Origin of the sequence: Thermobispora bispora DSM 43833 (assembly GCF_000092645.1) — a bacterium.
GTDB classification, from domain to species: domain Bacteria; phylum Actinomycetota; class Actinomycetes; order Streptosporangiales; family Streptosporangiaceae; genus Thermobispora; species Thermobispora bispora.
On sequence record NC_014165.1, the window covers coordinates 57,672 to 115,342 of the forward strand.

Genomic DNA, 57,671 nt, shown 5'->3' on the forward strand with positions numbered 1-57,671 from the left:
CGCGTCTGCCATTCCGCCACTTGCCCGGGTGGAACTTCGCCGCTTGGCGGCTGCCAGCAAAGGTTAGCACGTATCTGCCCGTACTAGCGAACCCGGATACGATCCTTCTATTGGTGCGGACTTGCTCGGTGCCGTACTGAAGCGGTCGCGACCAACGAGGGAGGAAGGGAGGCATCCGGTGGGAGTCCTCCAGCGCTTCGAGCGCAGGCTCGAAGGCTTGGTTGAAGGGGCCTTTGCGCGGGCGTTCAAATCGGATCTCCAGCCGGTCGAGGTGGCCAGCGCCATCCAGCGGGAGATGGACGAGCGGGCCGCGATCGTCGCGCAGGGCCGCACGCTCGTGCCGAACGACTTCGTGGTCGAGCTGTCGATCACCGATGGTGAGCGCCTGCAGGTGTACGCGGACAGCCTCTGCCAGGAGCTCGCGAACCTCGCCCGGGAGTACGCCAAGGAGCAGGGCTACTCGTTCGTCGGGCCGGTCCGGGTGCGGTTCGAGACCGCCGACGACCTGGCGGTGGGCCTGTTCCGGATCCGGTCGGGGGTGATCCGCGGGGCCACCGTGGAGCAGGACGAGATCCGCCACCCGGTGACCGACATGCCGGTGCGCAAGGGGGTGTTCCGGGGCCGGCCGCGGCTGCTCGTCTCCACCCAGGACGACCCCACCGGCCAGCGCTCGTTCGAGCTCACCACCCCGGTCACCTTGCTCGGCCGCGGCACCGATTGCGATCTTCGGCTCGTGGACCCGGGTGTCTCGCGGCATCATGCTGAGTTAAGGATCGAGGGTGACAAGGTCGTGCTCGTCGATCTGGGCTCGACGAACGGCACCTTCGTCAACGGCCAGCCGGTCCGCAGGATCGAGATGCAGGATGGAACGAGGGTGACCCTGGGCCGGACCACCCTGGTCTTCCGGCGCGACTAAGAGGTAGACGAGCGGTCCATGTCCGAGCTAACGCTGCTGCTCATCCGGATCGCCTTCCTGGCGCTGCTATGGCTCTTCGTGATAGCGGCGGTGGGCGTGATCCGGACCGACCTGTTCGGCCCGCGTACGGCTCCCGCGCCCGGACGCAGCCCGGCCCGACAGGGAATGGCCCTGCCGAAGCTCAAGCCCAAGCGGGGTCAACCTCGTCAGCTCGTCGTGACCGCAGGTCCCCTCCAGGGCACGGTAATCGACCTCACCGACTCCCCCATCACCATCGGGAGGGCGAGCGACGCCACGCTCGTCCTCAACGACGACTACGCTTCCAGTCGGCATGCCCGGCTCTTCCCGCAGGATGGCCAGTGGATCGTGGAAGATCTCGGCTCGACCAACGGCACATACCTCGAACGCTCTAAAGTGACCCGCCCGACCCCGGTGCCTGTCGGAGTTCCGATCCGCATCGGCAAAACCGTCCTTGAATTGCGCAAATGACCATCGCACTCCGCTACGCCGCTCGCTCTGACGTCGGCCTCCTCCGTGAGGGGAACGAGGACTCGGCGTATGCCAGCGGTCGCCTGCTCGCCGTCGCCGACGGTATGGGCGGGCACGCCCACGGCGAGGTGGCGAGCTCGGTCGCCATCGCAGCCCTGTCCTCCCTCGACAGGGACACGTCCGGCAGTGACCTGGTCAGCGACATCGAGGCGGCCTTCCGGGACGCCAACCATCAGCTCCAGGAGCTGGTCAACCGGGACCCGAGCCTGAAGGGCATGGGCACCACGCTCACCGCGATGCTGTGGAACGGGTTGCGGTTCGCCCTCGCCCATGTCGGCGACTCCCGCGCCTATCTGCTGCGCAACGGTGAGCTCTACCAGATCACGCACGACCACACGCTCGTGCAGTCGCTGGTGGACGACGGGCGCATCACCCAGGAGGAGGCCGCCAACCACCCGCAGCGATCGATCCTGCTCCGCGCCCTGGACGGGACCGCGGAGGTCGACCCGGACCTGCAGGACCGGGAGGCCCAGGTCGGCGACCGGTACCTGCTCTGCTCGGACGGCCTCTCCACGGTGGTCAGCCCGGAGACCCTCCACCACACGCTCACCACGATCGAGGACCCGGAGGAGGTGGTCCGGCAGCTCATCGACCTGGCGAACCGGGGCGGTGGGCCGGACAACATCACCTGCGTGGTCGCCGATGTGATCGAGATAGACGATCCCGAACCGCCGCAGACCAAGGCGGCGATCGTCGGCGCGGCCGGCTCGGGCCGGCTGGAGGCCCTCTCCCGCGATCTCGGGCTGGGGAACGGGCTGGGGAACCGGAGCGCGGTCACCGCCCCCCAGCCGGTGATCACGGATGAGGACCTCGACGACGCGCCGGCCGGCCGGGCGGGGCGGCGGGCGCGCGGGCGCCGCACCTGGCTACGGGTGCTCGGCGGGATCACCGTCACCGCGGCCGCGCTGGGCGCCGGCGGCTACGGCGCCCAGCAGTGGATCAACAGTCAGTACTATGTCGGTGCGCAAGGCGACCGGCTCGTGGTCTACCAGGGCATCGACGCCGAGCTCGGCCCGCTGTCGTTCAAGAAGGTGGCCTACACCGAGAACGTGCGCCTCTCCTCCCTCCCCGCCGTACAGCAGAGCCAGATCCGCAGCGGGATCCAGGTCGAGGACCTGCAGGACGGCATCGAGACGCTCAAACGGTTCGCCGCCTCGGCGCAGCCGTCGACGGAGACCATCGACACGCTCTCGAGCCCGTCGGGGTCGGGTCAGTGAGCGCCATCCCATCGCCGCAGGTGCCGACGACCGCCAAGCGGCGGGTCGTCCAGCTCGGCATGCTCACCTTCGCCATGCTGGTGGTGATGGCGGCCTACGCCGGCGTCGGGCTCGGCATCAACGGCCAGGTCCCCTCCGGCATGCTGGGCTACGGCCTCGGCCTCGGCGGCCTGGTCTTCGCGGCCTACCTGGTCCTCGCCAGGTTCGCCCCGTGGGCCGACCCGCTGCTGCTCCCCCTGGTCACCCTGATCAACGGCATCGGCCTGGTGATGATCTACCGGATCGAGCAGGCCGGTCAGCCGGGGGCGAACGCCACCACCCAGCTCATGTGGACCGCGCTGGGCGTGGTGATGTTCGCGGTGACCCTGATCGTGCTGCGGGACCACCGCATCCTGCAGCGCTTCACCTACACCGCCGGGTTCGCCGGCCTGGTGCTGCTCGCCATCCCGGCCATCCTCCCCAGCAGCCTCAGCGAGGTGCAGGGTGCCAAGATCTGGATCCGGATCGGCGGGTTCTCCATCCAGCCCGGCGAGTTCGCCAAGCTCGCCTTAGTCGTCTTCTTCGCGGGCTACCTCGTCGCGAAGAAGGACGTGCTCTCCCTGGCCGGCCGCAGGCTGCTCTTCATCGACCTGCCCCGCGGCCGCGACATGGGGCCCATCCTCATCACCTGGCTGCTCAGCCTCGGCGTGCTCGTCCTGGAGAAGGACCTCGGCACCTCGCTGCTGCTGTTCGGCGCGTTCATCGCGATGCTCTACATCGCGACCCAGCGCACCTCGTGGGTGCTGATCGGGCTGCTGCTCTTCGTCGGCGGCGCCTACCTCGCCGGGCAGATCTTCAGCCACGTGGAGGCCCGGTTCGAAGGCTGGCTGCACGCCGACGACAACGAGATCTACAACCGCACGTTCGGCGGCAGCTACCAGCTCATGCAGGGCCTGTTCGGCATCGGGTCGGGCGGCATCCTCGGCACCGGGCTCGGCCGGGGCCACCCCGAGCTGATCCCGCTGTCGTTCTCGGACTTCATCTTCCCCGCGGTGGGCGAGGAGCTCGGCATCACCGGCCTGATGGCCCTGCTCATGGTGTACATGCTCATCGTCGAGCGGGGCCTGCGCACCGCGCTCGGGGCCCGGGACCCGTTCTCCAAGCTGCTCGCCGGCGGCCTCTCGTTCATCCTCGCCTGGCAGGTGTTCATCATCGTCGGGGGCGTGACCCGGCTCATCCCGCTCACCGGCCTGGTGACACCGTTCATGTCGGCGGGAGGATCCGCACTGCTCGCCAACTGGATGCTCATCGCCATGCTGGTGCGGATGTCGGACGCGGCGCGCAGGCCGCCGCCACAGGCGATCCAGAACGAGGGTGAGACACAGGTGATGCGGCGATGAACAGCACGGTCAAGCGGACCGCCGTCGCCTGCCTGTTCATGTTCCTCCTGCTCATGGGGAACGTGACCTACATCGGCGCGGTGCAGGCGGAAGGGCTGAAGAACGACCCGCGCAACGCGCGCGCCTTCTTCGCCCGGTACAACATCGACCGGGGCTGGATCACCGCCAACAACGGCAAGGTCACCCTCGCCCGGACCAAGGACACCGGCGACGCCACCTTCCGGTTCAAGCGCGAGTACCCGGGCGGGAAGGCGTTCTCGCACGTCGTCGGATACTTCGCCCCGGAGAGCGCGACCGGCATCGAGGCGGCGGCCGGCCGGTACCTCGACGGCACCCACCCTGACCTGGTCGTCCGCCGCGCGATCGACCTGGTCAGCGGCAAGCCGGCCAAGGGCGCCAACGTCGACCTCACCCTCGACGTCCAGGCGCAGCGGGTCGCGTACCGGCTGCTCAACGGCACGGGCAAGCGCGGCGCGGTGGTGGCGCTCGACCCCAAGACCGGGGCGGTGCTCGCCATGGTCTCGTCGCCGTCGTACGACGCCAACCCGCTCGCCCAGCCGAACAAGGCGAAGGTCAACGCGGCCTGGCAGAAGCTCAACAAGGACGACAACAAGCCGCTGATCAACCGGGCGATCGAGCAGACCTACCCGCCGGGTTCGACGTTCAAGGTCGTCACCTCGGCCATGTTCCTCAGCGAGGACACCTCCCGGGACGAGAACACGGTCGTCGACGCCCCGGACGCGCTGCCGCTCCCCGGGGTGGTGCAACCGCTGCGCAACTACCGCGGCGAGTCGTGCGGTGGCCAGGCCACGATGCTGCGGGCGCTCGCCATCTCGTGCAACACGCCCTTCGCCAAGATCGGCATGGACCTCGGCTACGACCGGCTGAAGGAGCAGGCGGAGCGGTTCGGCGTGGGCAAGCCGCTGGAGATCCCGCTCTACGTGCAGCCGAGCGACATCGGCCCGCAGGAGGACAAGGCCGCCCTCGCCCAGACCTCGATCGGGCAGCGGAGCAACCGGATGACCCCGCTGCAGATGGCCATGGTGGCCGCCGGGATCGCGAACAACGGCACGGTCATGAAGCCGTACCTGATCAACAAGATCGTCGCCCCGGACGGCACCGAGCTCGAGGTCACCGAGCCGGAGGAGCTCACCGAGGCGGTGAGCCCGGAGGTCGCGGCCGAGCTGACCAGGATGATGGTCGGCGTGGTGCAGCAGGGCACCGGCCGGGCCGCGCAGGTGCCCGGGATCACGGTGGCGGGCAAGACCGGAACCGCGGAGACCGGTCCGGGCCAGCCCTCGCACGCCTGGTTCATCTGCTTCGCCCCGGCCGAGGATCCCAAGGTCGCGGTAGCCGTCATCGTGGAGTCCGGTAGCGCGGGCAGCGACGCCACCGGTGGCGCGGTGGCGGCCCCGATCGCCCGCGAGGTCATACAGGCGGTGCTGGGACGGTGAACCCCGACACGGTTCTCGGCGGCCGATACCGGCTGATCTCCCGCATCGCGGCCGGCGGGATGGGGGAGGTCTGGCGGGCGCTGGACGAGTCGCTGGGCCGTGAGGTGGCGGTGAAGGTGATGCACAGCCACGTCGCCGCCGACCCGTCGTTCCGCACCCGGTTCCGCACCGAGGCCCGGATCACCGCGGCGCTCACCGACCCGGGGATCGCCCAGGTCTACGACTACGGGGAGTCGGACAGCGTCGCCTACCTGGTCATGGAGCTGGTGCACGGCGAGCCGCTCGCCGCGATCCTCTCCCGGAACGGCGCCCTCGACCCCCAGGTCACGCTCGACATCATCGAGCAGGCCGCCAAGGGCCTGTACGCGGCGCACCGCAACGGGGTCATCCACCGGGACATCAAGCCCGGCAACCTGCTCGTCACCGAGGACGGCCAGGTCAAGATCACCGATTTCGGGATCGCCCGGGCCCTGGAGGCCGCCCGGCTGACCCGGACCGGGACCGTGCTCGGCACCGCGCAGTACGTGAGCCCGGAGCAGGCGTCCGGCAGCGAGCTCACCCCGGCGAGCGACATCTACTCGCTCGGCGTCGTCGCGTACGAGTGCCTCGCCGGCCGCCCGCCGTTCACCGCGGACACCCCGGTCGCGCTGGTCCTCAAGCACATCAACACCCCGCCGCCGCCCCTGCCCGAAACGGTGCCGCAGGCGGTGCGGGATCTCGTCTCCGCCATGCTCGCCAAGGATCCGGCGGCCCGCCCGGCCGACGGCGCCGAGCTCGCCCGCCGGGTGCGCGCGCTGCGCGCCACGCTCACCGGGGAGCCGGCCCGCCGGCTGGGCGCGCTCACCGATCCCAGCGGCTTCCCCGTCGCCCGGACCGCGGGGTTACCCCCGCAGGAGCCGCGGGACCTGCCCACGACGAAACCCGAGCTTCCCGAGACCGCCGCCGCCGGCCCCGGCCCGGGGAGCGGGCGCAGGACCGGCCGCAGGCCGGTGATCATCGGGGGCGTGGTGGCGGGCTGTGCCCTCGCCGCGGTCATCGGGGTGCTCGCCCCCCGGTTCACCGAGTCCGCCGTCGAGCCGCCCCGGGAGCGGCCGGCCTCGCCGACCCCGGAGGTCTCCCCCACCCCGGTGCAACCGTCCAGGTCACCGGCGGTCCGGCCGACCCAGAGGGTGGTTCAGGTGCCGTCGGCGACACCTTTTCCTACGCCGTCGGCTACGGTTATCACGTCGGCGCCGGCGACCTGGACGCCTACCCCGTCCGCGTCACCGACCCCTAGTCTTAGTCAAACGCCACCCTCGACTCCGACTCACCAACCCACGGACACCGCGGCTCCGACGGCCTCCCCGACCGAGACGAGCCCTCCGGACGACGAGGGGACCGACGAGAAGGGGGTCGATGATTGACACCGGCGGCACCAGATGAACGGCAAGGGACAGTGCAGAACATGATTCAGCCACGACTTCTCGGCGGACGCTATCAGCTCGAAAGCGTCGTGGGGCGTGGCGGCATGGCGGAGGTGTATCGCGCCCGGGACATCCGGCTCGACCGGATCGTCGCGATCAAGACGCTCCGCTCCGACCTCGCCAGGGACCACACTTTCCAGGCGCGGTTCCGGAGGGAGGCACAGTCCGCCGCTTCACTGAACCACCCTTCGATCATCGCCGTCTACGACACCGGCGAGGACGTGGTGGACGGCACGCCGGTGCCGTACATCGTCATGGAGTACGTGGAGGGCCGGACGCTCCGTGACGTGCTCCGCACCGAGCGCAAGGTGCTGCCGGAACGGGCGCTGGAGCTGACCGACGGCATCCTCCGGGCGCTGGACTACAGCCACCGCGGCGGCATCGTGCACCGGGACATCAAGCCGGCGAACGTCATGCTCACCAACAGCGGTGAGGTCAAGGTCATGGACTTCGGCATCGCCCGGGCGATGGCCGACTCCGCCGCCACCATGACCCAGACCGCCCAGGTGATCGGAACCGCCCAGTACCTGTCCCCCGAGCAGGCCCGCGGTGAGCGCGTCGACGCGCGCAGCGACATCTACTCCACCGGTTGCGTGCTCTACGAGCTGCTGACCGGCCAGCCGCCGTTCACGGGTGACTCGCCCGTCGCCATCGCCTACCAGCACGTCCGAGAGGACCCGATCCCGCCGTCGCACATCGACCCGGAGATCCCCAAGTGGGCCGACGCCATCGTGCTCAAGGCGATGGCCAAGGACCCGTTCCAGCGTTACCAGAGCGCCGCCGAGATGCGGGCCGACATCCAGCGGGTGCTCTCCGGCCTGCCGGTCGACCCGCAGACGATGGCCCTTGCCACCAGCTACCAGCAGTACGGCGGGGCGGCCGACCGCACCCGGACGATGACCGCGACCGACGTCCCGTCGGTGCAGGCGACCCAGGCCATCCCCGACTACGAGTACGGCCCGCCGGAGCGGAACGGCCGGTACGACCGGCGGCGCGGCGGCGGGAACACCGCGCTGAAGACCGCGCTGTGGATCGTGATCCCGCTCCTGATCATCGGTGCGTTCATCGGCATCGGCTACGCGTTCCTCAGCCCCGGGTCGTCGGGCACGACCAAGGTCAAGGTGCCCCAGCTGGTGAACCAGACCAAGGAGGCCGCGGAGAAGGCGCTCACCGACCTGGGGCTCAAGGTCGCCTACGGCCCGGCCGAGTACCACGACGAGGTGCCGAAGAACTCGGTGATCCGCACCGAGCCCGCGGCCGACACCGAGGTCTCGCTGGGGGACACGGTCACGGTCATCCTCTCCAAGGGCCGGGAGCTGGTCTCGATCCCGACCGACATCATCGGCAAGACGCCGGAGGAGGCGAAGGCCGAGCTGGAGGCCCTGGGCCTCAACGTGAGCATCGTGATGAAGACCGCGCCCGGCAAGCCGCAGGGCAAGGTGTACGACACCAACCCGAAGCCCGGCCAGCGGGTGGCGAAGGACACGCTGGTCCGGCTGTACGTGCCGCGGGAGCTCGCCCAGGTGCCGAGCGTGGTCGGCATCCCCGAGGACGAGGCGCGCGCCACGCTGGAGGGGGCCGGCTTCAAGGTGAAGGTGGTCACCCGCAACAGCGACGTCCCCGTGGGGAACGTCATCGACCAGAGCCCGGCGCCCGGCACCAAGCTGCAGCCCGGCACCACGGTGACGCTGATCGTGTCGAGCGGCCCGGCGGTGCAGCAGAACCCCGATGACGGTCTGCCCACGGAGCCGCCGATGGACGACCTGCCCACGGACGACGGCGAGGACGACGGCGCCGGCATCGACCTGAACGGCGACCCGTTCGGGTGATCCGGGCCCGGCGGACGGGCCACGGCGGTGACCCCTCCGGTCGCCGCCGGAGCGCCGTCCGCCGCTCGCCGAGCGCTCGCGGCCGCCCTGGTGCGGCCGCGTTTTCATTTCATCGGCCGGCGCCTCCCGGGGCGCGGGGGTGCGGCGGCCGGCGCACGCGGGCGGGCGACGCAAGGGGACGAGACGGATCGCCGGCGGACGCGCCGCCGGGAGAACCGCGTACGGCGGCGCCGGTAGAACCGCGTCTGGCGGATGCGCCTCGCGGACCCGGGCGCGCGAGGCGGCGGGACGGCGGTATGCGCCCGGACATGGGTGAGGGCTTCCGCCACTCGGGGGCAATGGCGGAAGCCCTCACCCGGTACGTCGTTTCAAAGGGGGCGAGTGTTACACATCTCGAGCCAATTTTTCAGAAGCCGATGACCGTGCTCGGAAGCGATCGATTCAGGGTGGAACTGGACGCCCTCGATCGGCGCGGTGCGGTGCCGTACCCCCATAATCACGCCGTCCGGGGTGACCGCGCTCACCTCCAGCTCCGGGGGGACCGTCCCGGGCACGACCGCGAGCGAGTGGTACCGGGTCATGGTCACCGGGGACGGGAGCGAGCGGAACACCCCGCGGCCGTCGTGGAGGATCGGGCTGGTCCGGCCGTGCATGAGCTCGGGCGCCCGGGCCACGGTCGCGCCGTACGCCACCGCGATCGCCTGGTGGCCCAGGCACACGCCGAGCAGCGGAAGCCGGTGCTCCGCGGCGTGCCGGACCAGGGGCACGCTGATCCCGGCCGCCTCCGGGCTGCCCGGCCCCGGGGAGATGAGCACGCCGTCGAAGCCCGCGGTGTCGGTGAGGCCCACCCGGTCGCGCGGCCGTACGTCACAGTGGGCGCCGAGCCGACGGAGGTACTGGACGATCGTGTGGACGAAGCTGTCGTGGTTGTCCACCACGAGCACACGGGTCGCGGTCATACGCCTTCCGGTGGCGGGAGGAGTGCCGGACTCCCCACTATAGGAAGGGAACGCGGGACGCCGTCCCCACCGCGTACCGTCCCTGCCCCGCACCACGCCGGACAGCGGTTACGCTACTGACCGAAGACCGCAGGCCTATCAGGAGAGATCCCGTGCCCAAGTCGAAGGTTCGCAAGAAGGCCGTCTACACGCCGCCGAAGCGGGCGCAGGCGGTGAAGACGAGCCCGCGCTGGCTCGCCCCCCTCATGGTCACCTGCTGGATCGTCGGCATCCTCTGGATCGCGGTCTACTACATCGCGCCGCAGACGCCGGGCATCGAGACGCTGGGCAACTGGAACCTGCTGGTCGGTTTCGGCCTCATCATCCTGGGCGTGATCCTCTCCACGAGGTGGCGCTGAGCCGCCCAAGATGGCGGTTTCCAGAGGCCGGCTTTCCACAGCGATTATCCACAGGCTGTGAATGATCGACAGCCTGGCGTGTCACTCAAGCGGCGGTAAGCGCACGGTCACCGGAAGAGCGCCAGCGGGTACGGCGGGAGCAGCGTGACGGCGCAGATCAGCGCCGCCAGCACCGCCACCGCAACCGCGGACTGGACGAGGGTGCGGTGCCGCTCGGGCGCGTAGACGAGGCCGGCGGCCACGACGGTGCCGGTCACCAGCCCGCCGAGGTGGCCCTGCCAGCTGATGCCCGGGACCACGAACGTGATCAGCACGTTGATCCCGATCAGCCAGAGCACGCCGCGCACGTCGGTGCCGAGCCGCCGGGCGACCACGAACAGCGCGCCGAACAGGCCGTAGATCGCCCCCGAGGCGCCGAGCGCCGCCACGCCGAAGAGGTAGATCGCGACCGACCCGCCGAGGGCGGAGAGCAGGTAGAGCGCGGCGAACCGCGCCGAGCCGAGCAGGCGCTCCAGATCCGGGCCGATCACGTAGAGCGCCCACATGTTGAAGAGGATGTGCCAGAAGGACGGCGGCGGGGCGTGCAGGAACGCGCTGGTGATCAGCCGCCACCACTCGCCCTGGTACACCCCGATGGACCACATCCCGTAGGCGCTGATCACCCGCTCGGGGTCGAGCACCTCGGCCACGTACGCGAGCAGGTTGATCGCGAGCAGGGTCCAGCTCACGCGCGCCGTGGTGACCGGGGCACCGCCGAACACCGTGCGGGCCCGCCGTACCGTGCGGTTGCCCTCCTGGACGCAGTCGAGGCACTGGTAGCCGACGGCCGCCTCGCGCATGCAGTCCGGGCAGATGCTCCGGTCGCAGCGCTGGCAGCGGACGTAGGTCTCGCGATCCGGGTGGCGGTAGCAGGTCGGTACCGCCGCCCCGGGGGGATGCGGTGGGCTCGGCGGTGGCTGGGAGGTCATGGAGTCCTTCCAAGACGGGTCGCTGACGCCAGCCTATAAGCCGATGGCGCCCGGCAGGCGTTCCCTCAGGATCGCTCGATGGTGACCTCTTCGATCACCGCGTCCTGGAGCGGGCGGTCCCGGTGGTCCGTGGGGGTCCGCGCGATCGAGTCGACCACCTCGGTGCCCTCGATCACCTCGCCGAAGATCGTGTGGTTCCGGTCGAGGTGCGGCTGCGGTGCCACGGTGATGAAGAACTGCGAGCCGTTGGTGCCGCGGCCGCGCCACTTCCCGGCGTTCGCCATGGCGACCAGGTACGGCCGGTCGAACCGGTTCTTGTCGTGGATCTCGTCGTCGAACATGTACCCGGGGCCGCCGGTCCCCTGCCCGATCGGGTCCCCGCCCTGGATCATGAACCCGTCGATGACCCGGTGGAAGATCGTCCCGTTGTAGAGCGGGGTGGTCATCCGCTCCCCGGTCGCCGGGTGCCGCCACTCCCGGGTGCCCTCGGCGAGCTCGACGAAATTGCGCACCGTGTTGGGCGCCTTGTCCGGGAAGAGCTTGATGCGGATCGTGCCGTGATTGGTACGCAGATTGGCGATCAGAGTCTCGGCCACGGACGGCGCCCCCTTTGGGTGACTGGCGTTAGTTATCCGTCTCACAGGGTATCGAGCGGTCGCAACCGGAGCCGCGACCATCCAGAGGAGATGGGGGCCGGGCAGGCCCCGTCCGCAAGGGAGGCGATTTCGTCGATGCGCACGTCAATGGGGCGGGGAGGACGCCGGGAGAGCATGCTGAACCCCCAGGACCTGATGGGCCGCGTGCGGAGCGCGGCCAAGAAGGCCGGCGTCCGGATGACGCCGGTGGCCGGTACGGCACGCGATGTCGCGGCACAGCGGATCGAGGACGCGCGGCTGTGGGCGGCGCCCAAGCTCGACCAGGCGGCCCACTCGGTGGAGGAGCAGATCGCCCCGGTGGTGAGCGCGTTCCTCACCGAGCTCGCCAGGCGGCTGGAGAGCACGGCACCGAAGAAGACCCGCCGCTGGCCGCTCGCCGCCCTGTGCACCGGCGCCGCGATCGGCGCCATAGGCGTGGCCATGTACCGCGGCAACGCCAAGCGCTGGGCGGAGTCCGTACGGGACACCGTCCGGGGCGTGGAGCAGCCGACCACCGACTGGTCGCAGGAGCGGACCGGCTCGATGCAGCAGGGCGCGGAGCAGACGCGGAGGCCGTGAGCCGGAGCGCGGTGCCGCGCGGTGGCCTCGGGCCGGGGATCGGGGCCCGGGCCGGCATGACCCGGGCGACGAGCATGCACGTGTCGTCCCGGGGGTTGCTCGGCTCCAGGACGCCCATCACCGCGGCGAGCCGGTCGGCGGGCCGGGCGCGCACCGCGTCGGCGATTGCCGTGCAGAGCACGTCCAGTCCTTCGGCGAGGTCGCGGCCCGGGCGTTCGATGAGCCCGTCGGTGAACATCACCACCAGGTCGTCCGGCTCGAGCCGTACCCGGTCGCAGCAGTAGGTGACCTGCTGGGACACGCCGAGCATCATCCCGGTGTGGAACAGCGGCCTCACCGTGTCCCCGCGGACCAGCAGGATCGGCGGGTGACCGGCGTGGGCCCAGGTGAACGTCCGGTCCGTGCTCCGGTAGTGGGCGACCACGGCCGTGGCGATCACATCGGGCCGCATGCGCTGCAGCAGCCGGTTGAGCACCACGAGGATCTCGCCCGGGTCGTGCTGCGCGAACGCGAGCCCGGTGATGGCGTGGCGGAGCTTGGCCATCGCGGAGGCGGCGGGCAGGCCGTGCCCGGCGACGTCGCCGACGGCGAGCAGCACCTCTTCGTCGCTCACGTGGATCGCCTGGTACCAGTCGCCGCCGAGCGGCTCCATCTGCGCGGGCAGGTAGCGGACCGCCACCTCCAGATCGGCCTCGGGGAACGGCTCGTTCTGGACGGGCATGATGATGTGCTGCAGCTCGGCGGTGAGCTGTGACTCCTCTTCGAGCCGCTGCCGTACGTCGGCGAGCTGGTCGGCGGTGCGCTGCCAGTGGGTGATGTCCTGCAGCACGCCGTGGACCTCGATCGGCCGGCCCCGGATGTCCCGCCGCGCCTCGATGCACGCCCGGATGAGCCGCAGCCCGTCGGGGACGCGGATGCGGACCTCGAACTCGCACGGCCCGTCGGTCTCGGTGAGCATGGCGATCGCCTGGTCGAAGATCACCAGGTCGTCGGGGTGGACGATGGCGCGGTACTCCTGCAGGTCGAGCGGCCCGTCGTCCGGGTCCCGGCCGTGGATGGCGTAGAGCTGGGGCGACCAGATGATCTCGCCGCTGTACAGCCCCCAGTGGACCCAGCCGAGGTTCCCCAGGCGCTCGGTGTGCCGCAGCCGCATGGCCAGCCGCTCTTCTTCGTCGAGGCGGGTCCACGAGATCAGCAGGCCGTCGCCGATGCGGGCCACCCGGATCGCGTAGTTGGCGTGGCGGACCACGCCGTCCTCGCTCTCGCTGTGCTCGTAGCGGGCGATCTCCTCGGCCTTCCCGCTCTCCATGACCCGGAGCATGCACTCCCAGACCTCGGTGTCGCCGATCTCCGGGTTGTCCTGGCGCATGAGCCGGCCGGGCTGCGCCAGCCCGATCAGCCTGGCGGTGTTCATGGCCGTGGGGCTGGCCGCCCGCAGCTCGAAGTCGACGATCTCCCCGGACTCGTTCCGGATCGGTGTGGCCCAGACGGCGCGGTCGGCGATGGCGTCCAGGAACTCCTGGGCCAGGGTGCCGGCGCTCGTCTCCGCTGAGCGCCCGGGGAAGCCGAAGGTGGGGGCCCATGCCCCTTGGGCCGGGCGCCTGGGAACGCGATCACCTGACATGAAAGGTCCTACCTCTCCCAAGCGCCATCCGAAAGCACCGCCCACTGTTCGCTCCCATCCGCCGGTGGTGACGTGCTGGGTCACCCGATGAGACCTCATGGGAGAAATGCACCTTCTTTCCGCCGGGAGTCCTATGTCTGCCTCTGGGGCCAGCTTCGTACGGCGAAGCCCGCGGCAAAACCGCGGGACGTACAACCGCAGGTAGATAAACCGCCAGATTCCCCACACCGCCTCGCAGGCTCGGCGGAGCAGGTGCCCCGCCGATCGAACGGGTCTGGTTCGCCCCGGCGGGTCCGCGCCGCCCCGGCGGGTCCGCGCCGTCACGGCGTCCAGTGGACCCGCGCTCCGGACGGCCGCTCCGCGGACCGCCCGTCCCGAGGCCGGAACCCCGCCCGCCGCCCGCGGCTCCAGCCTGCGGAAACGGCGGGCACCCCGCGTTTGGGCCGCCGAAAAATCCGGTGAGTTTGTCGGTCGCGCTTGTTACGGTGCGATCCGTGTCGCCACGCGTGCCGTACCCCGACGAGGAGAAGCGCCGCACCGGCGTGAACCGCCGCCGCGGCCCGGTGCCCCGCGGGCACGTGCTCCTCGCCGGGCCCCTGGACCGTCCGCCCGGTTGACCCCTCCCACCGCGGCCGTACGGCCCGCGGCCGGCGCGGGCGCGCCCGGATCCGACCGGCCCGCCGCGCGGACGGCCGCGCCGTGCGGATGACGCGGTGTGCGCCGCATGGATGACCGGGGCGACTCGCGCCGGTGTGCACTAAACCCGACCACGCAACCTGTTGACCGTTCGACCACGCGGGCGATCGACCACGATGAGCAGACGTCTTCTCTCTTGCCTTCGCCGGCGCATGCGGGCACGGAACCGGCGGACGTCCGGCCTCGGCCAGGACCTCGGCATCCTCCGGGACCGGCGCTTCACCCTCATGCTCGCCGCCCGGATGTTCTCCGCGCTCGGCCTCGCGTTCGCGCCGGTGGCCCTGGCGTTCGGCGTGCTCGAGCTGCCGGGCGCGACCGCGGCGACACTGTCCCTCGTCCTCGCCGCCGAGTCGACGCCGATGGTGCTCTTCATGCTCGTCGGCGGGGTGATCGCGGACCGCATGCCCCGCGACCGGGTGATGATGGCCGGCGAGACGTTCAACGCGATCGGGTACTTCTCCCTCGGCGCGATGCTGCTCACCGGGTGGGCCCCGGTCCCCGCCCTGGCGGCGGCTGCCGCGTTCAGCGGGATCGCCAGCGCCATCGTGGTCCCCGCCATGACCGGGATCGTGCCCGACGTCGTCCCCGCCGCCCGGCTGCAGACCGCCAACGCGCTGCTGGGGCTGGTCACCAACGTCTCCCGGATCGCCGGGCTGGTGCTGAGCGGGGCCGCCGTGGCCCTGCTCGGCGGTGGCTGGGCGCTCGTCGCGAGCGGGGCCATGTTCGCCGCCGCGGCCGTGCTGATCGCGCTGCTCCGCCTCACGCCCGCCGAACGCGCGGAGAACGGCTCCGGCTCGATCATCGCTGACCTGCGCCTGGGGTGGCGCGAGTTCGCCTCCCGGCAGTGGCTGTGGGTCGTGGTCGCGCAGTTCTCCATCGTCGTGATGGCGGTGAACGCCGCCCACGGCGTCCTCGGCCCGCTCATCGCCAAGGAGCACCTGGGCGGTGCCCCTGCCTGGTCGGTGTTCCTCACCGGCGAGGCGGTCGGCATGCTCACCGGGGTGCTCATCGCCATGCGGATCCGGCCCCAGCGGCCCGTCCTGATCACCGCGCTGCTCGCCATCCCCAGCGCCCTGCCGTACCTGCTGCTCGGCGGCGGCGCCCCGCTGTGGGCCGTGGTCGCCGGGGCGTTCGTGCTGGGGGTCTCCTTCGACGTCCTCGGCGTGCTGTGGAACACCACCATGCAGCGGGAGATCCCGCCCGAGGCCCTGTCGCGGGTGAGCTCCTACGACGCGCTGGGCTCGCTGATGTTCGGCCCGATCGGGCTGCTCGTGGCCGGACCGGCCGCGCTCATGATCGGCCCACGGCCGGCGCTCATCGGGTGCGCCGTGATCATCGTCGCGGTCTCCCTCGTCGCGGTGCTCTTCCCGGGGGTGCGCGGGCTGCGCGCCCCGGCGCCCGCCCCGGCCGCGGCGGCCGATGGGAGCGTCACCGCACCGGCCCAGTGACCTGCCACCGCGGCGGTCCCCGGATGAAGGACGGCTTAGGCCCAGCCGCCTGCCGTCGGGGTGGTCCCTTGATGAAGGAGGCTCGGCCGGGCCGGTCCAGCGGCCTGCCGCAGGAGCGGTCTCCCGGTCGAGGAGGGCTCAAGCGGGGCGGTCCCCTTATGAAGGGAGGGCTCGGCCGGGCCGGCCGGCGGCCTGCGGCCGGGCGATGCCGTAAGGAGGAGGGACCGGGAGGAGGTCCCCGCCCTCGGGGCCTCCGGGCAAACCGGGCGGAACGCGTCGGGTCATCCCATGGGTAGAGTTGCTGCCCGGTACCGGGGAGGTGACATGGCGGGGGTACAGGAGCGGCTGCGACGGGTCGCGCTCGACACCCGCCCGCTGAGCTTCGCGCCCTACCGGCGGCTCCTCGTCGGCCAGGGCGTCTCCTTCATCGGCTTCCAGCTCACCGCGGTCGCGGTGAGCGGCCAGGTGTACGCGATCAGCGGCTCGTCGCTGTGGGTCGGCATGCTCGGCCCGGTGAGCCTCGTCCCGCTGGTCGTGTTCGGCCTCTGGGGCGGCGCGTTCGCCGACGCGATCGAGCGGCGCCGGCTCCTCCTCATCGGGTCGGTGATCTCCTGGTCCGCGACGGTCGCGCTGCTCCTCCACGCCTGGTCCGGGCTGAACAGCGTGCCCGTGGTGCTCGCCGCGGTGGCCGTCCAGTCGATCGGCTTCGCGATCACCTCGGCGACGCGCGGCGCGATCATCCCCCGGCTCCTGCCCACCGAGCGGGTGGCCGCGGCCAACACGCTCAACTTCATGGTGAGCAACTTCGGCACGGTGGTCGGCCCGCTCCTCGCCGGCGCCGTGCTCCACTTCGGCGGGTTCGCCCTCGCCTACCTGCTCGACGCGATCCTCTTCGGCGCCGGTTTCTACGCCGCGGTACGGCTCCCGCGCATCGAACCCCTCGGGGAGATCTCCCGGCCCGGGCTGCGCTCGGTGCTCGACGGGCTCCGGTACATCGCCACCCAGCCGATCGTGCTGATGTCCTTCGTGGTGGACATCATCGCCATGGCGCTCGCCATGCCGCGGGCGCTCTTCCCGGAGATGACCGCGGAGCGGTTCGGCGGCTCCTCCGTGGCCTTCGGCTGGCTCTCCGCCTCGATCGCCATCGGTTCGGTCACGGCCGCGCTGTTCTCCGGCTGGGTCGGCCGGGTCCGCCGCCAGGGGGTCGCGCTCACCCTCGTGATCGCGCTCTGGGGCCTGGCGGTGGCCGCCGCGGCGTTCGCCCGGCCGCTGTGGCTGGTGGTCACCCTGCTCGCCATCGCCGGCGCCGCCGACCTCGCCTCGGCGGTCTGGCGGCAGACCATCCTCCAGACGTACGCGCCCGACGAGCTGCGCGGCCGCATGCAGGGGGTGTTCATGGTCGTGGTGGCCGGCGGCCCGCGGCTCGGCGACCTGCGGGCCGGCGCGATGGCGAGCGCGTACGGGCTGGTGACCGCCTGGGCGCTCGGCGGGCTGCTCTGCACGGTGCTCGTCCTCATCGTCGGGTTCGCGGTCTCCTCGTTCCGGCGGTACGACGCGTTCGCGCGGCGGCAAGAGACCGGGTGAGCGTGGCGGGAGAACGGCCGGCCGTGGTGCAGGGGCGGGGTGAGCCCTCGTAGATCCGGGCCCTCCATCGGGCCGCCCGGGCGGCCGCGCCCTGGGGTGGGGCGACCCGCCGAGCCGGTCGAGCCGCCCGGCCAGGGCGGCCGCGTCACCCGCCACGGCGACGTCCGGCACCGCGGGATGGGAGCGCGCGGCCGGCGTGACCCGCGAATCGCATCACTCTGGTGAGAATGCGGTGAATTCCCGTGAACGGATAGCGCGGTGAACCGGGAGGCGGCAATAATTCCTTCACCAGCCGGTCGCCATCACGGAACCGGGAACTCGCGTTTATGAAAAAAATTCGGAATCTCGGAATCAGTCGATGTGCGTGGAGATCGCTATAGGGATAAAATAGACATTTCACCCCAGAGGTTCGCGGTTCGCCCGGCCCGGGCGGGGTCCCAGGGAGGGCGAGGCACGTATCACCACCGCATCAGCGGCCCGTCATTCATCATGTGGTGAATATCACAAGCAGATCTGCCGGTCGTGCCAAGCGGTCTATTCGGTAGCGCTCCGGTTCGGATCATGCACCCAACGCATACGATGTCGTTCACCTGCTGTGTCGCAGGTCACAGGGCGTGACCGCCTGATGTGGCGCATCCCACAATCCGGCTTTCCGGATGTATCATGCGTCACACGGGTCGCCGTACGGCATGTGCGCGGTGCACTTTATGCTTCCCCCATCCTTATGAGAGCGGATAGCGCACCCATCTTCGGAGAAGGGCCGTAAGCGCCCGGCAGCGCCTCTGAGACCGGGAGGTGGGCGATGAGCCTCCAAAGAGTGGCCGTCCCCAATGGTGTAGAGCAAAAAGTCGGAGCCGATGAGCTCTTCTTCTCGACCACGGACCGGCAGGGCCGTATTCGCAGCGGGAATTCGGTCTTCGCCCGGATCTCGCAATTCTCGATCGAGGAGCTCGTCGGGTCCCCGCACAACATCGTGCGCCATCCGGAAATGCCGGCCGGTGTTTTCCGGCTGATCTGGGACCGGCTGTACGCCGACCGGCCGGTGGGCACCTATGTGAAGAACCTCGCCAGGGACGGGAGCAGCTACTGGGTCTTCGCCACCGTCACCCCCCTGGGGACGGACGGCTACCTCTCGGTCCGCATGGCGCCGCGCACCCCGCTCTTCACCACCGTGCAGCGGATCTACGAGTACGTGCTCGAGGCCGAGCGGGAGGCGGCCGAGCGCGACGGGCTGAACCGGCGCGAGGTCGCCCGGCTCGGTAAGGAGCGGCTCGAGGAGATGCTGCGCCGGCTCGGGTTCCACTCCCACGATGAGTTCCTCGCCGAGGCGCTCTCCGGTGAGGTCGCCGCCCGCGGCCGCATGGCGTCGGGCACCTACGCCCGGCCCTGGGCCGAAGGGGCCATCGCCGAGGTGCTGAGCAGCTCGGGTGCGCTGGAGGAGATCCTCGCCTCCCTGGTGCAGCGGCTCGACAGCTACCGGACGCTCAGCGAGCGGCTCGAGCGGGCGTCCACCAACGTGCTCGACATCGCCCGCCGCCTCGAGCGCACAGTCGACACCGCCCAGGCCGCGTCGGCCCGCGTGGCCGACACCGCACCGGTGCTCCACAACGTCGCCCGGGTGATGGCCACGCCGGCGCGCACGGCCGTGGCCGAGCTGGAGCAGCTCGGGCCGCGGCTGCGGGAGCTGCGCGGCTACCTCACCGAGCTGCGGTTCCGCATCGCGCTGGCCAGCCTGCACAACGACATGGTCGCCGCCTTCGCCGCCGAGGTGGCCGACGGCGCCGCGCCGGCCAGCTCGCTCAGCGAGGTGCCCCACCTCTGCGACACCATGCACGACAGCGTCCTGGAGATGTCGGCCAAGATGCAGGAGGTCAACCGGACGCTGCACGACGTCGTCGCCGAGGTCAACCTGGCGAGCGAGCGGCTGCAGGACTTCTACCGGTTCCTCGGGCAGTGGCGGATTCTCGTGGTCCGGCGCGGGGCGGAGCGCACGCTCGCCGACCTGGTGCAGCCGATCGACGAGGAGTTCGCCGCGAGCTGGAGCGGCATGGACATGCTGCGCGACCTGGTCCGCGAGTTCCAGGCCGCGATCGCGCGCTTCGACGTGGACGCGGTGGAGGCGCAGCTCACCCGGATCCGGTCGGCGGCCGCCGCGTCGCGCGCGCTGGTCTGATCCCAGCCGGGTGGCCGGACGGCTGCCGGTGCCTTCGGTGGGCCGCCGAGGGCCGGTGCACGGCGTGGCGGCGTGCGCCTAGGCCGGGCCGGCCGCGGAGCGACCGGCGGTGGAGCGGGCCAGAGGCGCTCGGCGTCATGGGCGGGCCCGGGGCCCCGCCGGGCAGCGGCGGGAGGCGGGGCTGAGCCCGCTGATCAGAAGGGGAACCTCGTCGCTCGCGGCGCATCAGCGGGGAAGGCCGCCCGGCTGCAGCCGGGGCGAGCTCGCCGCGGCCACCGTCTCGAGCAGGCGGGGGGCCAGCGCCGCGGCCTGCGCCCGGATCTCCGGGATCGCCGTGGTCTCGTACCGGAGGCCGCGCAGGGGCGGGCCGAGGGTGAAGATCCGGTCGCTGGGCCGCCCCGTGGCGTCGAGCACCGCGCCGTCCTCATCGGCGTCCACGCCCAGGTGGAGCCGGTCGGGGCGGGCCAGGCCGGCGGCGAACAGCCGGCGGTAGAGCGGGTTCCCGGAGAGCGGGCTGGACGGGCCGCTGGCGTTGACGATCCGGTCCACGACGAGGTCGCGGGTGCGGCCGTTCGCGCCCGTCACCCGGGCGGTCAGCAGCTCACCCTCGGCGGTGACGCCGGTGAGCGTGCCCCGCAGCACGTGGAGCCGGCCGCTGCTCCGGAGCTCGGCGATCCGCGCTGCGGCGGCCGGGGGCAGCCGATGGCGGTGCACCTCCCAGTAGCGCGCCACCGAGCGGAGGAACCGCCGCTGGTCGTCGTGGCCGAGCCGGGCCCACAGCCGGGGGATGTGCGGGCGCAGGCCGTCCACCACCGCCTGCCACTCGCCGCCGTTGTCACGGACCGCGCGGCGTACGGCGCGCACCAGCTCGGCGAGCCGGAGCGGGCCGTCGGGCAGGTCCGTCGGGACCGGCGCCGGCGGGGGACATCGATGCGGCCGGGGCAGCAGGCCGTGCCGGGAGATCGCGTGGACGACCGCGTCGGAGCGGGCCCGGGTGGCGGTGAGCGCGACGTCGATCATGGTCAGCCCGGTGCCGATCACGAGCACCGCGCGGCCGCCGCGGATCCGGCCGAGCGCCCCAGGCTCCCACGGGTCGGCGATGTAGCGGTGCCCCGCCGCCGCGGCCACCGGCCAGTCCGCGGTGGGCAGGTTGCCGGTGGCGAGCACCACGGCGTCGGCGTCGACCCCGGTGCCGTCGGAGAGCGCCACCCGCACCGGCCCGCGCGGTCCCGGCACGTGCAGCTCGGACGCCGTGCCGGTCACCCGGGCCAGCCGCCCGTACGGCCACGCCTCGGCGACCGCGGTGTCGAGGACATGGCACAGGTAGCGGCCGTACACCTGGCGGGGCAGGAAGTCGGAGCCGGCGACCTCCAGCCCGATGGTCCGGGCCCAGCGGAGCAGGTGGCCCGGGTCGTCCGGGAAGGCGCTCATCTTGTCCGCGCACGCGTTGAGCAGGTGCAGGGGGTCATCGGTGGCGTAGGCCTGACCGACCCCGTGCCTGCCGTACCGGTCGATCACCACGACCCGCATCGGGACGCCGTGGGATCGGCTGAGGCGGAGCAGGTGCACCGCCGTCAACGTACCGCTCGCCCCGCCCCCGACGATCGCGATCACGGGGACGTCCGTTTCGCCGCGTAGCTTGGCCACGACTCCACGCTAATCCATAATTCCTACCGTTCATATAGGTAAAGCTGAGAAATCTCCGCGGGCCGGCCGGGTCCATCGCCATGGGGCTCGCCGGCGCCATCCGGCCGGCGTGGCCCGGGGGTGGTGCCCGGCCCGGGCGTGGGCACGGTCGGGGACGCCGCCGTCACCCCGCAGGGCCTCGGCCGGCGCGAGCTGACGGCCGGGACGAGCGCGGGCGGCCGCAACCCCGCCCACCGGCCGGGACCGTGGCCGGCCCCACGCGCCGGGGGCGGACCTCGGCGGCCAGGGCGGAACACGGACGGCCGGTCGCCCGGGCCGGGGTCCGGCGGGTCAGGTGAGCAGGGCGTGCGCGACGCCGATCAGGGCGCCGCCCGCGATGAGCCAGGCGTGGTGGATCCGGGTCCGCCACAGCAGCCCGAGGGCGGCCACGGCGACGGCGAGCGTGAGCGGGTCCACGACGGCCTGGCGGGCCAGCTCGGCGGAGACCCCGGCCATCAAGGCGAGCGAGGCGGCGTTGACCCCGTCGAGCAGGGCGCCGGTCCAGGCGCGGGACCGCAGCCGGTCCGTGAGCCGGGTGAGCAGCCCGACGAAGACGAACGACGGCAGGAAGATCGCCACCGTGGCGAGGAAGGCCCCGAGCGGGCCGGCGACGAGGTAGCCGACGAAGGTCGCGGTGGTGAACAGCGGGCCCGGGGTGACCTGGCCGATGGCGACGGCGTCGAGCAGCTGCCGCTCGGTGATCCAGCCGAGCCGGTCCACGAAGTCACCGTCGAGGAAGGCGAGCAGCACGTAGCCGCTGCCGTACAGCACCGCGCCGATCTTGAGCATGGTGAGGAAGAGCTGGGCGAGATCGGCGCCGTCGGCGGCGGGGAACCCCGGCCGGGCGGTGAGGAGCAGCGGCGCGCTCACCAGGGCGTGCCGCCCGCCCGGAGACGGCGGATGACGGATCAGATGGGCGAGCCCGGCGACGGCGCCGCCGCCGAACAGCAGCACCAGCTCGTTCACCCCGAGCAGGTAGCCGGCGAGCACGCCGGCCGCCAGCACGCCGAGCCAGACGCCCTTGATGACCGTGCGCACCAGGCCGGCCAGGGCGTGCGCGATGATCGCGACGACCACCGGGGTCACCCCGTACAGCACGCCCGCCACCGCCGGCGTGCCGCCGTACCGGACGTACGCCCAGGCGAGCGCGGTCACGATCAGCGCCGCGGGCAGGATGAAGCACACCCCGGCGGTGATCAGCCCGCGCCAGCGGCCCCGATCGAAGCCGAGGTGGATCGCCAGCTCGGTGGAGTTCGGGCCGGGGATCAGGTTCGTGGCCCCGATGAGGTCGGCGAAGCGCTGGTCGGTGACCCAGCCGCGGCGCCGGACCACCTCGTCGCGCATCATCGCGATGTGCGCGGCCGGCCCGCCGAAGGCGATGGTGCCGAGGCGCAGGAAGACCAGCGCCACTTCCTTGATCGTCCCGTTCCTCCTCCGCATCGCGGCGCGCCGGTGCGCGGGCCGCGGCCGTCTCCGCGGTCCGGCCGTTCGATGGCGGCCGGTCCCCCGGGCCGGGTCCGGCTCGCCCACGCCCTCACCGTAGCCCGGCGCGCCGAACCGGGACCGGCGATCGGCCGGATGCGCCGGGCGCGCACCCGTAAAACGCCATGGCGACCGGCACCATGTTCGGTGGTCACCGGCCGACAGCGGCCAGGCGATGCCTTTGCCACCGATCCGGGCCTGGGGCCGGCACCGGCCGTGATGCCTCGTCGCCGCGCTGCGATGCGCCACTCCCCGCCGGTGACGGGGTCACTTGCCGATGCCCGCGGTCAGCCCGCTGAGCAGCTGGCGGCGGCCCACCGCGTACAGGATCAGGATCGGGAGCGTGGTGAGCACCACCGAGGCGAGCACGGCAGGCACGTTCACGCTGTACTGCCCCTGGAACGTCCACAGCGCCAGCGGCAGCGTGCGCTTGTCCGGGCTCTGGGTGAGGATCAGCGGCAGCAGGAACCCGTTCCAGATCGTCAGCGCGTTGTAGATCGTCACCGTCACCACGGCCGGCCGGGTGAGCGGCAGGGCCAGGCGCCAGAGCATCTTCATCTCACCCGCGCCGTCGATCCGCATCGACTCGAACAGCTCCTTGGGCACGTCGCGGATGAAGTTGGAGAGCACCAGCACCGAGAGCGGGATCGCGAAGGCGATCGACGGCAGGATGAGCGCGGTGAGCGAGTCGTACAGCCGCAGCTTGATGATGATCAGATAGATGGGGATGACGGCCGCCTGCAGCGGGATGGCCAGCCCCATGAGGAAGAGCGAGTTCACCAGCCGGAGGAAGCGGCTGGCCGCGCCGGCCCGGACGATCGCGTACGCCGCCATGAACGAGAACGCGACCGCGGGGACCACCGCGCCGACCGCGACGATGACGCTGTTGCGGAAGTAGCGCGGGAAGTCGGACTCGATCACCAGCCGGTAGTTGTCCAGGACCGGCTCGGTGGGCGGCAGCAGCGGGTTGGTCGCGTAGTAGTTGGCCTGCGTCTTGAAGCTGGTGATCACGATCCAGTAGATCGGCACGATCACCACGAGCAGCCACAGCCAGGCGACCGCGCCGCCGATCCAGTTGGGCCGCTCCCCCACGCCCTGGCGGCGCGACCGGGGGCGGGAGGCGGTTCTCGGGGCGGGCTTGCTCGTCGCGATCATGAGGCCCCTTCGAGCTGGCTGGCACCCGGGTCCCGGCCGCCGATCCGGCGCAGCAGCAGCGCCAGGACCAGGCCCAACAGGACGAGGACGACGGCGATCGCGCTGGCCGGCCCCATGAGGTTGGCCTGGAAGCCGCGCTTGTACATCTCCAGGGCGAGCACCCGGGTGGCGTCACCCGGCCCGCCCTCGGTCAGCACGAAGATCAGGTCGAAGAACGTCAGCGAGCCGACGACCATGAGCGTGGACGAGGTGATGATCGTGTACTTGAGCTGCGGCAGCGTGATGCTGAAGAACTTCCGGATCCGGCCCGCCCCGTCGATCTCGGCCGCCTCGTACAGGGAGCGCGGGATCTGCCGCACGCCGCCCTGGTAGATCAGCGCGTGGAACGGGATGAACTGCCAGGACACCGTGAAGATCACCACGCCGAAGGCGAGCACGGGCTCGCCGAGCCAGTCCTGCACGAGCAGGTCGACGCCGAGCCCGGCGCCGAGCCCGAAGTTCGGGTCGAGCAGCGCCTTGTAGGTGATGGCGATCGCCGCCGAGCTGAGCAGCAGCGGGATGAAGTACAGCACGGCCAGCACCTCGCGGTAGCGCTGGTGCCCGGCGAGGAACACCCCGATGAGGATGCTGGCCGGCGTCTGCACCAGCCAGGAGAACGCCATCACCAGGAAGGTCACCCACAGCGCGTGCGGCAGGCCGGGGTCGGTGAGCACCTCCCGCCAGCTCGTCAGCCCCGTCCACCGGATCTCGCCCAGCCCGTCCCAGGACGTGAAGCTGAGCGCCAGGACCCCGATCAGCGGGACCACGCCGAAGGCGACGAACACCGCGAGGGCCGGCAGTGCGAGCCAGCCGAGGCCGCCGCCGGCCGATCCCCGGCCGGCGGCGGCCTGCGGCGTCAGGGTGGAGCGCGCGATCCTGCTCACTTGCCGATGACCGCGTTCATGTTGTCCACGAACTGCTGCGGCGAGATCGACAGCTGGAACAGCTTGGCGATGTTGTCCAGCAGCACCTCGGCCGCGGTGGGGCTGAGCGCCTGGTCCCAGGACTGAGCGAACGACTTGGCGTTGCTCGCGATGCCGTACACGAAGTTGAGGAACTCGGCGTCCTTGGAGTTCGCGAAGAACTTGTCGACGCCCTTGACGATCGGCACGCCGCCGGTCTCGACCCAGCCCTTCTGCTCCTCCTCGTCGAGCACGCCGGTGGCGAAGAACTTCTTGGCGATCTCCTTCTGCTCGGGGGTCGCCGCGGAGGAGATCGACAGGTACTGGCCGGGGTTGCCCACCGTGTTGCTCGGGTCGCCCTTGCCCCCTTCGACCGGCGGGAAGTTCATGAAGCCGAGCGCGCCGCTGGAGACGAAGTCACCGCCTTCGGCCGCCTGGATGCCGTACGACCAGCTCCCGTGGAGCATCATCGCGGCCTTGCCGGTGTACAGCAGCGCCTGGTCGGCGTTGGAGTCCGCGGTGATCGAGGAGAAGCCCTTGACGAACCCGCCCGCCTTGATGAGCTCCTGGATCTTGGTGAGGGCATCGAGAGCCGCCGGGTGCGACCAGGCGTCCTTCTCGCCGTCGAACACCGCCTGGAACACCTCGGGGCCGCCGATCCGGTCGAAGAGGAACTCCAGCCACATCATGCTGGTCCACCGGGACTGCCCGCCGAGGGAGAACGGGGCGATGCCGTGGGCGTTGAACTTCGGCACCAGCGCCATGATGTCGCCCCACGACTGCGGCGGCTCCACGCCGACCTTCTCGAAGACCCGCTTGTTGTAGAAGAGGACGATCGGCTGCACCGTCTCGCACGGCATCGCGTAGATCCGGCCGTCGATCGTCGCCGCGCCGAACGAGGACGGGAAGAGCCGGTCCTTGACCTCGGGGTGCTCCTCGAACCAGGAGGTGAGGTCCTCCACCTGGCCCGCCTGCACGTAGCTGCGGAGCGTCCCGCCGCCCCAGCCCCAGATGATGGTCGGGGCCTGGCCCGCGCCGATGGCCGTCTTGATCTTCGTCTTGTAGGCGTCGTTCTGGAAGGTGGTCGGCTCGATCTGCCCGCCCGGGTTGGCCTTGTTGAACCGCTCGACGGCGCCCATGCGCACGCCCTCCTGCGGCTGGCCCGACAGGAACCAGTAGGTGGCCTTGGCACCGCCCCCTCCGCCACCCGGGCTGCTGCCCGTCCCGGTGGGGCCGGAGGTGCCGCAGGCGGCCAAGGTAGCGCCGAGCGGAAGGCCGATGGAGAGGCCGAGGAACGAACGGCGGGTGAAGGTCCTGGACTCCACGCTGGTCTCCGTACGTGTGTGCCGGGTCCGGTCCGGTGTGGTGCGGCGGAAGTGACCGGCGGTGGCGGCCGCGGCACCTCGCCGCCACCGGCCGATCCTCCGCGGGTCAGCAGGCGAAACATTTCGGCGTGCTGCCGTGTGGCACGCAATCTAGGTAGTGGCGGCAGCGCTGTCAAGGGTCTGCAATCTTTGTCTAGATCCCGGTCTGGGGGCGGGGAAAGCGCTGATCATTCGGTGCTGATCAGGCATTTCGCCATGGGAGAAGCCCTCTGGATGCCGGTCTTGCGGGTCCCGAAAAGCAGCCGAAAATTTTCGCCAGGGACGGCCGTATCCGCGCAGGCCCCGGCCGTACCGGGCCGCGCCCGGACCGTCCGGCCACGGGGCGTGCGCGGCCGGTGGGCCGCCCCGCGAAACCCGGTGAAAGATTCACGGCCCGGCCGCCCGTCCCGCGCCGGCCGCCACGGCGGTAACCTCCCTGCTCGTGACCGACGGCGACAAGACCAGGGTGCGGCCGCCCGCCTGGGCGTGGGCGCTCGCCCTGGTGGTCATCGCGGCGGCGACCGCGCCTCTCATCCACCACTGGCTCACCAACCCCGAGGACCAGCGCCTGGTGGATTTGGAGGTCTACCGCGCGGGCGGGGCCGCGCTCCTGCTCGGCCGGCCGCTCTACGAGGTGATCACCCCGGCGCCGCAGCTGCTGCCGTTCACCTACCCGCCGATCGCGGCCATGCTCGCCATGCCGTTCGCGATGCTGCCCTGGGCGGTCGCCCAGTGGGTGTGGACCCTCGGCATCGTCGCCGTGCTCGCCGTCACCGTCGCGGTTTGCTTCCGGCCCCTGGTCGCCGCGGCCACCGCGGCCCCGGCCGGGCCCCCGTGGTGGCGCCGGCTCATGCGGAGCGGGGCGGCCGTACCCCTGCTCATCGCGCTGCTCACCGCCGCGTGCGCCTACCTCATGCCGATCCGCGACCAGTTCCGGTTCGGGCAGGTCGGCGTGTTCCTCATGGCGCTGTGCGTGCTCGACTGCACGGTGCGCCGGCCGTGGTGGCCGCGCGGCATGCTCATCGGCCTCGCCACCGCGATCAAGCTCACCCCCGGGGTCTTCCTCATCTACCTCGCGATCACCGGCTTCCCCCGGCGGGACGGCGACCCCGAGCAGCGCCGGGCCCTCTACATGGCGGTGTTCACCGCGGCCCTGCTCACCCTGCTGCCGTTCCTGCTCGTCTTCGACGACGCCCGGGACTACTGGTTCCGCGCCCTGCTCGACTCCGGCCGCGTCGGCGCCAACAACGCCACCACCAACCAGTCGCTGCGCGGCATGCTGCTCCGGCTGTACTGGCCCGCCCCGCTCACCACCGCGCTCTGGCTCGCCGCCGTCGCCGTGATCGGCTGGTACGGCTTCCGCCGGGCCCGCCGCGCCTACCGCGCCGGAGACCCCATGACCGGGATCGCGCTCACCGGGCTCATGGCCGTGCTGCTCTCCCCGGTGGCGTGGATCCACCACCTCGCCTGGCTGGTCGTGGCGCTCGCCGCGCTCGCCGGGACCGGCCGCGACCCGCGCCGGCTGCTCGCCGCCGCGGCCGTCTGGCTCTACTTCACGGTGCCCATCCCCTGGTGGGGCGTGTCGATCAAGGCGCTGGAGATCCCGGTGCTCAGCCCGGTGGTCGGCAAGCTCGTGCAGAACGGGTTCGGCCTCGGCGCCGTCGCCCTCGTCTGGGTGCTCGGCTCCGGCGTGCTCGACCGGCCGGCGCGCCGCCCCGCCGTACGCCCAAAGGCCCGGACGGAGGCCGCCGGGGAGAACGGGCCCGTGGGCACGGTCGAGGGCGGGGACCGGCGCAAGGCGGGGCGGTGAGGGCTGTCCGCAGCGGTAAAGGCTGTCCGCGGCGGAAGTATGGAGTGGACGGACCGGACACCCTCCACTCACCAGCTCAGATACCCTTTCCCCATGGCGAAGCTCGCATATCTGGGGCCTCAGGGGACATTCTGTGAAGCCGCCCTGCGCCGCCTGCAGCCGGACGCCGAACGCATGCCCTGCCCCAACGTGGGCGCCGCGCTCGACGCGGTACGCAACGGCGAGGCCGACGGGGCCGTTGTCCCCATGGAGAACTCGGTGGAAGGCGCGATCACCGAGACCCTCGACGAGCTCGCCTGGGGGGCGCCGCTGCTCATCACCGGGGAGTACCTGCTGCCGGTCGAGTTCTCCCTCCTGGCCCGGCCGGGGACCGAACTCGGGCAGATCAAGCGCATCCTCACCCACCCCGCCGCGCACACCCAGTGCCGCGGGTTCATCGAGAAGGAGCTCCCCGGCGCCGTCGTGATCGCCGCGTCGTCCACCGCGGCGGCCGCGCAGGAGGTCGCGTCCCCCGCCTCGCCGTACGACGCCGCGATCAGCCCGGCGATCGCCGGCGAGTACTACGGCCTGGTCGAGCTCGCCAGCAACATCGGCGACCGGAAGGACACCGTGACCCGGTTCGTCCAGGTGAGCCCGCCCGGCCGGCTGCCCGAGCCCACCGGCGCCGACCGCACCTCGCTCGTCGCCTTCCTCCGCGACGACCACCCGGGCGCCCTCCTGGAGATGCTGAGCGAGTTCGCGGTGCGCGGGGTCAACCTCTCCCGCATCGAGTCCCGGCCCACCGGTGACGGCATCGGCCGGTACTTCTTCCACTTCGACTGTGAGGGCCACATCGCCGACGCCCGGGTCGGCGAGGCGATCTCCGGCCTGTACCGGCTCTGCTCCGGGGTGCGCTTCCTCGGCAGCTACCCGCGGGCCGACCGGGTCGCTCCGAAGATCAAGCCCGGCACCACCGACACCGACTTCGAGACGGCCGCGGAATGGCTCGCCCGCATCCGCGCCGGCCAGGTGTGAGGCCCGCGGCCCGGATGTGAGCCCCGCGCCGGGGTGTGAGCTCCCCGGCCCCGGGATGAGGTCTGCGGTCTGGGTGTGTTTCACGGCCTTGGTGCGCGGCCGCGGCCCGGGCTCGCGGGTCGCGGCCGGAGTGTGTGGGTCGCAGCCGGAGTGTGCGGGGCGCGGCCCGGGGTCGCGGGCAGCGCGGCGCACGCGCGGGGATCGGCGCACTGAGGGGATGCCGTCGGCGGCGAGCTCCGGCAGTTGCGCACGCGCGGGGCTCGGGCTCAGGTTCGTGGATCTTCGCGCGACCCGGTGCGCGGCTCGCCGGGGAACGTCACTCGGGAGTGCGGTTCTTCACGCGGGCCGAGGATCTCCGACCGGGCGCGGCCGGTTGGATCACGGCCCGGTGACCCTTTCCACGGGTGACGGCGTGGGCCGTACGGCTCCGGTAGCCTTTGATCCGTGATTGACCTGCGTACCCTTCGCGAGGACCCGGACAGACTGCGGGCGTCGCAGCGCGCTCGCGGCGAGGACGAAACGGTCGTCGACCGGCTGCTCTCGCTCGACGAGCGCCGCCGCACCGCGCTCACCCGTTTCGAGTCGCTCCGTGCCGAGCAGAAGCGGCTCGGCAAGTCGGTGTCGCGGGCCTCGGGGGACGAACGGCAGGCGCTGCTCGATCGGGCCAAGGAGCTCGCCGCGGAGGTGAAGGCCGCCGAGGCCGAGGCGGAGGCGCTCGGTCAAGAGCTCGACGAGCTGCTCATGACCGTGCCGAACATCGTCGAGGAGGGCGCGCCCCAGGGCGGCGAGGACGACTTCGTCGTGCTGGAGCACGTCGGCGAGCCGCCCACCTTCGACTTCACGCCCCGCGACCACGTCGAGCTCGGCGAACTCCTCGGCGCCATCGACATCGACCGGGGCGCCAAGGTCTCGGGGGCCCGGTTCTACTACCTGACCGGCGCAGGCGCGCGGCTCGTGCACGGCCTGCTCACCATGGCCATGCACCAGGCCATCGAGGCCGGCTTCACCCCGGTGATCCCGCCGGTGCTGGTGAAGCCCGAGGCGATGGCGGGAACCGGCTTCCTCGGCGCGCACTCGGCCGAGGTCTACCGGCTCGAGGCCGACGACCTCTACCTGGTCGGCACCAGCGAGGTCTCCCTCGCCGCCTACCACGCCGACGAGATCCTCGACGCCGCCGCGCTGCCGCTGCGCTACGCCGGCTGGTCGTCGTGCTTCCGGCGCGAGGCCGGGTCGTACGGCAAGGACACCCGGGGCATCATCCGCGTCCACCAGTTCGACAAAGTGGAGATGTTCTCCTTCTGCCGGCCCGAGGACGCCCACGAGGAGCACCTCCGGCTGCTCGGCTGGCAGAAGCAGATGCTCGACAAGATCGAGGTTCCGTACCGGGTCGTGGACATCGCGACCGGCGACCTCGGCACCTCGGCGGCGCGGAAGTACGACTGCGAGGCCTGGCTGCCGTCCCAGGGCCGGTACCGGGAGCTCACCTCCACGTCGAACTGCACGGACTTCCAGGCCCGGCGGCTGCGCGTCCGCTACCGCGACGAGGACGGCACCACCCGGCACGTGGCCACCCTCAACGGGACCCTGGCCACCACCCGGTGGATCGTCGCCATCCTAGAGAACCACCAGCAGCGCGACGGCTCGGTCGTGGTGCCCAAGGCCCTGCGCCCGTACGTGGGGCTCGACGTGCTCGAGCCGGTCTCCCGCTGACCAGGGCGCTCGTCCGCTGACCCGGTCGGCCCCTGCGGTTCCGCTGACCGGCCGGGTTGATCGGCCGCCGGGCGCCGATCGGCCGGGTGGCCATCCTCCCGGCCGTACCGGGAGGTTCACCTCACGCGCCCTGCTCCGCCGGCGGCCGGCCCTGCTCCGCCGGCGGCCGGGATGCTCCGCTGACCGGGGAATGAGCCGGTGGCGTGGTCGCCGCGCCGGGGCGCAGCTTGGGTGCGGATGAGGTCGTGCGCCGATGGCGGCCCGCTGCCCTGGGGAACCGCCCGCGCGGTGCCGTGCGGCCAGGCGCGCGGTGGTCATATGCGGAGGGCCGTCCCGGCCGGGGCGTCGTTCCGGGGCGTCGCCCGTCGCCGCAGCGGTGCGTCGCGTTCACGCGATACGCCGGCGGCCGGCCGGAGCGTACGCGGAGCCCTGCGGCCGGTGCCATCCTCCGGTCGTCCCGCTCGACCGCCGTGGCATGGGCTTTCCTATGCCCAGCTTTGGCTGTCCCTCGGTGGCGGGCCCGCCGCGGGCGGTGAACACGCGAAGAGGCGGCACCCGCTGATCGCGGATCCCGCCTCATCTGGCTGTTGCGAGGTCAGATGCCCCGGACGTTCGACGCCTGCGGGCCCTTCGGGCTGGAGACGATGTCGAACTCTACGCGCTGGCCGTCCTCGAGGTTGCGGTAGCCGCTCCCGATGATCGCCGAGAAGTGCACGAAGACGTCCGGCTCGCCGCCGTCAGGGGCGATGAAGCCGAAGCCCTTGTCGGGGTTGAACCACTTGACGGTCCCCTGAGCCATTCGATTCTCCTTGTGAAACTGGATTTCTGGGGACCACACCGCGCGGACCCCGGTGTCGTACAGCTCCCCGGGGTGGTGCACAGTAACACTGGTTCACTACGGGAACAGCTAATACAACTCACTGATTAAAACACGGAACCGGCCCGGGATGTTCCACCCGGCGCCGATTCCCCGGGCGGCGACCCCGTGAGGCCGGGGTACGGCCGCGGTGGGGCACACTGGTACCTGCCATGACCCTCCCCCGCCTCGTCGCCACCGACCTCGACGGGACGGCGCTGCGCTCGGACGGCACCATCTCCGCCCGGACGGCCGCCGCCTTCGCCCGCGTCGAGAAGGCCGGTGCCACGCTCGTCTTCGTCACCGGCCGCCCGCCCCGCTGGATGCACGAGGTCGCGGGAGCCGTACGCCATCACGGGCTCGCGATCTGCGCCAACGGCGCGATCACCTACGACCTGCACAACGAGGAGGTCGTCGAGGCGCACCTGATCGAGCCCGGCATCCTCGAGGAGTGCGTCCACCGGCTGCGGACCCACCTGCCCGAGCTGCGGTTCTCCGCCGAGTACGAGAACCACTTCGGGTACGAGCCCGGCTTCCGGATCGGCGTCCTCGACTCCCGGCACAACGCGGGGGCGCAGCTGAAGCTCTCCACGCTCACCAGCCGGCCGTGCGCCAAGCTGCTCGCCCAGCACCCGTACCTGCCCTCGGACGAGCTGTACCGGCGGACGCTCGACCTCGTCGGCGACCTGGTGACCCCGACGTACTCGAGCGATTCGGAGACGCGGGCGCTGATCGAGATGAGCGCGCACGGGGTGACCAAGGCGACCGCGCTCGCCGCGTTCGCCGCCGGGCACGGGATCGACGCCGCCGAGGTGGTGGCGTTCGGCGACATGCCGAACGACGTGCCCATGCTCACCTGGGCGGGCAGGTCGTACGCGGTCGCCAACGCGCACCCCGAGGTGTTGGCCGCCGTCGACCACGTCACGGCGGCCAACAACGAGGACGGGGTGGCCCTGGTGCTGGAGGAGCTGTTCCCCGAGTGAGCCCGCGAAGGTAGCCGTCAGAGGTAGGGACCGCCGCCGCCCCGGTGGTGGTCCTCCTGGTGGGACTGCTGCTGGTGCGTCCCACCACCCGGGAGCGCACGCCGCATCTGCTCGAGCTGGGCGCGAGCGGCCATCTGCTGCGCGAAGAGCGTGGTCTGAATGCCGTGGAAGAGGCCCTCCAGCCAGCCGACGAGCTGAGCGTGCGCGATGCGGAGCTCGGCCTCGGTCGGCGGGGAGTCGGGGTCGTCGCTGAACGGCAGCGAGAGCCGCTCCAGCTCCTCCACCAGCTCGGGCGCGAGCCCTTCCTGCAGCTCCTTGATCGAGCTCTCGTGGATCTCCTTGAGGCGCTTACGGCTCGCCTCGTCGAGGGGAGCGGCGCGGACCTCCTCCAGCAGCTGGCGGATCATGCTGCCGATCCGCATCACCTTGGCAGGCTGCTCGACCATGTCCGCGACGGACCGCTCTTCCCGCTCACTTTGGCGGCTGTCGCCGCCGGCGACCGACATGCCCTGCGGTCCGACGACGACGATCTGGGGGGCACCCTCGTCTGCACTCATTGATCGTTTACACTCCCGACTGGCTTCGCTGGCTCGGGCCCTGGATCACGAATTCCGGCTCACGAATTCCAAATTAGCTCACCGCACCAGCAGGATCTTTCCGACATGCTCACTCGCTTCAAGCATGCGGTGGGCGCGTGCCGCCTCCTGCAGCGGGACCTCCGCGTGCACCACCGGGCGGATCCTGCCGGCGCCGATCAACGGCCATACGTGCTCCACCACCTCACGGCAGATCACGGCCTTCTCCGCCACCGGGCGGGCCCGCAGGCCGCTGGCGTGCACCGATGCGCGCTTGGCGAGCAGCGTGCCGAGGTTCAGCTCGCCCCTGGTGCCGCCCTGGAGCCCGATGACGACGAGCCGGCCGCCGGTGGCGAGGGCCGCGATGTTCCGCGGGAGATATGCGGCCCCGATTATGTCGAGAATCACATCGGCCTGGCCCGCGAATCGCTCGGCGAAATCCTCCACCCGGTAGTTGACGCCGTCGTCCGCGCCGAGCTCGAAACAGCGCTGCAGTTTCTCCGCCGACCCGGCGGTCACCAGCACCCGGGCGCCCCGGGCCTTGGCGAGCTGGATCGCGAACGTGCCGATGCCGCTCCCGCCGCCGTGGACCAGCAGGGTCTCGCCCTCCCGCAGCCCGGCGGTCATGAACACGTTCGACCAGACCGTGCAGGCGACCTCGGGGAACGCCGCCGCCTCGGTGAGCGAGACACCGTCCGGGATCGGCATCACCTGCTGGTACGGCACGGCCACCCGCTCCGCGTAGCCGCCGCCGGCGAGCAGGGCGCAGACCCGGTCGCCGACCGAGAACCCCTCGACGTTCTCCCCGATCTCCGCGATCACGCCCGAGCATTCCAGCCCGGGAATCTCCGAGGCGCCCGGTGGCGGCGGATAAAGGCCCTGCCGCTGCAGCACGTCGGCCCGGTTCACCGCCGACGCGGCGACCTCGATGACGACCTCACCCGGGGCGGGGTGCGGATCCGGCATTTCCTGCCAGGTCAATACCTCCGGGCCCCCGTGTTCCGGAATCACGATCGCGCGCATGGGTCTTAACGTAGCGCGCACCGAACCTGGCGGTTGACCGCATTCACCGCATTCCGCCACGCTAATCTGCTCGGTGATTGCTGACCGATAACCCGTCCCGAGGGGGTACCCGGTGGCGAGGCGAGATCGTGAAGATCCCCATCTCGAAGACCAGCTCGCGTGGTTAGACGCGATCAAGGAAATGCCGGACGAGGTGGAGATCACGATCACCTCCCCTTTCTCCGCGCCTGCCCCGTCCCCTCAGGACACCCAGGAAATCGCCTCGCCGTACCCGAAAGATCCTTGGCAGTTCGTCCCTAAAGACCCGCTTTCCGGGTCGCTGTTCCGCGGCACCGCCGATACCCCGTACGGCACGGTACCGGCAAGCGGCGAGGCCCGTGAGGGCACCGCGGAGAGCGGCATTCCGGGTGCGGCGGACCGTGCGGGCGCCGGCGGTGCGGCCCCGGCCGGGGAACCGGTTCCGGGCCCCGGGCCGGGCGGTGATGCGGGGTATCCGGATGCGGGTGTGGGCAGCGCCCTCGGGCCTGCCGCCGGCGGTGCGGCCGGCCTTGCTTCCGGCCCCGTGGCGGGCTCTGTTTCGGGCCCGGCGGCCGGTCCTGCTTCCGGTCCCGCGGCCGGTCCTGCTTCGGGCCCGGCGGCCGGCGCGGAGAGCGCGACGCCGCCTCGGGCCGGCGCGCCCGCGGGTGACCCGGCGACCGGGCCGGTCACCGGGCTGTCCGGGGACCGTGTGCTCGGTGAGCCGGGCGGCGCGGCGGTCCCGAGCGGCTCCGCGGCTGAGCAGCGGCATGAGCGAGGCGCTGAACCCGGTGATCCGGCCGGATCGGTGGACGAGGGCTCGCCGGGCGGTACGGCGGAGCGCGGCGCTGACGCGCTGAGCGGTCCGCTGAGCGGGGCCGCGGCCGGCCCGGGCGCCGGGCCGTTGAGCGATGAGGCCGGCGGCGCCGGTGGGACGGGCACCGGTGACACCGGGATCGGAACCGGCGGCACCGACCGGACGGGCACCGGGGGTACCGAGTGGACCGGCGGCGGAACCGGCGTCCGCGGCGGCGCTGAGCAGATCGGCACCGGAATCGGTGCCGGCCGTGACGCTGATCAGATCGGCGCCGGGACCGGGGTCGGCGGTGGTGCCGATCCGATCGGTGCCGGTGGCACGGATGAGCCAGTGTCCGGGGCGCGGTCGCTGCTCGACGCCGCCCTGCCGTTGCCGCCGAAGCCTCCCGAGCGGTCCTTCTCCTGGTTCAGCGGCCCGGTGCAGCCTGCCGAGGAGGGCGGCCGGCGCGAGCCCGGCCAGGAGCGGAAGGATGAGCCCGTGACGGGGGCGGCGGAGGGTCTGGCGGTGCCGCGGGACGGCGGCGCCCCCGGTGCTGCGCCTGCTCCGGCCGGGGCAGCAGGGGTGGAGCAGACCGCGGAGCCAGTTTCGGCGGACGAGCCGACCCGGGCCTGGTTCACCTCCGGCACCTTCGCCGAGACCATGCCGGTCGAACCTCCGGCCGAGGCCGCCTCCGGCTCGGCGGGCACCCCGGCGGAGTTCCCGGCGGCCGCGCCCGCCATGCCGCCGATCACCGGGCCCGGCACGCCGCCCGCCACCGGGACGGTGGGAAGCTCGGTGGGCTCCGATGGTCCCGGCGTGAGTCAGCCGTCCTCGTCGGTCCCGCCGGGCGACCCCGCCGAGCCGTATGCCCCGGGTGCGCAGACCGGGGCCGCCGCCGAGCGGGAGCCGTACCAGACTGGGCGGCGCGCGGCCTCCTCCGGCGTGCCGCTTTCCGGGAGCGGCCGGCCGAGCGCGGAGAGCCTCGACCCGGACACCCTGCTCAAGGGCCGGAAGAAGGGCCCGAGCCGCGGGTGGCGCCGGGCGGTGTACACGATGTCCGGCGGGCTGATCAACCCGGGTGAGCCACCGGACGTCCGGCGGCGCCATGAGCTCATCGCCCGTGCCCGCACCCCCGTCGCCGGTGGGCACCATCGCGTCGCCGTGCTCAGCCTGAAGGGCGGGGTCGGCAAGACCACCACGACCGTCGGGCTCGGCGCCACGCTCGCGCAGGTGCGCGGCGACCGGGTGATCGCCGTCGACGCCAACCCCGACCGCGGCACGCTCTCCGACAAGGTCGAGCTGGAGACCTCGGCGACCGTGCGGGACCTGCTGAACGAGCGGGCACAGGTGAAGAGGTATGCCGACATCCGGGCGTTCACCTCGCAGACCCCGTCGCGGCTGGAGATCCTCGCCTCCGACCGGGACCCCTCGGTGTCCGAGGCGTTCAGCGGGGAGGACTACCAGGCCGTCGCCGAGGTGCTGGAGAACTTCTACTCGATCTGCATCACCGACTGCGGCACCGGCCTGCTGCACTCGGCCATGTCCGGGGTGCTCCGGCTCGCCGACCAGATCGTGCTGGTGAGCTCGCCGTCCGTCGACGGGGCGAGGGCGGCGTCGGCGACCCTGGACTGGCTGGAGGCCCACGGGTACGGCGATCTGGTGCGGGCCGCCACGGTGGTGCTCTGCAACGTGCGGCCGCGGTCCAAGTCGAAGGTGGATCTCAAGAAGCTGCAGGAGCACTTCGCCGCGCGGTGCCGGGCCGTCGTCCGCGTGCCGTACGACCCGCACCTGGAGGAAGGGGCGGAGATCGACCTGGAGCGGTTGCAGCAGGCGACGCGGGATGCCTACCTTGAACTCGCCGCCTGTGTGGGCGACGGCTTCGCCGGTCCGCGGTCGCAGCGCGGCCTCTCCCCGGCCCTGCAGCCGTCGTGACCGGTGAGTATGAGACGGATCGTCCTGGTGAGCCCGGAGGTTACGGGTTTGCGGATGGGATGAGTCCGGATTATGGTCGCGGCACCGCCGGTGTGGTGCCACACTATGGTGCGTGGAACGCCCCTCACGGGCGGTACGTGTCAAGGAGAGCTCGCCTAGTGGACGATGGCGGCGGTCTTGAAAACCGCTAGGCCGGGTGACCGGCCTCGTGGGTTCGAATCCCACGCTCTCCGCTCTGCTCAACGAAACGGCGTCTGACCAGCGGTTTCGCACCGGTCAGGCGCCGTTGATCGTTTCCGGGGCATGCAGCCATGCGCCACCGTGGGCACCCCTCGGCCGCTGGTCGCGGGATATTCGCGGGATGGATCATGGCGTGTATCCCCAGGTCACCCGGCGGAAACGAACAGGGTCCCGGGATGACCGGGACCCTGTTCCGATATCGCATGCCCTCACATTCTCAGGGCGTCCTCGATCCTTTGGCTGGCGATCTCTGCGCCGCCGTCGATGCACTTGGCGTAGACCCTCAAAAGCACGTCCACCCCGTGCCCCGCGCGTTCGGCTACCTCTGGAGCTGATACGCCGGCGTTGAGCCATAGGGAGACGGCTGCGTGCCGTAGGTCGTAGGGCCGTGCCGCGAGCGGGGAGGCGACCTGTTCCGGGGGCAGGGCCAAGATCCTGGCCTGTTGCCATGCCTCGCAATAGGTCGCGATGGAGACCACACCGCCCCGCGATGTGCGGAACAGGCGCCCGTCATCATGGACGCCGAACTCGTCGACGTGCTCGCGCAAGATTGCGACAAGCTCGGGAGGGATGGGGACAGTGCGGCCTTCACCCTGGGCGCGGTGTTTCAGACCGCGGTCATCGTGCGCTTCTCCGGTGTCAGTCCATCGCCTGTTGGCCTGTGGCTTGGACCTGGAGATGATCAATCGACCCCAGCCTGACTCTGGCAGATGGCAGTCCTGTAGGCGGAGGCCGAGTGCTTCGGCGGGCCGAAGGCCGGCGAAGTAAAGGCAGGCGAAAAAGGCCCGCAGATGCCGGCCACGGTCCGGACGTCCTACGTACGTCACGGCGGTGAGCAGTTCCCGGGCTTGCGTGGGGTTGACGACGACCCGCCGGTCGACGACCTCGCGGACTTTCGGAGGTCTCCACGCCTTCACCTTGTCCAGCGGGTTAGAGGGCAGCTCTTCTAGATCCACGGCGTACTGAAGGACGTTGTAGAAGACCGCCCGTTTGCGGGCGATCGTGGTCGGTGCCGCGGGTGTGCCATCGAGCCGGAGCGTCAGCGCGTCGAGGCCAAGCCGTACATTCCGCACCTTCCCCAGCTCGGCCAGGGGCAGCGAGTGCCGTTCAAGCCAAGCCACTGCAGCCGCTACGTCTGCGGGACGGGGCAGGTGCCGCGCTACCGGGGGTAGGACATATTGCCGCAGCGCTTTCCTCAAGAGCGCGAGATCCGGCTTGCCGGGAGCGTCCTCGTCGACGAGTGCAGGTGTCACCGTTGCGAGAGCATCGGTGAGGCTGTCCCGGGTCTTCGCTGCGGCGTGGGGCCATTTCATGTCAACGTAGGCCACGACGAAGGAGAACCAGGTCACGGCCTGCTTGACCTTGACCATCGAGACCGGGAGCCCTGTTTCCACGTCGAAGGGCTCGCCCCGCTTGGCCGCCTGCCGCAGTTCCGAGAGGAAGTGCTCGGCCAGCGCCTTCGTCCGCCGTGATCGAGACCGTTGACGCCCGGCCACTGTCCAGCGGACCTCGTATGAGGGCGTCTTGCTCGACTTGTTCCGGCGGATTCCCCAGAACTTGACATCGGTAGAGGTGTTCATGCCACCTCGCGGAGGGACTCCAGCCAGGCCATCAGGTCGCTGCGCCAGATGCGGAGTTCGCCGTTGGGGAGTTTGATGCACCGGGGTGCGCAGCCGAGCTCGCGCCAGCGGTAGAAGGTGCGGCGGGAGACGCCGCCGAGCTCGGCGAGTACCTCGGGCACGGTCAGGAGCCGGTCGTTGCGCGTCATCGGGCATCACCCCCCACCGCTGACGGCATAGGCACGCCCGTGATGGCGGCGGCGAGGAGGGCGTCCCCGGCGGAGAGGCCTTGGCCGGCGTACTGCCAGTGCGCGATGACGAGGACGGTGTCCTCGTCGAAGAGCGGGAGCCGTCCCACGCTGATCTGCTCGTCGCGCTTGTGCGCGGCCCGCGCCTCGCGGAGGGCACCGAGGGTGGTGGAGTAGCGGCGGGACTTGGTGGCAAAGTGGCCGCGGAATCCGAGCATGTGCGCCCACTGGGTCAGCCGGAGGCAGGCCAGCTCATCGAGGGCGCCGAGGCGGAGGCATTCGGCGATCAGCCGCCGGGCGTGGTCGCGGACCGGCAGGGCGGCCAAATCGGCGGTGGGCAGGATGCGCTGGTCGAGGGTGCCGACGCATTCGGCGGCCTTGGTGGCGTACTTGGTGGCGTACTTGGCGATGTAACCGGCGACGGCTTGTGCGGTCAGCTCGCCGTCCATGCTGATCGGGCGGATGTCGAGCTGGTCGCCCCACCGCAGAACCCGTTCGGGCTGGCCGTCGAGGGCGGGGATGGTGGCGGTGACGGCGGAGGCGGCGTGCCGTACGGCCTCACCGAGCAGGTCCAGGGTGGCCCACGCGGGGGGTGGTGAGGTGGGGCCGTCCGGACCGTCGAGGCGGATGACGGCGTGGAAGTGGACGACGCCGCGCCGCTGGTATTCGGCGACCTTGGCGAAGGACACCATGAGCTGGTCGCGCATGGCGCGCGGGGCAAGGCCGCCGAGCTTTGCCAGGTGCCGGCGGAGGGCCAGGGTGAAGCGCCGCCACAGTTCGGGGGCGAGGGCGTTGAACAGCACTGAGCCGGTGTAGTCGTAGCAGTCCGGGCACAGCGGCTCACCAAGGCGCGCATCGTCGGAGCCGTGGCGGGCGGTGCAGGACATGACGCGCCCGTGCGGGCAGGTGGCGGCGTCGCGGCGCGGGTGGCAGGGCAGGACGGTGCCGTTGTTCTCCCGGCGGGTGTGCACCGGCCCGAAGGACGGGGCGGTGAGGGTGACGAACAGGCACGGGTGCGACGTGACCGTTTCGGGGACGCCTTTGCCGCCGATGAGTCCGGCGCGGATTAGGTGGTAGGTGTCGGCGCGGTAGGTCTCGGCGCAGGAAGGGCAGCGGGAGGCGCGCCGGGTCTTGCACGGGACGCGCAGCACGCCGTCGGGTTCGGTGCTGGTGCTGTAGCGGTGGAGGAGCCGGCCGGTGGCGCGGTCGTAGTGCTCGACGGTGCCGCGCAGGTGGACCGGCCGGCGGCAGCCGCCGGTACGGCGGATTTGGGCGGCCCACCGGGCGTATTGCGGGTCGTGGAGCCGGGTGATGAGTCCGGCCAGGGCGTGGGCGGTTGGCATGATGGGGTGGTCCCTTCCGTGCTGTTGGGTGCGGTGTGGGATGGCCCCCGACGTGACGGACGTCTTGGCGGATGTGTGGTCACGTCGGGGGCGCTGCGATCACCAGGGGTCGGCAGTCAGCAGAGGCCGAGGCCCTGGCAGTGCGGGCAGGTGTCGCCGTAGCTATCGAGGCCAGTGCCGCCGCAGTGGCAGCACTGCCACCGCCGAGGCGGGATCAGGGCGAGTTCGGTCATCGGGCCCACCTGCATTCGGCGCGCTGGGGGGCGGTGTCGACGATGACGCGCCAGGTGTGCGGGCGTCGGCGGATCGGGGTGATGGGCGAGATTCGGCCGACCGGCAGGATCGTGCGGATCTTGCTGAGGGTGTAGGCGATTTCGGCGTTGGTTCCTTCGATGTGGATGCGCATGGTCGTGACTCCTTTCATGGGGCGTCGGGTGTGCTGCGCAGGGTGCGCAGCAGGTCGGAGGCGAGCTGGTTGGACACGCCCAGGTGGGCGCGGAGCTGGTCGCGGGTGATGGGTTTGCCGTGCTTGGCGCGGTGTTCGTCGGCCACGCGCCGGGCGAAGTCGACCAGCGCCGGGGACGGTCCCCGAGTGCCGTCCTTGCCGTGCTGACCGGCCCGGACGAGCGCCGGGGCCGGGGACGATGTGCCACCGGTCGGGGACGACGCCTCACTGGTCGGGGACGAGGCCGGGACGGTCGCGGACCCGGGGTCGGTGACCGGTGAGGACGCCGGGACGGCGGAGGGGACGAGGCGTGGACCAGAGGCGCGGCGCTCCAGCATGGAGACCGCGATGAGGAAGGCCCCGGCGGGGGTTCCGGCGGTCAGCCGGCCCCACAGGGTCGGTTCGGCCTGGTGGAGGTTTGCGGCCAGGGACAGGGCGATGCCGGCGACGAGGACGATGGTCGGCCAGGAGACCAGGCCGCGCTGGGTGCGTCCGGTTTTCTTGTCCCGCTGGCGTTCCCGGGCGGCCATGACGCAGGTCAGGTCGACGCAGACGGCCACGGCCCAGGACATCCACCCGGTTTGGCCGCTTTCTGCGGCGGTGTCGCGGATGTGGGTGAAGCTGCCTGCTCCGGCGATGGCGGCCAGGACGACGACCGGGCCGGTGTCGGCCAGCCGTACGGCCAGGCGGGACAAGATGCTGTTCACGTAGGGTTTCCCTCCTTTCTGCGGTGGTGTGGTCAGGCGGCGATCTGGGGGTTTTCGCTCGCGGGGGCAAGGTCGTGGCCGAGGCCGGAGGTGGCGACCTGCGCCCATGAGGGGGTGAGGTGGGCGTAGGCGGTGGCGACCTGTTCGGCCACTGCGGTGGAGACGTAGCCGGAGCGGGCGCGGTACCAGCGGCCGTCGCTGCCGGTCACGACCGCGACGCCGGGCAGCTCGGGCGGGATGGACCGGGCGGCGACCAGGGCGTCGGGGTCGAGGTCGCCGAGGGTCATCACCGCGGTTTCCGGATCGTTGACGCGGTGGCAGACCCTGCCGCCGATCTGGGCGCGCAGCGCGGTCACGCCGGGGCCGAGGTCGGAGCCGATTCGCTGGCCGGACAGCACCAGGTGTATGCCGAAGGCGCGGCCGAGCTGGGCGATCCGCAGCAGGGCGGTAGCCGTACGGGTGACCTGGTCTTTTTCCGCCTTGTCGGCGGTCAGGAACAGTTCGGCGATCTCGTCGACCATCACCACGACCGGGATCGGCCGTGAGGCGTCCGGCAGTTGCCAGATGTCGCGGACCGCAAGCCAGCGGCAGGCCAGCATCCGGGCGCCCATGACCCCGATCAGGTCGGCCAGAAGATCCAGGCACTCCCCGCGTGTGGTGGCGAGCGCGGTCAACCTCGGCGTGTACGGCGACAGCTCCACCCCGCCTTTGAGGTCGAAGCCGACCAGGGCGACCGGTTGCGGGGCCAGGCCGACGATGAGCGCGTTGATCAGGTTCGACTTGCCCGATTGGGTCGCGCCCGCGTTCATCCAGTGCGGGATGAGCCGGAAATCCATCCGCCACGGGGCGCCGGTCTCCAGCACCCCCACCACCGGGCGGAGCAGGTCCTCGGCCCGCCACCCGTCCGGAGGCTCAACCGGAGCGACGGCGGGGATGACGTGTGCCAAAGGGTCGCGGTTGATCCCCTGCAGGGTGACCCGGCCGGGCCGGGAGCCGACCACGCGCACCGCCTCGATGCGCCAGGCGTGCGCGAGCCGGTCGCATACCTTGGCGTAGTCCTCGGGGATCTGCCCGTCGAGCAGGTGGAAGGTGACGCGGAAGCCGTGCCGCGTGGGCCGGGGCAGGCCCATCCACGGCTTGGTGTCGACGGCGACCCGTTGAAGGCGCCGCTTGACGCGGACTACCCCGGTCGAGGAGACCAGGCCCGGCACGGTGGTGAACCACCAGCGGTTGCGCTTTTTGGTCAGACCGCAGCCGGAGGCCACGTGCCGCCAGGACCAGCGCAGCCATACTGCTTTGCACGGGAAGCCGAACAGGTACCAGTACGAGACCGGCGCCCACTGCCGCCAGCAGACCAGCACGAGCACCAAGGCAACGGCGAGCAGAACGGGCCGAGGCACAGGCGGCAAGGGCATCAGCCCACCCCCGCTCCGGCCGACCCCGCCGGAATGATGGACCGCGCTCGGTAGGCGATGCCCCACCTGCCGGCCTGCTCCCAGATGGAGGCGGCCAGACCGACCGGGACCACCTCGTCCCCCGGAGCGATCTGCGGTTCGGGGGTGACGTAGACCTTGACCAGCTCCATTCGGCCGGCTTCGTCCTCGACCAGGAGCGTGACCTCGTAGATCGGGTTGCCGTCGCGGTCCCGCTTGATCTCGCCGGTCTCCTTGCTTACCAGGCGGGGCCGGGGTGCCTTCGCGCACGAGATGCGCAGCATGGAGACATCGACGGGGATGGGAATGGTGCGCATGATCGACTCCTTTCTGACGCGTACCACTTGGCATCCATGGTGTTCTTAGCATTCCAAGTTGTCAAGGACTGCTAGGGCTACTTGGTTGGCGCGAGGGCCGAGGTGTGCTGAACTTGTATGCGGAGAGGGAGACAAAGGATGATCGAGAAGACCGGTCGGCCTGCTTACATGCAGATCGCCGACGAGCTACGCCGGCAGATCCGCAGCGGGTCGCTGCCGCCGGGTACGGCTCTGCCCTCGATCACCCAGCTCTGCCGCCGCTACGACGTCTCGGCGAGCGTCGTCAAAGCCGCGATCAGCGTGCTCCGCACCGAAGGGCTGATCGTCGGACAGCAAGGAAAAGGCGTGTTCGTCCGCGACCCAGGAAGCGCGGCCGGGCGGGAGGTCGCCGAGACTTCGGAGATCATGGAGCAGCTCGTCGAGATCCGCGCCACGCTCCGGGATCTGAGGGAGCGGGTGGCTGATCTTGAGTCCGCAGTCTTCCAAGAGCCGAAGCGATCTGGTGAACGCGGCAAGTGATCTCTTCGAGTTCGGCGCGGATCGACTGCAGGTCAGCGATGATCCGCCGGGTGATTTCGTCGTTTATGTTCACGACGCTCCTTGATGAGGCGATTCGGTGCTTCCTCACTTCGGGATACCGCTAGTTCACCGTGATCCGGGCCTTTTCTGTATCACGCACCCTTAACTAAGCTTCTTCACACCGTCTCATCATCGGTTTACACGAACGTTTTCACACGCACGACCCCGAGCCCCGCCCTGAAAAGGGCAAACGCGAAAGGATGCGATGAAGTCGACCCAGCGGCCCGGCTGGATACCCTCCCGGCTTCGGGAACACCGTGAAGCGCACGGACTGACCCTTGAGGCTGCGGGTGATCTGCTTCGGGAGACGGCGCGCCGTCATGGCTTGGCCGTGCCGGCAGCCAACTTCCAAACCCTGTGGGGTCACGAGAACGGCTCGATATACCCCGGACCGCATTACCGGCGCGCCTACTGCCTGATGTATCGCGCCACCGAGCCCCAGCTTGGATTTCGGCCGCCCTTACCCGGCGAAACGGAAAAGGCGGAAATTATGATTTCCGATCTGCCCGCTCCCAGCGATCCCGCGGCCGATGAGGCCGCCGCTAAGGTCATCGAGGAGGCGGTGGCCAAGGCATCCGTGGGCGGCATCCAGCCCGACAACCCACAGCAAGTCGCCTTGCGCAACCGCATCGTCGACGCCTGGCGCAGGCGGCACGGCGGCGGCAGCCCGAGGCCGATCCTGACCCTGGTCGGCGGCTACGCCGGATCGGGCAAGACGGAGTTCTCCCGCTTCCTGTCCGACATCACCGGATGGGCGTTCCTGGACAAGGACTCCCTCACCCGGTCGATGACGGAGCGCCTGCTCGTCTCGCTCGGTGGCGATCCTAACGACCGGCACAGTGAGCTGTACCTGACGGAGGTCCGCCCGCTGGAGTACCGGTTCCTGATGGAAGCCGCATGGGACAACCTCAACGCGGGCACCTCGGCCATCTTGTCCGCCCCGTTCATCGCCGAGCTCAACGATGAGGCGTGGTTCAAGCGGTTGGAGAACCGGTGCGCGGCCAAGGGCATCGACCTCGCCGCGATCTGGGTTCGCTGCGATGCCGAGTCCATGCGCGAGTACATCGAGTTCCGAGGGGCCGCCCGAGACGCCTGGAAGCTCGCCAACTGGGAGACATACCTTGCGGGGCTCGATCTCGAGGAAAGCCCGCCCACGGTGCACATCACCGTGGACAACCGGCTGGGTTCGGCGATCACCCTTGCCGACCAGACTCGACAGACGCTCAAGCGGATTCTGTCGTGAGCGCCCCGCCCGTCGGTGTTGGTTTGTACGGCCCGCCCTGCAGCGGCAAGAGCACCATCACCACCGCCCTGCACCAGCTCGACCCCCGATTCCGGCTGCTGCGCAAACTCAAGGTCGGCACCGGCCGAGCCGACGAGTACGACATGGTCACCGCCGAGCAGCTCGACCAGCTGCGCCGCGCCGGCCGCCTTCTGGTCCAGACCTACCGCTACGGGAACATCTACGCCGTCGACCGGCGCCAGATCGAGGACATGAGCTCCGCCGGGCACGCGCCGGTCGTGCATATGGGGAACATCGCCGACTTGCGTCGTCTGGTCGGCCGTACCCCGGACGCATGGCTGCGCGTGCTGCTGTGGGTGCCCCGCGAGGTGACCGAGCGGCGATCCAAAGACCGCGGTGACACCGACACTGCCGAGCGCCTGAGGGCATGGGATGAGACCCTTGCCGACCTGACCGCCAACACCGACGAGGCGTTCTTTCACCTGCGGCTGTGCACCGATCGCCTGGACGCCGAGGCCGCCGCGAAGGAGATCATCACCGCCTTCCACGCGCTCACGAAGGCGGCTGAGCCTCGTACAGCGGGAGGCCGCCAGGAAGACGCGCCGGCACGCCGCAAGGAATGAGATCCGTACGCCACCAGGTGCCGCACCCGACACACCGGGCACCACTCGGAATGTCCTCACCGGGCGGAGACCAGCAGACCTCATGATGAGCGCACCTCGCCACGGCCGCCCCTCGAGCACTGACGGCGCGCCGGATGCTGGGGAAGCCCTTCCCTGGTCATCGTGCTTGCCCTAGAAGGATCTTCATCCACAGCTGTTCTGCCTCGGCGGCGCGAGTCCATTCGCTCTCGTGCACCAGCACCTCGTCTGAGCGGTAGAAACGCCGGATGAACCGCAAGCCGCCAGCCTGGCACAGCTCATAGACGATCGGCTGACAGTCGCAGGTGTGACCGCGGACCCGGATGCGGTCGGCACGCGGCCGGCTCTCGCGCCACTTCACCCGCGTGTAGCCCTTCTGCGGCGCCGCCGGATGAAGGCCGGGACAGCTTTCAAGAAGCTCCGCAAGGTCATCCACCCGGTCACCTCGGCCGGCCCTTCGCCCCCTGCTCAGCGGCCAGCCGCGCGGCGATCTTCGCCTGTCTCTCCAGCTCGACCACCAGGGCGGATGCGTCGTCACCGCACACCGTCTGTTCCAGCCCGGCGTTCAACTGCTCGTAGCTCAGCGACGTGCCGCGTCGCGTGGCGTACCAAGCCCCTGGACCGGCTTCACTCGCGCCGCGCCAGATCACCCAGCCCGGGTACTTGGCTGCTATCTGCTCAAGATCCATTCAGCTACCCGATCCATCCCATCAAGCAGACGCCATACCTGAGGTCAATGTAGCTAAATACGTACATACGCGCAATCGGATGCACCTATGCTGCTACGTAGCTTCGGCGCTATGACGATCGATCCCAGCGCCGACCGCCCGGTCTACAAGCAGCTCGCCGACCTGATCCGGGCGCGCATCCAGTCGGGGGAGTACCGCCCCGGTCAGCGCCTCCCAGCCGAGAACGATTTCGTCGCCGAGTACGGCATTTCGCGTGACTCGGTGCGCCGTGCCATGGCCGTACTGAGGGGAGAGGGATTGATCGTGACGGAACTGCGCGGCTCACGCGTCCGCGAGGTCGGGGAGGCCGTCACCGTCTCGATTTCACCGGGTACTCAGGTCGCCGCCCGCATGCCCACCGAGCCCGAGCGCAAGCAACTCGGGATTGCCGAAGGCGTCCCCATCCTGATCATCACCGAGCCGGACGGTGAGACCCGCAAGCTCCCTGCAGACCGCACCATCATCGAGGCGAGCAAAGAACAGCAGGGTTAAGACGGCGGCAGGAGCCCTCGAAAGCCTCCAGCGTCACCCACCCGGTACCACAAGGAGCGCGCGAAACCGCATTCGTCTACGTCACTCCGCCAAGCCGAGCCTAGCCGCAGCGCGGAGCCTGCCGGATGAGAACTTTCTCTACGTCGTCAAGCCGCCGCTTCGCGGCGGGAAAAGGACCCGCGGCACCCGAGAGAACGGGGAAGAGCTCAGCGCGGTCCGATGCGCCACTCAAACCCACGGTCGGCCAACTGCACGCGCCGAGCTGAGCCACCCTTGGGCCGCGAGCCCCGCCTTCGGCGGGCGTGCGGCCTCTCCGGGCCGAACCCGCCTCGGCGGGCGCGCCTCGTCCACAGGCGCGCGCAGCATTGTCGGCCTGGACATTGGGGCTCCGCCCCAAACCCCGGGGCCTCCGGCTCCGGGAAGCCCTCAAGATCATGAAGAAGCGTTCAGATTGTGCCCATGGGTGTGGGGGAGAGGCCCTGATCTTCCCGCCCGCCATCGACCCGGGCAAAGCCCAGCAGACCGGCTTCTACGGGTCAAGCCCGGCTGTGCAGGCAGGGCAACCGGCGCGCGTGGAAGGTCACGGGGGCAGGTACACGCGAAGCCGGGCTTGACCCTTCGTCACCGGCCTGCTGCCCCGGGGGCGGGTCGACGGCAGACGGGAAGATCAGAGATAGGTGCCGCACCTGGCGCGCGCATGCCGGGACCACTTGATGGCGTTCGCTTGGATCAGAGGATCATCCCCGCGTGCGTGGGGAGCACGAGTAGCTTTTCGGCTGTATAGGCGTCGATAGGGATCATCCCGGTAAATTGTGCGCAATGGTGGGTTGGTGGCGACCAGCCAGTCCGGGTTGGAGTGGACGTCGGCGTCTGTCTGCAGGTGCTGCAGGCATGTTGGTGAAGATGGCGTCGCCGGTGCGGAGCGCTTATCGGCCCTTGGGCGAGGTCGGCGCGTCGAAATTTTTGGCCACGTTGTACAACTAGATTCAACGTACGGACAACGGCCTGCTCCTCAGCCTCCCTGCCCACGGCACGCCAACCACGCAATCGTCGGTCATCCAGCTACGGGCGGCCGAAGACAAGGCGCAGCAACAGCCTACCTCGCCAGCCTCGAACGCGTCTGGGCGATCGCACGGCCGCTCGGTGATTCGAACGGCTCCGCGCACTGCTCATGATCGAAAGCAACTCTTCTTCCCGTCGTCAAGGGCGGCGCTCCGGGCCTCCACGCGGCCAATCGTCCGCTTGGCGGTCGGGTATACGGCCTGGGACCGGGGCCCTGCCGCCGACGGCTCCGGGTCGCGCTGGACGTACGCACCATCAGTGACCCTAAGGGAGGTTGCGGAACCCTTGCCGTTGCATTCATGCCGCCTTTACGATCTGCCATGCTGCGGCTGATCACCATGAGTGGTCAGGGGCGATTCGAGAGTTCATAAGGAACAGGGCCACGGTGAAAGGAGGTTGCGTTGGAAGCTCTAGGAGAGAATCGATCAATCTCGTTAGAGACCGACGAAATATCTACAATTTCCCAAGCCCTAAATCTGAAGTATGTGGCTACCGTTGATAATTTCCTGACCTTCGAGTCGATGGATACCGGAGTATTTCGTCGGCGAGAAGTCGCAATTCCTTTGAGTGTAGCATCTGCGATTCTTCAGGCCCTCAAGCGTGGAGCTCAGAGGATGGAGGACTGTGAGGGGTGGATTGATCCGCAAAGGGGATTCGCTGAATTTGAAATCCGGCAAGAGGGAATTGGTATGTTCAGGCGGGGGAATTTTGAAAAATTAAAGTTCGAGACTCGGCCCTGTATACATAGCCACGAGAATGATCCTCCATCAGTATACGACGAAGTCCGCAACATAATTTATCCAGTTATTAGGGTTACATCGAGCGATGGGACTACTTGTATTGAGATATCACCCAACTCTCCTCTTTGCACTCCGCTCCTACCTTTAGATGATGATGGCCGCCCAGCTCGGGTTCAGACTCTGAAGATCTTTCTTGCAGGACCGACTGAGAAGCTGGAGCTGCTACGAAGGTCTCGTGAGCTAGCGAATTCTTTTCTATTTGAGTTAAATGTGCGCCATGGGTCACACTATTCTCTACGTTCTAGGGTAGTGGGCCCCTCACGTCCTCGACGTGCTGTAAGGACTCATGACACAGTCAGATTTCCGAGAACGCGAGTCCCTAACAATGTTGCTACATTATTCTCTATTCCCAGTGAATTCGGAATACGTAACAATTATACATTAGCTTATTTGTCCTACTATCAGATCTTAGAGTATTATCTTCCTATTGTGCATAGGCGGGATACTATAGAAAGAGTACGCAGAATTCTACGGTCGTTAGATTTTGATGAAGAAGAAGATTTCTCTGTATTGCAGATAGTGACCTCCGTTGAGCGTTCGCATGGTGCAAGTGAGATTGATCAATTGCGAACGCTTATAGAAAAATGTGTACCTGAAAGTAAGTTGAAGGAATTTTTTTCGCTTGACCATAACGGCCATTTTGGTAAGCGTGGGCCGATATCTGGGGTTCCTGCTATCTATCCCACGAGCGGGGAGTCTTTAGCTTCTCAGGTGGCAAAGCGGATCTACAAGTTGCGCAATAGAATTGTGCACGCGAAAGATGATGCCCGCTATTCTGAATCCACGGTACTATTGCCGTTCAGTCATGAGGCAATGCAACTTTATCCCGACATAGAACTCCTGCGACTCCTGGCGATTGAGGTAATTGTAAGTAACCAATAGCTGTCACTTGCTAGCTGGACAGCTGCCGCAGGTCAGTCATGGGAACGCATGCCTTCCCGCTTCGTGGATCGATCACGTTGGGACAGCGGTGGTGACAGCGAGCTCAGCGCAACTGGCACACTATGGCGACCGTCGTAGCGCTATGCATGATACGGACCACGTGGTGGCCGATGTGCTGGAGGCCATGGAGATCCTGCACAACGGGATTGATCGTGGATTAGCGCGTTCCCCGCAGCGAGGGATATGTGCGGGATGATTTCTTATGCCAGCCCATCGCTTAGGGTTGAGCCGCAGATCAAGGCGGGGCGGATGGAGGGATCGTAGTGCTCTTGAAAACCGCTAGGCCGGGTGACCGGCCTCGTGGGTTCGAATCCCACGCTCTCCGCTCAGCCCGACGAAACGGCGTCTGACCTGCGGTTTCGCCCCGGTCAGGCGCCGTTGATCGTTTAGGGCGTGTGCAGCCGTAGGCCAGCATGGGCAATCATCGGCCGCTGGTCGCGGCATGATTCGCCTTTCAGGCGCGTCGGGCCATCTAGAGCCCGGTGCGAGGATCCATGGCGGTACAGAATTACGCGAGCCCTGAGTTCTGGCCCTAGAGAGCCGGAAAGCGCCCATCCGATTAGAGCTCGGTCGTTTTTTCGACGACGAGCGAGGGCTGCACTGTGGGCGCGATCCACTCCCCACCGTTCAGGCCTCGCCCTTGCCGGTGTCGAGGAAGTCCAGGACGTTGAACAACACCGTGCGGGTGATGGTCAGGCCGCGCAGGTCGGCCCCCTGGAGGATGAGGCCGAGGGCGAGGTCGATCGGATCGGTCTCAGTAAGGACCGAGATCTTTCTTCCGCCTCTAATCACACGCACCCGCACGAGCGGTTCCTGGTCGGCGCCGCGGAGCTCCTCGACGTTCCTCTTAATGGCGAGATAGCTGTAGCGCCGGTCGCCGAGCTTGATGTGCAGAGCGCGATCCTCTTTGCCTAGGGCGCGGCGGTTCTGGGTGAGCTCCGCCTGCTCATCGCCCACGACCAGGCATGACCGCTTGCCGAGGGGCACCAATCCTTCCCGGTCCATGTCCGGATCGGTCACCCACGCCTGCGGCAGTGTGGCCGATGACAGGTCCGCGCGTTTGGTGGTCCGACCGACCGTCACGGTCACTTCCCCGTACGGCCCGGCCTTCCCTGTCAGCGCCAGGTGGAAGTCGCGCTTCTCCTTCCGGCGCAGTCGCTTAAGGGTGAGATCGAACTCGAGGCTCATAAGGCAACACCTAGCGTGACATCACCTGAGCGGCGGCCTTCGGCCTTCCCGCCGACGCAAAGCACACCGGTCGTTGTCAGTCCTGCTGCCGACATGTCGCAGTCTCGCCGCATCACCGTGAAGGAGCACCATGCGCCCGTCGCGCCGAGATCATGACCCCGTCGCTGACACTAACGCCGCTGCCGGCCGGCTGATATGAGATCCGTCATTTTCGGGCGAGCGCTGCGCTGACCTCGTGCGAGCCGTGTCCCCGGTGACCGGGAGCCGAGGAATGATCTTCCAGCGATCCGCCCACTGGAGCCGCACTCCAGCGGCCACCGCAGCGCTACGCATGGGTCCCGGAGCCCGGGGCCTGCTCTCGCCGCCCCTGTCTTTGTCAACGTGCCGCCGCGTAGCGAGGTCACACTGGTCTCGCCTACGCCTGGGCCGACATCGAGCGGGCCGCTGCTGGTCAGGTACGTGTCAGCACGCGGGTCACGCCGGCGACGACGGCCGTGGCGAGCACCCACCCGAGCAGGATCAGCACCGATGCCACCCACTGGCCCAGGCCCTGGTGTTTGAACGCGCTCTCCTGGCCGAGGTTGATGATCGGCAACAGCACGTCGGCCGCGTACAGCACCGGGTGGTAGTGGGGATGCTCACCCGGCTTGATGGGCTCGGGACGGTGGTGGGCGAAGAAGACGCTCCCCGCGGCCAGCAGCGTGAGCATCCACAGCGCGGCTCGTCCCGGCCGGTAGCCGTAACCGACCATTCCGTCGAGCAGGTACCCGAACACCCTGGCGTACCAGGGGCGGGAGGCGCGGTAGTGGCGATGCTTGGCCAGCAGCACCCGCCGGGCAAGGTCCGCCTACCCGGCGCCCGCATCGCGTCATCTTGCGAGGGGCTTCGGCTTTCGGCCTTCGTCGAGCTCGTGCTCGCCGGTGCCGGCTATGGCCGCGCACCGTTCTGGGCGATCAGGCGGTCGGCCAGCAACCATACCGAGGTGAACGGGTTGCGGTCGGTCAGGCGCTTCCCGGCCTCGTGGTTCTCGGCGAGCCGCCGGGCGCGCCGCCGTGCGACGTCATAGTGCTGCAGGAGAGGGTCCGGGCGGAAGTCCTTGCCGTCGCGGCGGTAGCCGCAGCATGCCCCGTGCCTCTCCAGCAGTTCGCACGCCGCCCGCCGGTGCCGTGCCGGGCCTCGTGGCCACGCGGCCGACGTCGCCGTCCGGGGTCTCAGCGCATGCGGCGCATCCGGTGCCGCATGCTGGCTCGTGACGGGCGGACCGGCGTCGCTTCAGCGCGCCTGCGACGGGGGTTCGAGCCCGAGGAGGCGGATAAGGCCGCCGAACATGTCGTTGAAGAGCGGCTCGATGTCGTCGATGGCGAAGTCGAGGTGTTTGTTCACGGCCATGGTGAGCACGCCGTAGATCTGCCGCCAGCAGGTGATCATCAGGTAGACGACCCCGACGGGGAGGTCCGGGGTGATCGCGTCCCGGTAGGTCTTGAGCTGGTCGCGGAGCTCGGGGGCGATCTCCTCGTCCGCCGGGTACGTCAGCACGCCCTGCCGCCAGAGGCGGCCGAAGAGCCGGCCGTACATGCCGCCGAGCTCCTCCGAGATCAGCCGGGGGATCCTCTCGCCGGAGCCGGCGATCATGGGGTAGGTGGCGCCGAAGACCAGGTTGAACCCTTCCCGGTTGGCCACCGACCAGTCCAGCACGGCCTTGGTGCTGGCGTAGAGCTGGGCGGCGATGTCGTCCTCGTCCTGACGCTCCACCGCCTCCCGCACCTCACGCATCAGCTCTTCCGTGAGGTCTCGGTAGAGGGCCTGGATCAGGCCCTTCTTGCCGTCGTAGTAGCGGTACAGGGCGGGTGGGCTGACCCCTACCTTGCGGGCGACGGCGGTAAGCGTGAAGCCTTCGAGACCCTCGGCGGCGATCTCGCGGGCGGCGGCCATGACGTCCCGCATGAGCTGCTGGCGTAGCCTCTCCCGCCTGGTGACCCCAGCGGCATTTTCGGCCGCTTCGCTCACTCGCCCTCCCTGACCATAAACACCTCGTCTCAGCCGTCGGGGTCCACCTTATGCCGCTCTCTGACCCGTATGCCGGGAGAGGCGTATACCGATCTGGTTGAACCACTTGCGCTGAAGAGTAATTGCTGAGTTAATTGGCTTCACGGGCGCGTGACGCCCGGTACCGGAGCGCATCCGCAGGGGCCCCTTGGTGACGGCGCGGCAGGCGGCGGGGAGGCCGGCGAGCGCACCGCAGCCGCCTGGTCGAGCAGGCGATTCCTGCAGGTAGGGCCGAGGCCGACCGGTGGACGGCCATCGGCGGCGAGCCCGGCGTTCACCGGCGCGCGGATCCACTCGCTACGCCTGGTGGCGCCGTACGGGTGACCGAGATCGGGCACTTCCCCCGACCGTCGACGTGCCGATACCCGGCAAAAGACGCCGAACGTTTCATTCACTCCGCAGCGCGGTGACCGTTGCCGCTGAGGCTTGCGCAGCCTCATCCCTCGTCGAGCTCAGACCGAAAGGGGGGTCAATGGCGACCGGTTATTGGACAGTGCGTGTAAGAATTGATGACGGTTGGCTGTGGATAGGCAACGAGGCCTTCCCGTTACGCCATATATCCCACGTCGGACAGCGCACGCTCGAAGTGGACCGGCAGGCCGCCTGGCGGAGGTTCGGGAAACTCGCCGGGATCAGCCTGCTGCTCTTCGTCCCCTTGATAGCCATCGCGGGTGACGTCTTCACCATTGTGCTGCTCGCCGTGCTGACGGCGCTCCTGTGGTGGCTGCTGTCCCGGCTGCACAAGCCGGCGCTGTACGGGCTGGTCATCCACGTCGGGGGCACCCGCCGTGATGCCCTCTGGACCGCGGTGAAGAGCGAGCTCGACCACCTCGTGCGCGAGATCACCCGGGCGATCGGCCGGCCGGACGCCGTGAAGACGACTTTTTACGTCGAACACGCCGTCCAGGGGGATTACCTTCGGCGGTACGGGGCCGGAGGCCACGGCGAGCAGCAGCACTTGGGCTTGGCCGGCGGCACGGCGGGCTGATGAGCAACGGTGACCGCGAGATCCGTCATGGGCGTGCACGCATCGGCGAGCGGGTGCCCGGAGGCACCCGCGACCTCACCGGCGGCGGGCGGCGCTTCGGCGCGAACCCGCCGGCCTCGCCGGCGTCTGCGGCATCTCCGCCGCCCGCCGGGCAGGGGCCGGCGTCCGCTCCGGCAGCGCCGCGGCCCGCGAAGGGCCGGTGGCCGCCGGCGAGGGAGGCCGGCCGCTCGGACCGCTGGCCGGGTTCGGTGCGGCGCTGTCGGGCCTTCTGGGCTGCGTGGGTTTCCTGCACGGTCACTCGTGGTGATGGCCTCCCGCCGTCCTCGCCGTGACGCTGGGCGTCCTGGCGGCGATGCTCCGCTGGCTGCACTCGGGTTCTCCCTGAGCGCGGCCGGGCCCGGAAACGGCGGGTGACGCGCGGGGGCCGCCACCCGGCCATCCGGCGAATCGCCCCTTCGCCACTACCCTTCCGCCATTCACCTCGCGCGCCCCGGTCCTCCGGCGGCGGAGAACCGATCGGCGATCAAGCCGTGTTTATCCTCAGGCGCGGATTATGTGCCGAGGATTCCTGGCTTGTGCCGCAAGATCCGGTATTCCGGTCGCCGTCCGGGCCGGGGCGCGCGAGGTGATCTTCCCTGGTACGGCGGGGCGGGGGACGGCCACGGGGCGCCCGCCGGTGCGCACCCCGCGGTGCGGAACGCCCGATTTTCCGATTACCGCGACGGTCGTCTGGATATGCCGGCCGCTGCGCCCGGCCCATGGCCGGAGTAAGTTTTCCACCGTCGTAGGCGCGCAAGCCGGCCATAAGTCTCGATAACCGTCAAATAGCCTCCGCCGTTATCCCCAAGCGTTGGATAAAGCTGTGAATAAGAACGTGCCCTGTGGATAAAACCTTGGCGCATTCCGTTGCGCGGCCGCGCACCACCGCTCAGGGCCGGCTCCCCCGGCCGTCAGCCGGCCGGGGCGTCCCACCGTACCGTGCGATGACGCCCGTCCCGGCCGGTACGGCACGGCGCACGCCGAGCCGGGACAATCAAGATCACATTTGCCCCGCTGGAGATGATCAAGAAAGTGGCCGGTCCCAGCGTGCCGTGCGTTCCGGTCCGCCGCAATGCCGGGAATATGGCGGGCCGTACCGCGGCCGCCCGAGGAAATCTGCTCACGCTAGCACCGCGTCCCGGCCATCGGGAAATCACAACGGCCGACTGTAACCATTAGGACACCGAGTTCACTCTCCGCGGGGATTTGGCGGATTATGGTGATCGCCGCCTAATACCCACGGGAGAGGGGGGCAATGGCTACGGGTGAGGCGTCGCTAGGAAGTCAGTACGTCCTCCTGGACGAGATCGGCGCCGGTGCCATGGGCGCGGTCTGGCGTGCCCGGCACCGGGAGACGGGTGAGCTCGTGGCGGTGAAGCTGCTGCGGGACGGTCTCACCGGCGACCAGGAGCTCGTCATGCGCTTCGTCCAGGAGCGCAACGTCATGCGGTCCCTCCGCCACCCCAACATCGTCACGGTCCGCGACTTCGTCATCGAAGGCGACCGCCTCGCCATGGTGATGGACCTCGTCGAGGGCGGTAGCCTGCAGGCGCTGCTCCGGCGGCACGGCACACTGCCCCCGGCCGAGGCGGCGCGGATGATGGCCGAGGTCGCCGACGCGCTCGCCGCCGCGCACGCCGCCGGCGTGGTGCACCGCGACGTCAAACCGGCCAACATCCTGATCGAGCAGGCCACCGGGCGGGTCCGGCTCACCGACTTCGGCGTGGCCCGCATCGTGTACGGCCCGGGCCTCACCCAGAGCACCGCGATCATCGGCACGCCGATGTACCTGGCGCCGGAGACGGCGATGGGCGAGAAGCCCACGCCCGCGGTGGACGTGTACGCGATCGGCCTGATCCTCTACCAGCTCCTCGCCGGCCGGCCGCCGTTCATCGGCGACCACCCCGTGGCCCTGATCAAGCAGCACTCGTCCGCCGCGCCCCGGCGGCTGCCCGGGATGCCCGACGCCCTCTGGTCGCTCATCGCACGCTGCGCGGCGAAGAACCCGGCCGACCGCCCCACCGCCGCCCAGGTGGCCGCGGAGCTCCGCCGGGCGATGCCGGCGCTGGCCGGGCTGCCTCCGCTGCCCCCGGTTCCGTGGGACGCCGACCCGTCGATCACCTCCGAGCCTCTTCCGGCGTCCGCCGCCGGCCCGGCTCCCGCGGTCCAGCGGCCGGGCGGGGCGCCCGGGACCGGCCGGCCCGGCGGCATGCCCGGCGCCGCCGGGATGCCCGTTCCCCCCGGCACGGCCGACACCGCCCCCGGCGGGACCGGCGGCACGTTACCCAAGGGCGGCAAGCAGGCCGCGGGCGTTCCGGTCCCCGGCTTCATCGGGGTGCCGGGCGCGGGCGGCGGCACGGGCGCGGGTTCCGCCGGTGCCCCGGCCACCGGCTCCGGTGGTGCGGCGGGTACGGGCCCGGCCGGTGTCCTCGCCACCGGTTCCGGTGGTGTGCCGCAGGTGGGCTCCACCGGTGTCCCGGGGCTGCCGGGCGCCGCCTCGCGCTGGAGCGCCAAGAAGCGGTGGCTGCTCGCCGGGACGAGCACCGCGGCCGCCGGGGCCGTGGTGCTGTCGGTGGTCTTCTTCGCCCCGTGGCGGTCCGACGGCGAGGCGCACACCAGGGCCCTCGGCTCGGCGTCCCCGGGCGCGCTGGCCACGGCGATGGACTCCGCCTCCGCCTACCCGGACGACGGTGACCGCGACCCGGTGCCCACCCCGGCGTGGGAGGACCAGGCACGGCGGTCGCCGTCCCCGAAGGCGACCACCGCCCGGCCGTCCCCGAGCCTGACCGAGGTCCCCCGGCCCGTGGTGCCGCCGCCGACCACGCAGCCCCGGCAGACCACGGCCCCGCGGCCGCAGCAGTCGAAGACCGCCCAGCCGCGGAAGACCAGGGTCGTCCAGCCGGAGCCGAAGGCCACCACGGTCAAGGCCGATGAGCCTCCGCCGTCGCTGAACTGGCAGTGCCGGTCCTGGTTCGACACGGGCCAGGGCGTGCAGATGTCCCCGTGCATGGCGATGGTGGGCGACACCTTCTACCTCCTGGGCCGGGTCCAAGGGTCCAGCGCCGCGAAGTGGGACATCCTCGTCGGCCTGTTCGACTCCGACAACGACGTCTTCGTCTCCAAGACCTTCACCTGCCTGAACGGCACCGCGCCGTACGAGTGCGGGCCGTTCACGGTCAAGGTCCCGCGCAAGGGAGTCAAGACCGACGTCCGCCAGCGCTGGCGCAAGTCGGGCACCCCCTCCTTCGGCGGCGGCGTGGAGAGCCCGTGGATCCTCTGGTGATGGGCCGGCACCGCCGCGGGTGAGCCCTCCCATTCCGGTCCGGCCTGGCGGCGCCGTTCCTCACCCGTGCCGGGAGTCCACGCCGTCCCGCCCCGGTTCGGAGGGCAGCGCCGCTCCACGCTGAGCCGGGAGGGC

General features: G+C 70.2%; 48 protein-coding genes and 2 tRNA genes (1 of these 50 only partly in view). 25 read left to right on the forward strand and 25 right to left on the reverse strand.

Going from position 1 to position 57,671, the window contains the following annotated elements; all coding sequences use genetic code 11:
• Window positions 1–26, reverse strand: a tRNA-Leu gene (locus tag TBIS_RS00265); it reaches 58 nt to the left of the window's first position.
• A gap of 152 nt (window positions 27–178) precedes the next feature.
• On the opposite strand from TBIS_RS00265, the gene TBIS_RS00270 reads away from it, so the two are divergent.
• The 7 genes from TBIS_RS00270 to pknB are packed head-to-tail and all read left to right on the forward strand — an operon-like array spanning window position 179 to window position 8,807.
• Window positions 179–916, forward strand: a complete 738-nt coding sequence (locus TBIS_RS00270) for an FhaA domain-containing protein (RefSeq protein WP_013130319.1) — start codon at window positions 179–181, stop codon at window positions 914–916.
• A gap of 18 nt (window positions 917–934) precedes the next feature.
• Complete coding sequence (locus TBIS_RS00275) at window positions 935–1,405, forward strand: FHA domain-containing protein FhaB/FipA (protein ID WP_013130320.1); 471 nt, start codon at window positions 935–937, stop codon at window positions 1,403–1,405.
• Window positions 1,402–2,682: a Stp1/IreP family PP2C-type Ser/Thr phosphatase gene (locus TBIS_RS00280; RefSeq protein WP_013130321.1), complete on the forward strand. Its 1,281-nt coding sequence runs from the start codon at window positions 1,402–1,404 to the stop codon at window positions 2,680–2,682. Before TBIS_RS00275 ends, TBIS_RS00280 begins: the two co-directional genes overlap by 4 nt.
• A complete protein-coding gene (locus TBIS_RS00285; RefSeq protein ID WP_013130322.1) occupies window positions 2,679–4,061 on the forward strand; it encodes an FtsW/RodA/SpoVE family cell cycle protein in 1,383 nt (460 codons plus the stop codon). Before TBIS_RS00280 ends, TBIS_RS00285 begins: the two co-directional genes overlap by 4 nt.
• The gene (locus tag TBIS_RS00290; protein ID WP_013130323.1) at window positions 4,058–5,515 is read left to right on the forward strand and encodes a peptidoglycan D,D-transpeptidase FtsI family protein; all 1,458 of its coding nucleotides are present in this window, start codon (window positions 4,058–4,060) and stop codon (window positions 5,513–5,515) included. The genes TBIS_RS00285 and TBIS_RS00290 overlap by 4 nt, the downstream gene beginning before the upstream one ends.
• Window positions 5,512–6,918: a serine/threonine-protein kinase gene (locus TBIS_RS00295; protein WP_013130324.1), complete on the forward strand. Its 1,407-nt coding sequence runs from the start codon at window positions 5,512–5,514 to the stop codon at window positions 6,916–6,918. The genes TBIS_RS00290 and TBIS_RS00295 overlap by 4 nt, the downstream gene beginning before the upstream one ends.
• A gap of 41 nt (window positions 6,919–6,959) precedes the next feature.
• Window positions 6,960–8,807, forward strand: a complete 1,848-nt coding sequence (gene pknB / locus TBIS_RS00300; RefSeq protein WP_013130325.1) for a Stk1 family PASTA domain-containing Ser/Thr kinase — start codon at window positions 6,960–6,962, stop codon at window positions 8,805–8,807.
• A 368-nt stretch (window positions 8,808–9,175) separates the two neighbouring features.
• Here pknB and TBIS_RS00305 read toward each other — a convergent pair whose 3' ends face one another.
• The gene (locus TBIS_RS00305) at window positions 9,176–9,766 is read right to left on the reverse strand and encodes an anthranilate synthase component II (RefSeq protein WP_013130326.1); all 591 of its coding nucleotides are present in this window, start codon (window positions 9,764–9,766) and stop codon (window positions 9,176–9,178) included.
• 152 nt (window positions 9,767–9,918) lie between these two features.
• Here TBIS_RS00305 and TBIS_RS00310 point away from each other — a divergent pair, with 152 nt between their 5' ends.
• On the forward strand, window positions 9,919–10,164 hold the full coding sequence (locus TBIS_RS00310; protein WP_013130327.1) for a cell division protein CrgA: 246 nt from the start codon (window positions 9,919–9,921) through the stop codon (window positions 10,162–10,164).
• A gap of 107 nt (window positions 10,165–10,271) precedes the next feature.
• On the opposite strand, the gene TBIS_RS00315 is transcribed toward TBIS_RS00310, so the two are convergent.
• The 3 genes from TBIS_RS00315 to TBIS_RS17960 form a co-directional block, all read right to left on the reverse strand.
• Complete coding sequence (locus TBIS_RS00315; protein WP_013130328.1) at window positions 10,272–11,132, reverse strand: rhomboid family intramembrane serine protease; 861 nt, start codon at window positions 11,130–11,132, stop codon at window positions 10,272–10,274.
• A gap of 65 nt (window positions 11,133–11,197) precedes the next feature.
• Window positions 11,198–11,728 carry a peptidylprolyl isomerase gene (locus TBIS_RS00320; protein WP_013130329.1) on the reverse strand — a complete coding sequence of 177 codons (531 nt, stop codon included), beginning with the start codon at window positions 11,726–11,728 and terminating at the stop codon, window positions 11,198–11,200.
• Window positions 11,729–12,101: 373 nt separating this feature from the next.
• Window positions 12,102–13,970 (reverse strand): PP2C family protein-serine/threonine phosphatase, encoded by a 1,869-nt coding sequence (locus tag TBIS_RS17960; protein ID WP_050760372.1) that lies wholly within the window; start codon window positions 13,968–13,970, stop codon window positions 12,102–12,104.
• Between the two features lie 494 nt (window positions 13,971–14,464).
• On the opposite strand from TBIS_RS17960, the gene TBIS_RS19985 reads away from it, so the two are divergent.
• The 4 genes from TBIS_RS19985 (at window position 14,465) to TBIS_RS00345 (ending at window position 19,871) form a co-directional block, all read left to right on the forward strand.
• Window positions 14,465–14,587 carry a hypothetical protein gene (locus TBIS_RS19985; RefSeq protein ID WP_273372101.1) on the forward strand — a complete coding sequence of 41 codons (123 nt, stop codon included), beginning with the start codon at window positions 14,465–14,467 and terminating at the stop codon, window positions 14,585–14,587.
• Between the two features lie 231 nt (window positions 14,588–14,818).
• Entirely contained in the window at window positions 14,819–16,114 is a 1,296-nt protein-coding gene (locus tag TBIS_RS00335) for an MFS transporter (RefSeq protein WP_013130331.1), read from the forward strand.
• Between the two features lie 324 nt (window positions 16,115–16,438).
• A complete protein-coding gene (locus TBIS_RS00340; protein ID WP_013130332.1) occupies window positions 16,439–17,698 on the forward strand; it encodes an MFS transporter in 1,260 nt (419 codons plus the stop codon).
• Between the two features lie 802 nt (window positions 17,699–18,500).
• On the forward strand, window positions 18,501–19,871 hold the full coding sequence (locus TBIS_RS00345; protein WP_013130333.1) for a PAS domain-containing protein: 1,371 nt from the start codon (window positions 18,501–18,503) through the stop codon (window positions 19,869–19,871).
• A gap of 225 nt (window positions 19,872–20,096) precedes the next feature.
• Here the strand turns inward: TBIS_RS00345 and TBIS_RS00350 are convergent, their stop codons facing one another.
• From TBIS_RS00350 to TBIS_RS00370, 5 genes are all read right to left on the reverse strand, one after another.
• On the reverse strand, window positions 20,097–21,518 hold the full coding sequence (locus TBIS_RS00350) for an FAD/NAD(P)-binding protein (RefSeq protein WP_013130334.1): 1,422 nt from the start codon (window positions 21,516–21,518) through the stop codon (window positions 20,097–20,099).
• 330 nt (window positions 21,519–21,848) lie between these two features.
• The gene (gene chrA, locus TBIS_RS00355) at window positions 21,849–22,967 is read right to left on the reverse strand and encodes a chromate efflux transporter (RefSeq protein WP_206771187.1); all 1,119 of its coding nucleotides are present in this window, start codon (window positions 22,965–22,967) and stop codon (window positions 21,849–21,851) included.
• Between the two features lie 339 nt (window positions 22,968–23,306).
• A complete protein-coding gene (locus TBIS_RS00360) occupies window positions 23,307–24,194 on the reverse strand; it encodes a carbohydrate ABC transporter permease (protein ID WP_013130336.1) in 888 nt (295 codons plus the stop codon).
• Window positions 24,191–25,117, reverse strand: coding sequence for a carbohydrate ABC transporter permease (locus TBIS_RS00365; protein ID WP_013130337.1), 927 nt, complete (start codon window positions 25,115–25,117; stop codon window positions 24,191–24,193). The genes TBIS_RS00360 and TBIS_RS00365 overlap by 4 nt, the downstream gene beginning before the upstream one ends.
• Window positions 25,114–26,460: an extracellular solute-binding protein gene (locus TBIS_RS00370; protein ID WP_013130338.1), complete on the reverse strand. Its 1,347-nt coding sequence runs from the start codon at window positions 26,458–26,460 to the stop codon at window positions 25,114–25,116. Before TBIS_RS00370 ends, TBIS_RS00365 begins: the two co-directional genes overlap by 4 nt.
• Window positions 26,461–26,941: 481 nt before the next feature.
• On the opposite strand from TBIS_RS00370, the gene TBIS_RS00375 reads away from it, so the two are divergent.
• The 3 genes from TBIS_RS00375 (at window position 26,942) to serS (ending at window position 31,033) form a co-directional block, all read left to right on the forward strand.
• Window positions 26,942–28,309 carry a glycosyltransferase 87 family protein gene (locus TBIS_RS00375; protein ID WP_013130339.1) on the forward strand — a complete coding sequence of 456 codons (1,368 nt, stop codon included), beginning with the start codon at window positions 26,942–26,944 and terminating at the stop codon, window positions 28,307–28,309.
• Between the two features lie 93 nt (window positions 28,310–28,402).
• Window positions 28,403–29,323 (forward strand): prephenate dehydratase, encoded by a 921-nt coding sequence (gene pheA / locus TBIS_RS00380; RefSeq protein ID WP_041431014.1) that lies wholly within the window; start codon window positions 28,403–28,405, stop codon window positions 29,321–29,323.
• A 444-nt stretch (window positions 29,324–29,767) separates the two neighbouring features.
• A complete protein-coding gene (gene serS, locus TBIS_RS00385; protein ID WP_013130341.1) occupies window positions 29,768–31,033 on the forward strand; it encodes a serine--tRNA ligase in 1,266 nt (421 codons plus the stop codon).
• A 595-nt stretch (window positions 31,034–31,628) separates the two neighbouring features.
• Here serS and TBIS_RS00390 read toward each other — a convergent pair.
• On the reverse strand, window positions 31,629–31,832 hold the full coding sequence (locus TBIS_RS00390; protein ID WP_013130342.1) for a cold-shock protein: 204 nt from the start codon (window positions 31,830–31,832) through the stop codon (window positions 31,629–31,631).
• 230 nt (window positions 31,833–32,062) lie between these two features.
• Between TBIS_RS00390 and TBIS_RS00395 the strand changes: the two genes are divergently transcribed.
• The gene (locus TBIS_RS00395; RefSeq protein ID WP_013130343.1) at window positions 32,063–32,872 is read left to right on the forward strand and encodes an HAD family hydrolase; all 810 of its coding nucleotides are present in this window, start codon (window positions 32,063–32,065) and stop codon (window positions 32,870–32,872) included.
• 17 nt (window positions 32,873–32,889) lie between these two features.
• Here TBIS_RS00395 and TBIS_RS00400 read toward each other — a convergent pair whose 3' ends face one another.
• Both TBIS_RS00400 and TBIS_RS00405 read right to left on the reverse strand, forming a co-directional pair.
• Window positions 32,890–33,429 carry a bacterial proteasome activator family protein gene (locus TBIS_RS00400; RefSeq protein ID WP_013130344.1) on the reverse strand — a complete coding sequence of 180 codons (540 nt, stop codon included), beginning with the start codon at window positions 33,427–33,429 and terminating at the stop codon, window positions 32,890–32,892.
• Window positions 33,430–33,507: 78 nt separating this feature from the next.
• Window positions 33,508–34,470 carry an NAD(P)H-quinone oxidoreductase gene (locus tag TBIS_RS00405; RefSeq protein WP_013130345.1) on the reverse strand — a complete coding sequence of 321 codons (963 nt, stop codon included), beginning with the start codon at window positions 34,468–34,470 and terminating at the stop codon, window positions 33,508–33,510.
• A gap of 1,162 nt (window positions 34,471–35,632) precedes the next feature.
• Here TBIS_RS00405 and TBIS_RS18795 point away from each other — a divergent pair.
• Together TBIS_RS18795 and TBIS_RS00415 are read left to right on the forward strand one after the other, a co-directional pair.
• The gene (locus TBIS_RS18795; RefSeq protein ID WP_242384288.1) at window positions 35,633–37,213 is read left to right on the forward strand and encodes a MinD/ParA family ATP-binding protein; all 1,581 of its coding nucleotides are present in this window, start codon (window positions 35,633–35,635) and stop codon (window positions 37,211–37,213) included.
• 144 nt (window positions 37,214–37,357) lie between these two features.
• A tRNA-Ser gene (locus TBIS_RS00415) sits at window positions 37,358–37,446 on the forward strand.
• A 216-nt stretch (window positions 37,447–37,662) separates the two neighbouring features.
• On the opposite strand, the gene TBIS_RS00420 is transcribed toward TBIS_RS00415, so the two are convergent.
• From TBIS_RS00420 to TBIS_RS00445, 7 genes are all read right to left on the reverse strand, one after another.
• The gene (locus tag TBIS_RS00420; protein ID WP_013130347.1) at window positions 37,663–39,033 is read right to left on the reverse strand and encodes a tyrosine-type recombinase/integrase; all 1,371 of its coding nucleotides are present in this window, start codon (window positions 39,031–39,033) and stop codon (window positions 37,663–37,665) included.
• Window positions 39,030–39,221: a helix-turn-helix transcriptional regulator gene (locus TBIS_RS00425; RefSeq protein ID WP_013130348.1), complete on the reverse strand. Its 192-nt coding sequence runs from the start codon at window positions 39,219–39,221 to the stop codon at window positions 39,030–39,032. The genes TBIS_RS00420 and TBIS_RS00425 overlap by 4 nt, the downstream gene beginning before the upstream one ends.
• On the reverse strand, window positions 39,218–40,603 hold the full coding sequence (locus TBIS_RS00430) for a replication initiator (RefSeq protein WP_013130349.1): 1,386 nt from the start codon (window positions 40,601–40,603) through the stop codon (window positions 39,218–39,220). The genes TBIS_RS00425 and TBIS_RS00430 overlap by 4 nt, the downstream gene beginning before the upstream one ends.
• A gap of 229 nt (window positions 40,604–40,832) precedes the next feature.
• The gene (locus TBIS_RS19240; protein ID WP_013130351.1) at window positions 40,833–41,009 is read right to left on the reverse strand and encodes a hypothetical protein; all 177 of its coding nucleotides are present in this window, start codon (window positions 41,007–41,009) and stop codon (window positions 40,833–40,835) included.
• A gap of 14 nt (window positions 41,010–41,023) precedes the next feature.
• Complete coding sequence (locus tag TBIS_RS00435; RefSeq protein ID WP_013130352.1) at window positions 41,024–41,755, reverse strand: DUF2637 domain-containing protein; 732 nt, start codon at window positions 41,753–41,755, stop codon at window positions 41,024–41,026.
• Between the two features lie 32 nt (window positions 41,756–41,787).
• On the reverse strand, window positions 41,788–43,155 hold the full coding sequence (locus tag TBIS_RS00440) for an FtsK/SpoIIIE domain-containing protein (protein ID WP_242384289.1): 1,368 nt from the start codon (window positions 43,153–43,155) through the stop codon (window positions 41,788–41,790).
• A gap of 14 nt (window positions 43,156–43,169) precedes the next feature.
• Window positions 43,170–43,505, reverse strand: a complete 336-nt coding sequence (locus tag TBIS_RS00445; protein WP_013130354.1) for an SCO3933 family regulatory protein — start codon at window positions 43,503–43,505, stop codon at window positions 43,170–43,172.
• A gap of 138 nt (window positions 43,506–43,643) precedes the next feature.
• On the opposite strand from TBIS_RS00445, the gene TBIS_RS17970 reads away from it, so the two are divergent.
• The 3 genes from TBIS_RS17970 to TBIS_RS00460 all read left to right on the forward strand — a co-directional run bounded on the left by TBIS_RS17970 (window position 43,644) and on the right by TBIS_RS00460 (window position 45,950).
• Entirely contained in the window at window positions 43,644–44,024 is a 381-nt protein-coding gene (locus TBIS_RS17970; RefSeq protein WP_013130355.1) for a GntR family transcriptional regulator, read from the forward strand.
• Window positions 44,025–44,289: 265 nt separating this feature from the next.
• Window positions 44,290–45,327, forward strand: a complete 1,038-nt coding sequence (locus tag TBIS_RS00455) for a P-loop nucleotide/nucleoside kinase family protein (protein ID WP_013130356.1) — start codon at window positions 44,290–44,292, stop codon at window positions 45,325–45,327.
• A complete protein-coding gene (locus tag TBIS_RS00460; protein WP_013130357.1) occupies window positions 45,324–45,950 on the forward strand; it encodes a nucleoside/nucleotide kinase family protein in 627 nt (208 codons plus the stop codon). Before TBIS_RS00455 ends, TBIS_RS00460 begins: the two co-directional genes overlap by 4 nt.
• 157 nt (window positions 45,951–46,107) lie before the next feature.
• Here TBIS_RS00460 and TBIS_RS00465 read toward each other — a convergent pair whose 3' ends face one another.
• Entirely contained in the window at window positions 46,108–46,404 is a 297-nt protein-coding gene (locus TBIS_RS00465; protein WP_013130358.1) for a hypothetical protein, read from the reverse strand.
• A 4-nt stretch (window positions 46,405–46,408) separates the two neighbouring features.
• Window positions 46,409–46,657: a hypothetical protein gene (locus TBIS_RS00470; RefSeq protein ID WP_013130359.1), complete on the reverse strand. Its 249-nt coding sequence runs from the start codon at window positions 46,655–46,657 to the stop codon at window positions 46,409–46,411.
• Window positions 46,658–46,768: 111 nt separating this feature from the next.
• On the opposite strand from TBIS_RS00470, the gene TBIS_RS00475 reads away from it, so the two are divergent.
• A complete protein-coding gene (locus TBIS_RS00475) occupies window positions 46,769–47,188 on the forward strand; it encodes a GntR family transcriptional regulator (protein WP_013130360.1) in 420 nt (139 codons plus the stop codon).
• Window positions 47,189–49,440: 2,252 nt separating this feature from the next.
• Window positions 49,441–49,932, forward strand: a complete 492-nt coding sequence (locus TBIS_RS18910; protein ID WP_148231414.1) for a hypothetical protein — start codon at window positions 49,441–49,443, stop codon at window positions 49,930–49,932.
• Between the two features lie 687 nt (window positions 49,933–50,619).
• On the opposite strand, the gene TBIS_RS00480 is transcribed toward TBIS_RS18910, so the two are convergent.
• The 3 genes from TBIS_RS00480 to TBIS_RS00495 form a co-directional block, all read right to left on the reverse strand.
• Window positions 50,620–51,180 (reverse strand): hypothetical protein, encoded by a 561-nt coding sequence (locus tag TBIS_RS00480; protein ID WP_013130362.1) that lies wholly within the window; start codon window positions 51,178–51,180, stop codon window positions 50,620–50,622.
• Between the two features lie 451 nt (window positions 51,181–51,631).
• Window positions 51,632–52,009, reverse strand: a complete 378-nt coding sequence (locus tag TBIS_RS00485) for a hypothetical protein (RefSeq protein ID WP_013130363.1) — start codon at window positions 52,007–52,009, stop codon at window positions 51,632–51,634.
• Window positions 52,010–52,452: 443 nt separating this feature from the next.
• A complete protein-coding gene (locus TBIS_RS00495) occupies window positions 52,453–53,124 on the reverse strand; it encodes a TetR/AcrR family transcriptional regulator (protein ID WP_148231415.1) in 672 nt (223 codons plus the stop codon).
• Window positions 53,125–53,698: 574 nt separating this feature from the next.
• Here TBIS_RS00495 and TBIS_RS00500 point away from each other — a divergent pair.
• Together TBIS_RS00500 and TBIS_RS17975 are read left to right on the forward strand one after the other, a co-directional pair.
• Complete coding sequence (locus TBIS_RS00500; protein WP_013130365.1) at window positions 53,699–54,214, forward strand: DUF6232 family protein; 516 nt, start codon at window positions 53,699–53,701, stop codon at window positions 54,212–54,214.
• A 1,294-nt stretch (window positions 54,215–55,508) separates the two neighbouring features.
• The gene (locus TBIS_RS17975; RefSeq protein ID WP_013130366.1) at window positions 55,509–57,536 is read left to right on the forward strand and encodes a serine/threonine-protein kinase; all 2,028 of its coding nucleotides are present in this window, start codon (window positions 55,509–55,511) and stop codon (window positions 57,534–57,536) included.
• Window positions 57,537–57,671: the final 135 nt, after the last annotated feature.

What these genes read in the sequence shown, in the direction of transcription:
- TBIS_RS00275 (WP_013130320.1), top strand. Translation starts at nt 935, where the DNA reads ATGTCCGAGCTAACGCTGCTGCTCATCCGGATCGCCTTCCTGGCGCTG.
- TBIS_RS00280 (WP_013130321.1), top strand. Translation starts at nt 1,402, where the DNA reads ATGACCATCGCACTCCGCTACGCCGCTCGCTCTGACGTCGGCCTCCTC.
- TBIS_RS00290 (WP_013130323.1), top strand. Translation starts at nt 4,058, where the DNA reads ATGAACAGCACGGTCAAGCGGACCGCCGTCGCCTGCCTGTTCATGTTC.
- pknB (WP_013130325.1), top strand. Translation starts at nt 6,960, where the DNA reads ATGATTCAGCCACGACTTCTCGGCGGACGCTATCAGCTCGAAAGCGTC.
- TBIS_RS00305 (WP_013130326.1), bottom strand. Translation starts at nt 9,766, where the DNA reads ATGACCGCGACCCGTGTGCTCGTGGTGGACAACCACGACAGCTTCGTC.
- TBIS_RS00315 (WP_013130328.1), bottom strand. Translation starts at nt 11,132, where the DNA reads ATGACCTCCCAGCCACCGCCGAGCCCACCGCATCCCCCCGGGGCGGCG.
- TBIS_RS17960 (WP_050760372.1), bottom strand. Translation starts at nt 13,970, where the DNA reads ATGTCAGGTGATCGCGTTCCCAGGCGCCCGGCCCAAGGGGCATGGGCC.
- TBIS_RS00335 (WP_013130331.1), top strand. Translation starts at nt 14,819, where the DNA reads ATGCGGGCACGGAACCGGCGGACGTCCGGCCTCGGCCAGGACCTCGGC.
- TBIS_RS00340 (WP_013130332.1), top strand. Translation starts at nt 16,439, where the DNA reads ATGGCGGGGGTACAGGAGCGGCTGCGACGGGTCGCGCTCGACACCCGC.
- TBIS_RS00345 (WP_013130333.1), top strand. Translation starts at nt 18,501, where the DNA reads ATGAGCCTCCAAAGAGTGGCCGTCCCCAATGGTGTAGAGCAAAAAGTC.
- TBIS_RS00360 (WP_013130336.1), bottom strand. Translation starts at nt 24,194, where the DNA reads ATGATCGCGACGAGCAAGCCCGCCCCGAGAACCGCCTCCCGCCCCCGG.
- pheA (WP_041431014.1), top strand. Translation starts at nt 28,403, where the DNA reads ATGGCGAAGCTCGCATATCTGGGGCCTCAGGGGACATTCTGTGAAGCC.
- TBIS_RS00390 (WP_013130342.1), bottom strand. Translation starts at nt 31,832, where the DNA reads ATGGCTCAGGGGACCGTCAAGTGGTTCAACCCCGACAAGGGCTTCGGC.
- TBIS_RS00395 (WP_013130343.1), top strand. Translation starts at nt 32,063, where the DNA reads ATGACCCTCCCCCGCCTCGTCGCCACCGACCTCGACGGGACGGCGCTG.
- TBIS_RS00400 (WP_013130344.1), bottom strand. Translation starts at nt 33,429, where the DNA reads ATGAGTGCAGACGAGGGTGCCCCCCAGATCGTCGTCGTCGGACCGCAG.
- TBIS_RS00405 (WP_013130345.1), bottom strand. Translation starts at nt 34,470, where the DNA reads ATGCGCGCGATCGTGATTCCGGAACACGGGGGCCCGGAGGTATTGACC.
- TBIS_RS00420 (WP_013130347.1), bottom strand. Translation starts at nt 39,033, where the DNA reads ATGAACACCTCTACCGATGTCAAGTTCTGGGGAATCCGCCGGAACAAG.
- TBIS_RS00425 (WP_013130348.1), bottom strand. Translation starts at nt 39,221, where the DNA reads ATGACGCGCAACGACCGGCTCCTGACCGTGCCCGAGGTACTCGCCGAG.
- TBIS_RS00430 (WP_013130349.1), bottom strand. Translation starts at nt 40,603, where the DNA reads ATGCCAACCGCCCACGCCCTGGCCGGACTCATCACCCGGCTCCACGAC.
- TBIS_RS19240 (WP_013130351.1), bottom strand. Translation starts at nt 41,009, where the DNA reads ATGCGCATCCACATCGAAGGAACCAACGCCGAAATCGCCTACACCCTC.
- TBIS_RS00445 (WP_013130354.1), bottom strand. Translation starts at nt 43,505, where the DNA reads ATGCGCACCATTCCCATCCCCGTCGATGTCTCCATGCTGCGCATCTCG.
- TBIS_RS17970 (WP_013130355.1), top strand. Translation starts at nt 43,644, where the DNA reads ATGATCGAGAAGACCGGTCGGCCTGCTTACATGCAGATCGCCGACGAG.
- TBIS_RS00455 (WP_013130356.1), top strand. Translation starts at nt 44,290, where the DNA reads ATGAAGTCGACCCAGCGGCCCGGCTGGATACCCTCCCGGCTTCGGGAA.
- TBIS_RS00470 (WP_013130359.1), bottom strand. Translation starts at nt 46,657, where the DNA reads ATGGATCTTGAGCAGATAGCAGCCAAGTACCCGGGCTGGGTGATCTGG.
- TBIS_RS00475 (WP_013130360.1), top strand. Translation starts at nt 46,769, where the DNA reads ATGACGATCGATCCCAGCGCCGACCGCCCGGTCTACAAGCAGCTCGCC.
- TBIS_RS00480 (WP_013130362.1), bottom strand. Translation starts at nt 51,180, where the DNA reads ATGAGCCTCGAGTTCGATCTCACCCTTAAGCGACTGCGCCGGAAGGAG.
- TBIS_RS00495 (WP_148231415.1), bottom strand. Translation starts at nt 53,124, where the DNA reads ATGCGGGACGTCATGGCCGCCGCCCGCGAGATCGCCGCCGAGGGTCTC.
- TBIS_RS00500 (WP_013130365.1), top strand. Translation starts at nt 53,699, where the DNA reads ATGGCGACCGGTTATTGGACAGTGCGTGTAAGAATTGATGACGGTTGG.
- TBIS_RS17975 (WP_013130366.1), top strand. Translation starts at nt 55,509, where the DNA reads ATGGCTACGGGTGAGGCGTCGCTAGGAAGTCAGTACGTCCTCCTGGAC.